Source organism: Streptomyces sp. CT34, assembly GCF_000805335.1.
GTDB lineage: Bacteria > Actinomycetota > Actinomycetes > Streptomycetales > Streptomycetaceae > Streptomyces.
On the sequence record NZ_KN708638.1, the window covers coordinates 2,643,082 to 2,695,797 of the forward strand.

Sequence of the window (52,716 nt, forward strand, 5' to 3'; positions counted from 1 at the left end):
CGACAGCTCGCCCGGAGCCCTGGACTGGGCTGTGGCTGGGGGGGCGACTCCCAGGCAGGAGTTCGTTCCCTGGGGCGGCCTGGCCGCTACGCGCCCAGGTCGGCGCGGCTGCCGGGCGGCCGGGGTTCGTACTCCGGGGCTTCGCGGCCGGGGTTCGTTCCCTGGGGCTCCGTGGTCAGGGTTCGAGCGCGGGGCCCGTGGCGGCCGGGTGCGAACGAACCCGGGGCTCGTGGCCAGGTGCGAACCCGGGGCTCGTGGCCGGAGTTCGAGCGTGGGCTCGCGGATGGAGTTCGTGCCTTGGGGCTCCATGCCTGGGGTTCGAGCCAGCGGCTCCGTAGCTGGGGTCTGGGCCTCGGGGTCCGTGACCGGGGTTCGAGGCTGCGGCTGCGTAGCCGGGGTTGGAGCCCGCAGATCCGTGGCCGGGGTCTGGGCTTGGGGGTCCGTGATCGGGAAGCGAGCCCGGCGCGCTCCGGGGCACGAGTGCGAGCCCGAGGCACCGTGGCTGGTGTTCTCGGCTGGTGTTCTTGGCTGGTCTCGGCTGGGGTTTTCGGCTGAGATTACGCCGGGGCACGCCGGCTCGTGCCACGGCGTAGGCGGACCCATGCCAGGCGCACGCGAGCTCGTGCCGAGGCGCGCACGGGCTCACGCCCGGGTGCAGGCGGGCCCGTGTGTCGAGGCACACGCGAGGGGGAGGGGTGGGGGGAGGGGGAGGCCCCCCCGGGGAGAACGCATCGCGGGTACCGTCCCTAGAGAACCAAGACGAGACCCCAGGTCGGGCACCAGCCAGCTGCCCACCACCGGACACCCCGCCGGACACCCGCCGGTTGCCCACCATGGGAGGCCATCGGACACCCGCTGGTCGCCCAGCACCGGACACCCGCCGGTTGCCCGCCATGGGACACCATTGGACACCCGCCGGTTGCCCAGCACCGGGTACCCGTCCACGGTTGTCCACCACCGGGCGCCCACGGTTGTCCACCGTCGGTCGCCACCGCCACCGTCCCTTCCGCCCCCTCTCGCCCCGTCCCGCACCTCCCCGAAAGGCCGGCCCGTTTCATGCCCCCCGAGACGTTGACCCCCGAGCGCATCCTCGAAGCCACCGAGGAGGTGCTGCGCCGTTACGGGCCGGCCAAGGCCACCGTGGTGGACGTCGCGCGTGCCCTGGGCGTCAGCCACGGCAGCGTCTACCGCCACTTCCGTACGAAGACGGCGCTGCGGGAGGCCGTCACGGCGCGCTGGCTGGACCGTACGAGCGAGCAGCTGGCGGCCATCGTCACGGACGAGGGCCCGGCCGACGACCGGCTGCGCCGCTGGCTCGCGACCCTCTTCGAGGCGAAGCGGCACAAGGCCGGCGACGACCCCGAACTCTTCGCCACGTATATGACGTTGATCGGTGAGAGCGGCGGTGTCGTCGACCGTCATGTCACCGACCTCGAATCCCAGCTCGCCACGATCATCGAGGCCGGCGTCGCCGAGGGCGCCTTCCGCGCCCCCTCCCCCGCCACCACCGCGCACGCCGTCTTCGCCGCCACCGGCCGTTTCCACGACCCGTGTTACGCCGCGGAGTGGTCCCGTCCGGAAATCACGGCCGACTTCGAGGCGGTCCGCGACCTGGTGATGCGGGGGCTGCAGGGCTAGGGCCTTCCCGACCCTGGCCCCGACGCCTGTGCCCCTGGCCCCGACGCCTGTCGGCCCCCGACGCCTGTGCCCCTGGCCCCGGCGCCCGTCGGCACCTGGCACCTTGCGGCACCTGGCGCCTTGCGGACGCCGGCCCTCTTCCGCCCCTGCTCCCGGGGCCGCCCCGAGGCCCCGCCCACGGGCGAGAGCCAACCCAACGGCCAGCCCCCGCTTGCGGGTTGGCCCCCGCCCGTCCCCAACCCGCCGGACAGGCCCCGGAGGACGGCCCCGGACAGGCCCCGGCCGGGTCAGCACGGGTCAGGACGGCTCACGACCTGCCCGTACAGCCAGAGGTCACACCGGCCACACGGGCCACAGGCCACGCGCAGCGAAGCGCCGGCCGCCCCCGCAACTTCCGGGGGCGGCCGGCGCTTCGCCGTTGCCGTGTGGACCGCTCGGTCAGATCAGCACCGGTCAGATCAGCACCGGTCAGGTCAGCAGCCGAGGAGGCGGCCGCCCAGGTAGGACTGGATCTGGTCGAGGCCGACGCGCTCCTGCTTCATCGTGTCGCGCTCGCGCACCGTGACGGCGTTGTCGTCCAGGGTGTCGAAGTCGACGGTGACGCAGAACGGGGTGCCGATCTCGTCCTGGCGGCGGTAGCGGCGGCCGATGGCGCCCGCGTCGTCGAACTCGATGTTCCAGTTCTTGCGCAGGTCCGCGGCCAGGCCCTTGGCCTTCGGGGAGAGCTGCGGGTTGCGGGAGAGCGGCAGGACCGCGGCCTTGACCGGGGCCAGGCGCGGGTCGAGGCGCATGACCGTGCGCTTCTCCATCTTGCCCTTGGCGTTGGGGGCCTCGTCCTCGACGTAGGCGTCGAGGAGGAAGGCGAGCATCGCCCGGCCGACACCGGCCGCGGGCTCGATGACGTACGGGGTCCAGCGCTCGCCGGCCTCCTGGTCGAAGTAGGAGAGGTCCTGGCCGGACGCCTTGGCGTGCGAGGAGAGGTCGTAGTCGGTGCGGTTGGCGACGCCCTCCAGCTCGCCCCACTCCGAGCCGCCGAACTGGAAGCGGTACTCGATGTCAGCGGTGCGCTTGGAGTAGTGCGAGAGCTTCTCGGCGGGGTGCTCGTACCAGCGGATGTTCTCCTCGCGGATACCGAGGTCGCGGTACCAGTTCCAGCGCTGCTCCATCCAGTACTCGTGCCACTGCTCGTCCTCGCCGGGCTTGACGAAGAACTCCATCTCCATCTGCTCGAACTCGCGGGTGCGGAAGATGAAGTTGCCCGGAGTGATCTCGTTCCGGAAGGACTTGCCCATCTGCGCGATGCCGAACGGCGGCTTCTTGCGCGAGGTCTGCTGCACCTGGGCGAAGTTGGTGAAGATGCCCTGCGCGGTCTCGGGGCGCAGGTAGGCGATCGAGGCGGTGTCCTGGGACGGGCCGAGGTGGGTGGAGAGCAGGCCGGAGAACTGCTTGGGCTCGGTGAAGCCGCCCTTGTTGCCGCAGTGCGGGCAGTTGATGTCGGCGAGGCCGTTCTCGGGCAGCCGGCCGTGCTTCTCCTCGTACGCCTCTTCCAGGTGGTCGGCGCGGAAGCGCTTGTGGCAGGAGGTGCACTCGGTGAGCGGGTCGGTGAAGGTGGCGACGTGGCCGGACGCCTGCCAGACCTCGGGGGCCAGGATCACCGACGAGTCGATACCGACGACGTCCTCGCGCGAGGTGACCATGGCGCGCCACCACTGGCGCTTGATGTTCTCCTTGAGCTCGACGCCGAGGGGGCCGTAGTCCCAGGCAGCGCGGGAGCCGCCGTAGATCTCACTGCAGGGGTAGACGAAGCCACGGCGCTTGCTCAGGCTGACGATGGTATCGATCTTGTCGGCGGCCACGGTGCTCTCTTCATTACGACGACGAACAATGGACAGGACGGCGCGTAGCGCCTCGACGAGGGGGGTGCTCGGGAGACGGGCGGGCGAATAGTTCAGGGTACCGGCGGCCGTACCCCCCGGATCAAATCGGTTCCGGCCGCTCCGCGGGCCACTGTGACCTGTCCCGCACTTTGTTGACAATCATTTCCATATTCATTGAAAATGAGTGTCATGAACGTACGCCCGAATATCTCCACCACAGCGATGGCCGGAGCCGCGGTTCTCGCCCTGCTGGGCCTGACCGCCTGCTCCGGCACCGACGCCGGCCGCTCCGGCGGCGGCAAGCTGAGGGTGACGGCGTCCTTCTATCCGATGCAGTTCCTCGCCGAGCAGATCGGCGGCTCCCACGTGGAGGTGTCCAACCTCACCAAGCCGGGCGTCGAGCCGCACGACCTGGAGCTCACCCCGAAGCAGACCGCGCAGCTCGGTGAGTCCGGCGCGATCGTCCACCTCAAGGGCCTGCAGCCCGCCGTGGACGACGCGATCAAGCAGTCCGGCGTCAAGCACGTCGCCGACGCGGCCTCCCTCACCTCGCTCGAAACGCACGGCACCGAGGTCGACGGCCACCACCACTCCACCGGCGACAACCACTCGCACTCCGAGTCCGAGCCCGGCCGGGACCCGCACGTCTGGCTGGACCCGGTGAAGTTCGCCGAGGTCGCCAAGGGCGTCAACCGGACGCTCGCCCAGGCCGACCCGAAGAACCGGGCCGACTTCCAGAAGAACACCGACGCCCTGGTCAAGAAGCTGGACGGGCTGGACAAGGAGTTCCGGGACGAGCTGAAGAACCGGGCCTCGGACACGTTCATCACCACCCACGCGGCGTTCGGCTACCTCGCCGAGCGGTACGGCCTGACCGAGGAGGCGATCAGCGGCCTGGACCCGGAGTCCGAGCCCAGCGCCAACCGCATCAAGGACCTGCACACCCTCGCCGCGCAGCACCATGTCTCCACGGTCTTCTTCGAGACCATCGCCAACCCGGCCACCGCCAAGGCCCTGGCCGGGGACCTGCGTCTGAAGACCGATGTCCTCGACCCGCTCGAGGGGATCACCGCCAAGTCCCGCGGCAAGGACTACTTCGCCGTCCAGCGCGCCAACCTCGCCGCGCTGGAGAAGGCGCTCGGCAGCAAGTGACCGCGCACCGGCGGCCCGGCATGCCGCCGGGTGCTTCGGACGTATCGCACGACGGAGGTCGGCACATGAAGGACAGGGACCAGCCCGGCACGGACGGCGAGCCCGTCATAGCCCTGCGCGGCGCCACCGCGTCGCTGGGCGCCCGGCCGGTGCTGCGCGGCGTCGATCTCACCGTCCGCGCGGGCGAGGTCGTGGCGCTGCTCGGCGCCAACGGCTCCGGCAAGTCCACCGCCGTACGGTCGGTGATCGGCCAGGTTCCGCTGACCGGCGGTGAACTGGCGCTGTTCGGGACGCCGTTCCGGCGCTTCGGGGACTGGGCCCGGATCGGGTATGTGCCGCAGCGCACGACCGCGGCGGGCGGGGTCCCGGCCACCGTCCGCGAGGTGGTCACGGCCGGCCGGCTGGCCCGTACGAAGCTGGGCATGCTGCGCCGGGCCGACCGGGCCGCGGTGCGTCACGCGCTGGAACTGGTCGGGATGGCGGACCGGGCCGGGGACTCCGTCAACGCGCTGTCGGGAGGACAGCACCAACGGGTGCTGATCGCCCGCGCGCTGGCCGGTGAGCCGGATCTGCTGATCATGGACGAGCCGATGGCCGGGGTCGACCTGGCCAGCCAGGAGGTGCTGGCCGCCGCGCTGCGCGAGCAGGTCGCCCGGGGCACCACGGTGCTGCTCGTCCTGCACGAACTGGGGCCGCTGGAGCCGCTGATCGACCGCGCGGTGGTGCTGCGCGACGGCTGCGTCGTCCACGACGGCCCGCCGCCGAAGGCCGTCGGCCAGCACGCCCTGCCCGGTCACGACCATGCCCACCCGTCGCCCGCCACCGCCCCAAGTGGCGGTGCTTCGCACCACTGCATTGGATCGCACGCCGACGCGTCCGCGGAACCGCTCCGCACCGGCCTGCTGAGCTAGGGGCCGCCCTCATGGAAATCCTCGACTACGCCTTCATGCAGCGGGCGCTGATCGCCGCCCTGATCGTCGGTGTCACCGCGCCCGCCATCGGCATCTACCTCGTCCAGCGCCGCCAGGCCCTGATGGGCGACGGTATCGGCCATGTCGCCCTCACCGGCGTCGGCCTCGGCTTCCTGCTGAACTCCAGCCCGGTCTGGATGGCCACCGCGGTCGCCGTCCTCGGCTCGGTGATCATGGAGCTGATCCGCTGGTACGGCAGGACCCGCGGCGATCTCGCGCTGGCCATGCTGTTCTACGGCGGCATGGCGGGCGGTGTGCTGCTGATGAACCTCTCGGATGCGGGCTCCAACGCCAATCTCGGGACGTATCTCTTCGGTTCGATCACCACCGTCTCGCCGCAGGACATGACGACGATCTGCGTGCTGGCCGCGCTGGTGCTGGCGATCACCGTCGGGCTGCGCCGCCAGCTGTTCGCGGTATGCCTGGACGAGGAGTTCGCCCGGGTGACGGGGCTGCCGGTGCGGCTGCTGAACCTGCTGGTCGCGGTGACCGCCGCGGTCACCGTCACGGTCGCGATGCGGGTGGTCGGCCTGCTGCTGGTCAGCGCGCTGATGGTGATCCCGGTGGCGGCGGCGCAGCAGCTGAGCCGCAGTTTCGCGGTGACCTTCGCCGCGGCGGTGGCGATCGGCGTGGTGGTCACCGTCGCCGGCACCACGACCTCGTACTACGTCGACGTGCCGTCCGGCGCGACCATCGTGCTGTTCGCCATCGGGCTCTTCGTGGCGTTCACGGCGCTGGCCGCCCCGCTCGCGAGAAAACGCGCCAGGGCAGCCGCGGAGGCCGCGAAGAGGTGCACTCTGGAGGTACCCGCCGGCCGGGTCCCGGCGGACGACGTGCGCGTGTGAGACGGACGTGCGGCGGGTGGCCGAACCCGGGCGTACGAGGCGTCCGCCAGGGGTAGGGCCGGCCGGTCCGGGACAGACATGGAGGTAAGTGTCCCACCAGGGTTCCGGCCATCACCTGGCACAATGGCCGGGCGCATGCACAGGGCAAGTCCTGACGTCCTAGGGAGGCAACGGTGGCGACGAGCGCGGGATCTCCGGTACGCGGCCGGTCGACGCGGCAGCGGACCGCGGTTTCGGCCGCACTCGACGAGGTCGACGAGTTCCGCAGTGCGCAGGAACTGCACGACATGCTCAAGCACCGGGGCGACTCGGTGGGGCTGACCACCGTCTACCGGACGCTGCAGTCCCTGGCCGACGCCGGTGAGGTCGATGTGCTGCGGACCAGCGAGGGCGAGGCCGTCTACCGCCGGTGCAGCACCGACGACCATCACCACCACCTGGTCTGCCGGGCCTGCGGCAAGGCCGTCGAGGTCGAGGGCCCCGCGGTCGAGAAGTGGGCCGACCAGATCGCCGCCGAGCACGGTTTCCGCGATGTCGCCCACACCATCGAGATCTTCGGTACGTGCGGCGAGTGCGCGGACCGCGCGGCGGTGCAGCAGCAGTAGTGGCCGCGGCCGGCCGCGCGCCGGCGGACAACGCGGGAACGGCCGCCTCCGCCTGCGGGCGGGGGCGGCCGTTCCGTGCTCTTGCGGCCGGGTGCCGTGCTGTTGCAGCCGGGCGGCGCGGGGCGGGACGGGCCCGGTTACGTGGCGGACTCGCCCTCGGCCATCGGTGCCGCCCCGAAGCGGCGGTCCCGCTTCGCGTATTCCAGGCAGGCGTCCCAGAGGTTCCGGCGGTCGAAATCCGGCCAGAGAATGTCCTGGAACACCATCTCGGCATAGGCGCTCTGCCAGATCAGGTAGTTCGACGTCCGCTGCTCGCCGGACGGCCGGACGAAGAGGTCCACATCCGGCATGTCCGGGTAGTACATGTACTTCGCCACGGTCTTCTCGGTGACCTTGCCGGGGTCCAGCTTCCCGGCCCGGACATCCGCCGCGATGGCCGCCGCGGCGTCCGCGATCTCCGCCCGACCGCCGTAATTCACGCAGAAATACAGCGTCATTGCGTCATTCTTCTTGGTCTGCTCCTGGGCGACCTGGAGTTCCTGGACCACGGACTTCCAGAGCTTCGGCATCCGCCCGACCCACCGGATGCGGATACCCAGCGCGTCCATCTCGTCACGGCGCCGCCGGATCACGTCCCGGTTGAAATTCATCAGGAAGCGGACCTCGTCCGGCGACCGCTTCCAGTTCTCCGTCGAGAAGGCGTAGAGCGAGAGATTCTTCACGCCCATTTCGATGCAGCCCTTGAGCACGTCGAGGACGACGCCCTCGCCGACCTTGTGGCCCTCCGTGCGCGGCAGCCCGCGCTCCTTGGCCCACCGGCCGTTGCCGTCCATCACGATCGCGACGTGGTTCGGGACGAGCTCGCCGGGGATCTTCGGCGGGCGCGCGCCGGACGGATGCGGCTCGGGCGTCTCATACTCGCGCCGATTGCGGCCCAGAATCCCGCGTACTGCCATGCGCCCCACGTCTCCTCTGCGTATTGATTCGATTGACGGTTGTGGTCGGATCGGGCGGAGCGGCGGCCCGCGGCGCCTCCCCCGCTATTTCTCCACATAGCGCAGGGAGCGCAGGCCCCGCTCCAGGTGCCAGTGCAGATACGCCGCGACGAGGCCACAGCCCTCCCGGACATGCCGCGCCTCGCAGGCGTCCGCGGTCTCCCAGTCGCCGGTCAGCAGCGCGCCGAGAAGCCCGATGGCCTCTGAGGAGGGTACGACGCTTCCGGGCACCCGGCAGTCCCCGCAGACGACGCCGCCCGCGGCCACCGAGAAGAACCGGTTGGGGCCGGGCAGGCCGCACCGCGCGCAGGCGCCGAAGCTCGGCGCGTAGCCGTTGACCGCCAGCGAGCGCAGCAGGAACGCGTCCAGCACCAGGTGCGGCGCGTGTTCGCCGCGGGCGAGCGTGCGCAGCCCGCCGACCAGCAGCAGGTACTGCTGCACCGCCGGCTCGCCCTCGTGGTCGGTGAACCGCTCGGCGGTCTCCAGCATCGCCGTGCCGGCCGTGTAGCGCGCGTAGTCCGTGACGATGCCGCCGCCGTACGCGGCGATCGTCTCGCTCTGCGTGCACAGCGGCAGCCCGCGCCCGACCAGCTCGCCGCCGCGCGCGTAGAACTGCACGTCGACGTGCGAGAAGGGCTCCAGCCGGGCGCCGAACTTCGACTTCGTGCGCCGCACGCCGCGCGCCACGGCCCGTACCCGGCCGTGGCCGCGGGTGAGCAGGGTGATGATCCGGTCCGCCTCGCCCAGCTTCTGGGTGCGCAGCACGATGCCGTCGTCGCGGAACAGACTCATGACGCCATTCTCCCGCATGGCGGCGGGGCGGCGGGGCGGGGTCCGTGCGGCCCCGGGTTCCGGGCGCGCGGGCGGTGCCGCGGTGTGAGGCTGCATCACGTTACCGACCCGTCATCGCGGGTGAACGTGACCTTCCGTACTTCTCAGTCGCGGCCCCGCAAGGGTCCTCACAGGCCGTCAGGTGGCAGGTAGCATCCGGTGATGATCGGCGCACGGCAGCCGTCGCGGCCGGACATCCCCGTCAAGTCCCCGAACGAGGATCTCGATGACATCCATACCGGAGGCGCTGTTGTGGTGCCTTGGCGCAGGTACGGCCGCCGCCGTGGTGCTGGCGGCGCTCTTGGTCCGCTCGCACAAGGAGCGGGCCGGTCTGAGAGCGCGGCTGGTCACCGCCGAGGAACACAGCAGCGCCACGCTCCACGGCAACACGGAGCTGTCCGCCCGGTTGCGGGCCACGGAGGCCGAGATCCGGCATCTGGCCGGGGCGCGGCTGCCCGACCTGACGATGGCGCTGGCGCATCCGCATGTGCCGGTACGGGGTCTGCTGGACGGCCGGTTCGCCGGGTCGGAGACCGATGAGGCGCTGAGCGGGGTACTGGAGCAGGTCGGCGAGGCGATCACCAAGGAGCGGCAGCGGGTCGACGCCGCGGCGCAGTCGACGCTGCGCGGTGCCACCACCACGATGCAGGCGCTGCTGTACCAGCTCCAGACGGCGTTGCAGACCATGCAGCACAAGTACGACGACCCGCAGATCGCGCAGGACCTGCTCGACGCGGACTTCCTCAACGAGCAGGCGCTGCGCCGGGTGCAGGCCACGGGTGTGGTCTGCGGTGCCTGGCCGGGGCTGACGCGGGAGGACTCGTATCTGGCGGAGCTGGTGGTGGGTGCCACCTCGCGGCTGCGCGGTTACGAGCGGGTGCAGGTCAGCAATCAGCTGCGGGATCCGATCGCCGTGGTGGCGCGGGCCGTCGAGCCCGTCGCGATCACCGTCACCGAGCTGCTGGCGAACGCGCTGCACCACTCGCACCGGGAGCTTCCGGTCACCGTCACGCTCCAGCAGGGCAACCGCGGCGCGTCGGTCATCATCGACGACTACGGCGTCGGGATGCACGACGACGAGCTCAAGCACGCGATGGAGCTGCTGGCGGGCGGCGAGGGCCTGCTGCTGACGCAGCTGGGCGATCCGCCGCGGTCCGGATTCGCCGCCGCCGGGCAGCTGGTGCGGCAGTACGGGTTCGGGGTGCATGTGGAGCCGTCGCCGTACGGAGGGGTGCGGGCCGTGGTGTACATCCCGGGCGATCCGCTGCTGACCGTGCTCGACGAGACGGCGCAGCCGATGTCGGTGATGGCGCCGATGCCGCACCGTCCGGCCGCCGGCGCCGGGGCGCGGAGCCGGTCCGCGGCGGCGTCCGTGATGCCGACCGGGGCCGCGGCGCCGGCCACCGCCGCCGGTGTCGCCGGGGCACCCGCCGCTGCCCCCGCTGCCGCCGCTGCCCCCGCGGCGCAGCCCGCGCCGGCGGCGCCGGTCACGTCCGCCACGTCGTCCGAACTCCCGCAGGCGGACGGGGAGTTGCCGCGCCGGCGGCGCCGCAGGCCGGTGTCCGAGCAGCAGGACGACCCGCGCGACGAAAGCACGATCAACATGCGCTCCCCGGAGGAGACGGCGTCCCGCTGGGCAGCGCTCCAGCAGGGCACCGAGTCCGGCCGGGCCGCAGCCCAGTCAGAACCCCCGCGCAGTCCCGAAGGGAACGCCCAGTCATGAACAGCCCCACCCGCCGCCGTGTCACCGAGGACAAGTCCTGGGTGCTGGCTCCCCTGTTGGAGCTGCCGCATGTCGTCCACGCCGCCGTCATCTCCGGCGACGGCTTCATCGAGGGTGCCTCGCCGGGGCTGACGCGGGAGGCCGCGGAGGGCGTGGCGGCGATGATGTCCGCCCTCCAGGGCGCGGGGCGCGCGGTGACCGCGGCGTTCGCCGAGAAGGCCGACACCCGGCTGCGGCAGACCGTCATCGAGTCGGAGGAAGGTTTCGTCTTCGCGATTCCGGCGGGGGAGAACACCTGCCTCGCCGTTTTCGCCGGTCCGGAGGTGAACATGGGCGTCGTCGCGCACCACATGCAGATCCAGGTGACGACCCTGGGCAACAAGGTCATGAACAGCCCCGCCCGGGACACCGGTACACCGGCATGACGCCCCGCCAGAGCAGCGGGCGGCGCCTCGTACCGGCCTATCTGGCGACCGGCGGACGCGCCCGACCGAGCCGCAACACGCTGGACCGGCTGACCGTGCTGATCGGCGTGGACATGCCGATCACCAGCGAGGTGCGCCCCGAAGAGCACCGGATCCTGGAGCTGCTCCGGCCCGGGGCGCTGACTCTGGCCGAGGTGGCCGCCCACCTTCACCTGCCCGTCAGCGTGGTGAAGGTGCTGGTGGCCGACCTCGTCGATGCCGGGCGCCTGCACGCCCGAGTCCCCATACCCGAAGCCGAGCAATTCGACCGGCAGATCCTGGAGAGGGTTCTCGATGGACTCCGCTCTCTCAAGTCCTAGCACCGGGCCCGGAACCGGCGGCATGTACCTCGACGGCGAGAACCAGACACTGGTCAAGCTGCTGGTCGCGGGCCCGTTCGGAGTCGGCAAGACCACGCTCATCCGTGCGCTCTCCGAAACCCCGCCGCTGCACACCGAAGAGGTCATGACGAAGACCGGCGCGATGGTCGACGACCTCGCCGGCGTCCGGGACAAGACCACCACCACCGTCGCCATCGACTTCGGGCGGCTGACGCTGCCCGGGGACCTGGTGCTGTACCTGTTCGGCACCCCCGGGCAGAAACGCTTCCGCCCGCTGTGGCAGGACATCGCACGCGGCGCGCTGGGCGCCCTGGTCCTCGCGGACACCCGCCGGCTGGCGGACTCGTTCGAGGTGATGGACATCGTCGAGGAGGCCGGGCTGCGGTACGCGGTCGCGGTCAACACCTTCCCCGACGCCCCCCAGTACGACGTCGACAAGCTCCGCGAGGCGCTCGATCTGCACCCCGAGACGCCGCTGGTGCTGTGCGACGCCCGCGACCGGGACCAGTCCGTCGACGCGCTGATCGCGCTGGTCCACCACGTCCTGGACAACCTCCCCGAGGAGAACCCGAACCCGTGACTTCCCCGCATCAGCCGGGCGCCGCACCGCCGCCGTCCTGCCCCGCGCAGGCCGTCCCCCCGCCGCAGGAGCAGGCGCCGCCGCCGGGCTGCCCGGCGCACGGGGCGCGACCGCAGTACCAGGCCCCGGCCCAGCCGGACGCGCACGCACCGGTGAAGCTGTACGGACCGGACTTCGCCGCCGATCCGCGCCGGGTCTACGCGTATCTGCGCCGGTACGGGGCGCTGGCGCCGGTGGAGATCGCGCCCGAAGTCACCGCGATGCTGGTGACCGACTACCGGGCCGCGCTGGACCTGCTGAACGACGACGCGACCTGGTCCAAGGACTCCCGGGCCTGGATGCAGACCGTGCCGCAGGACTCGCCGGTCATGCCGATGCTGAGCTGGCGGCCGAACGTCTTCTACGCCGACGGCCCGGCACACGTCCGCTACCGGGACGTCATCGTCGACAGCTTCAAGCTCGTCGAGCCGCACGAGCTGCGCGAGCGGGTCCACCACGCCGCGGACACCCTCATCCAGCGGTTCGGGGCGCGCGGTGAGGCCGATCTGATCGCGGACTACGCGCGGCTGATCCCGCTGCTGATGTTCAACACCCTCTTCGGGATGCCCGATTCGTACAGCGACCGGCTGATCGCGGCGCTCGGCGGGATGCTGGAGGGCAATTCGCCCGAGGAGGCCGCCGCCGCCAACGAGGCGTTCACGCAGTACATCATGGAGCTGGTCGGCGCGAAGAAGGGCGAGCGGGGCCCGGACCTGACGTCGTGGTTCATGGACCACCCCAACGGGCTGACCGACGAGGAGCTGATCCACCAGATCATCCTGGTGATGGGCGCGGGCAACGAGCCGCTCGCCAACCTCATCGGCAACGCCCTGTCGCGGATGCTGTCCGACGACCGCTACTACAACACCCTGTCCGGCGGCGCGCTGACCGTGCACGACGCGATCAACGAGGTGCTGTGGAACGACCCGCCGCTGACCAACTACTCCGCCCACTTCCCGGTCCGTGACGTCTTCTTCCACGGCACCTGGGTGCGCGCCGGGCAGCTGGTGATGGTCTCGTACGCGGCGGCCAACAGCCAGTTCGACACCACCGAGGTGCTGGCGCCCGGCTCGGGCAGCGGCTCGCACCTGTCGTGGGCGGCGGGCCCGCACGCCTGCCCCGTGAAGCGGCACGCGCTGCTGATCGCCACCACCGCGATCGAGCGGCTGACCGCCTGGCTCTCGGACATCGAACTCGCCGTCGACCACAGTGAACTGGAGTGGCGCAACGGCGCCTTCCACCGGGCGCTGGTCGCCCTCCCGGCCCGCTTCACCCCCATCACCCCGGACCAGGCAGGAGCCACGCCATGGCACAACAGCGAGAACAGCGCTATGTCATCGACCCCGCCGGAACCGACATCCACGGCGAGGCGGCCCGCCTCCGTGAACTAGGCCCGGCGGCCCCGATCGAGCTGCCCGGCGCCATCCCGGCCTGGGCGATCACCGGCCACGGTCTGCTGAAGGAGCTGCTGACCGACGACCGGGTGTCCAAGGACCCCCGGGCCCACTGGCCGGAGTGGCAGCGCGCGGAGATCCGCGGCAGCTGGCTCCAGTCCTGGATCGGCGTGACGAACATGTTCACCGCGTACGGCGCCGACCACCGGCGGCTGCGCAGGCTGATCGCCCCGGCGTTCACCGCCCGCCGCACCGACGCCATGGTGCCGCGGGTGGAGCAGATCACCCACGCCTTACTGGACGGTCTCGCCGCGCGCCCCGCCGGCGAGACCGTCGATCTGCGCGAGTCCTTCAACCACCCGCTGCCGATGCAGGTGATCTGCGAGCTGTTCGGCTACCCCGAGGGGCGGCCGCGGGTCGAACTGGCCCGGATCGTCGCGGAGATCATGGACACCACGGCCACGCCGGAGCAGGCGAGTGCGACCTGGGTGTCGGTCAACGCGCTGCTCGGCGACCTGGTCGCCGCCAAGCGCGCCGAGCCCGCCGACGACCTGACGAGCCTGCTGGTCGCCGCGCGGGACGACGAGGGCCAGGGCATGACGGAGCGGGAGCTGCTGGACACCCTGATCCTGGTCATCGGCGCCGGCCACGAGACCACCGTCGACCTGCTCGGCAACGCGGTGTACGCGCTGCTGACCCACCCCGAGCAGCTCCAGCTGGTCCTCGACGGCACCGTCTCCTGGAACGACGTCATCGAGGAGACGCTCCGCTGGTCCCCCAGCATCGCCAGCCTCCCGCTGCGCTTCGCGGTGGCGGACATCGAGCTGCCGCACGGCCCGGTGATCCGCAAGGGCGAGGCGCTGCTGCCGATGTACGCGGCGGCGGGCCGCGACGCGGCGCAGCACGGCCCCGACGCGGCGGCCTTCGACGTCCGGCGGACGAGCCAGGAGCATCTGGCGTTCGGCCACGGCGTCCACCGCTGCATCGGGGCGCCGCTGGCCCGCCTGGAGGCCCGGACCGCACTACCGGCCCTCTTCGACCGCTTCCCGGACATCCGACTGGCCGTGGAACCCGGCGAGTTGGCGCCCGCAGGCGGTTTCATCGCGGGCGGGCTGCGCAGCCTGCCGGTGCGGCTGACGGCCGGCTGAGCCGCCGCCGTTCCCGGGACGCGGGCGGCCCCGCCACCTTCCCGGTGGCGGGGCCGTCCGCGTCTTACCGGGGCTGCCGCGGTCTACCTGGGCGCACGCGCCGCGGCGGCGAGCAGCCGGTCCACATCGGCCGGGCGGAGCATCAGGGCGGCGCCGACCGTGCCGAGCACCTCGCGTTCGGCGGGGGTGTAGGAGCCGTCGGCGAGGGCGACGCGGGCGCCCTGGAGGAGCAGCGACTCCCGTCCGGCCGGGGCGAGATGGGGCGCCAGCGGCTCCAGCGCCTCGTGGAGCTCTATGGCCAGCGCCGTGCCGCACGGGCCCGGGCCGTGCGCTCCGCAGTGCCCGCCGGTGACCGCGTCGTAGGGGCCGGTGAGCCGGCCGCTGTCGGAGGCGAGCGCGGCGAGCAGGGTGAGCAGCTGGTCCTCGGAGCAGTCGTCGAACCCGGCCGCGCGGACCGTGTCGACGGCGGTGTCGCGGACCGTGCGGGAGGAGGTGCCGCCGGCCGCCAGCAGCGCCAGGGTCAGGGTGTGCACGGCGTCCCGGAGCATCGCCGAGAAGCGGAGGGTGGTGGGGTGGTCGAGGGCGTCCGGCCCGAAGTGGCCCCGGCAGGCGGAGCATTCGAGGACGGGTCCGGCGGCGCCGCGGGGCAGGACCGGGACGCCGAGGAGGGTCAGGCGGCGGCGGCCGGTGCGGCGGAGGTAGTTGCGGTCGCCGCCGCAGTCGGGACAGAAGAACTCGCCGTCGGCGACGGTACGCCAGGACGTGCGCACTCCCATCACACACCAGTTGCGCATCACGTCCGCCTCCGTAACTCCCCCGAAGCCTCGACGACACGGGGAGGTACGCCCACGGCCCCGTCGCCGTTCGGTACGTGATGTTAGCCACATTGATGATGCGCCGTCAGTACCCCGTATCGGACAACGCCCGGACACCTGGCCGGAATACGTCCCGGAACGCACCCGGAACACAGGAGCCCCGCCCCTTCCCGGAGGAAGGAGCGGGGCATGCCGGGACGGGGTCAGCGGCCCGCGCGGTTGACGGCGGAGACGACCGCCTTGAGCGAGGCCCGGGTGGTGTTCGCGTCGATGCCGATGCCCCACAGGACCCGGCCGTCGATCGCGCACTCGATGTAGGAGGCGGCCTGCGCGGAGGCGCCCTCGCTCATCGTGTGCTCCTGGTAGTCCAGCAGCCGGGCGTCCACGCCGATGCCCTGGAGCGCGTGGAAGAACGCGGAGATCGGACCGTTGCCGGTGCCGACCAGCACCGTCTCCGTACCGTCCACCTCGGCCTCGACGGTGAGGGTGTCGATGCCGTCCTTGTCGGTGGTGGTCTGCCCGGCCCTGACCTGGATGCGGCCCCACGGGTCGTGCGGGTTGGGCAGGTACTCGTCCTGGAAGACGGACCAGATGGCGGCCGGGGTGACCTCGCCGCCCTCGGTGTCGGTCTTCTCCTGGATGATCCGGGAGAACTCGATCTGCATCCGGCGCGGCAGGTCCAGCTTGTGGTCGTTCTTCAGGACATAGGCGATACCGCCCTTGCCGGACTGCGAGTTGACGCGGATGACCGCCTCGTAGGAGCGGCCGACGTCCTTGGGGTCGATGGGCAGGTACGGCACCGCCCACGCGATGTCGTCGACGGTCTTGCCCCGGGCCGCGGCGTCGGCCTCCATGGCGTCGAAGCCCTTCTTGATGGCGTCCTGGTGGGAGCCGGAGAAGGCGGTGTAGACCAGGTCGCCCGCGTAGGGGTGGCGCGGGTGGACCTCCATCTGGTTGCAGTACTCGCTGGTGCGGCGGATCTCGTCGATCTGCGAGAAGTCGATCTGCGGGTCGACGCCCTGGGAGAAGAGGTTCATGCCCAGGGTGACCAGGTCGACGTTGCCGGTGCGCTCGCCCTGCCCGAACAGGCAGCCCTCGATGCGGTCCGCGCCCGCCATGATCGCCAGCTCGGCGGCGGCGACGGCGGTGCCGCGGTCGTTGTGCGGGTGCACCGACAGGCATACGTGCTCGCGGCGGGAGAGGTTGCGGCTCATCCACTCGAAGCGGTCGGCGTGCGTGGACGGCGTCGAACGCTCCACGGTGGCGGGCAGGTTGAGGATGATCTCGCGGCCCTCCTCGGGCTGCCAGACGTCCATCACCCCCTCGCAGACCTCCAGCGCGAAGTCCAGCTCGGTGTCGGTGAAGATCTCCGGGCTGTACTGGTAGCCGAAGACCGTCTCGTCGCCCAGCAGCTTGTCCGCGTACTCCATCACCAGCCGGGTGCCGTCCACGGCGATCTGCCTGACCTGCTCCTTCGAGCCGCGGAAGACGACCCGGCGGAAGGTGGGCGCGGTGGCGTTGTAGAGGTGGACGGTGGCGCGCCGCGCACCGACCAGCGATTCGACGGTCCGCTCGATCAGCTCCTCGCGGGCCTGCGTCAGCACGGAGATCGTCACGTCCTCCGGGATCGCGCCCTCTTCGATGATCGACCGCACGAACGCGAAGTCGGTCTCGCCGGACGACGGGAAGCCGACCTCGATCTCCTTGTAGCCCATGCGCACCAGCAGGTCGAACATCTCGCGCTTGCGGGCCGGCGACATCGGGTCGATCAGCGCCTGGTTGCCGTCGCGCAGATCGGTGGAGAGCCAGCGGGGGGCCCGGGTGATGCGCCGGTCCGGCCAGGTGCGGTCGGGGATGTCCACGGCCTCGTAGGGGCGGTACTTGTGGATCGGCATCCCGGACGGCTGCTGCGTGCGGGTGGCGTTGGTGATCGGGGTGGGTCGGCCGACAGGCTGCGACATTGCGTAGGGCTCCTCGGGAGATCCGTAAGGACGGCCGACGGTCGAACGCAGCACCAGATCCCGCGGGGAGGGGGTCGGCCTACGACTACAGGCCCTCGCCGCGGCAGCTAAGGAGAAGCAGCCCGAAACGCATGATGTGCAGCACCTTAGCCGAGGCCGATGGAATCCGGCGGACGCGTATCAGTATGCGGGACCGGGGGGACAGAGGGGAGGAAATGCGACCAACCACACGTTCTCGGTAATCTCGGCCAACGGCAGTGACAGGCGGATTACACAGTGCCACCGTTTGTCCATGGACCACTACGTGACCCGGAAGCGCACCGCCCCTGTCTTCTGCACGATCGTGCCGCCGCACATCCTCGGCAAGCTCGCCGAGTCCGACGACCCGGAGCGGCACGGCCCCGCCCGCAGCACCCTGGAGCACGACGCCCGGCACCGCACCCGGCGCACCGACCTCGCCGGCCGCTCGGTCGCCCCCCAGGAGGCCCGCGACGGCGCCGACCGGCCCAACCGCACCATCTACGACGCCGGCCACCAGCAGAACCTCCCCGGCAGCAAAGTCCACGCCGAGTCCGACGGCCCCTCCCAGGACGCCTCCGTCAACCGCGCCCAGTCGGGCCTCGGCGCCACCTTCGAGTTCTATCTGAAGGCGTACGGCCGCAAGTCCATCGACGGCGCCGGCCTGCCGCTGAACGCCAGCGTCCACTACGGCGTCAAGTACGACAACGCCTTCTGGGACGGCGAGCGGATGGTCTTCGGCGACGGCGACGGCACCCTCTTCAAGGACTTCACCATCCCCGTCGACGTCATCGGCCACGAGCTGACCCACGGCGTCACCCAGTACACCGCCGGCCTCGACTACCAGGGCCAGTCCGGCGCCCTCAACGAGTCGGTCTCCGACGTCTTCGGCTCGCTGATCAAGCAGTACGCGCTCGGCCAGACCGCCGACCAGGCCGACTGGCTGATCGGCGCCGACCTGCTCGCCCCCGGCGTCCACGGCAAGGGCCTGCGCTCCATGAAGGCGCCCGGGACCGCGTACGACGACCCCCACCTGGGCAAGGACCCGCAGCCCGCGACGATGGCCGGGTACGTCGAGACGACCGACGACAACGGCGGGGTGCACCTCAATTCGGGCATCCCCAACCACGCCTTCTACATCGCCGCCAGCACCCTCGGCGGCAAGGCGTGGGAGCGGGCGGGCCAGGTCTGGTACGACGTGCTCACCGGCGGCCACCTGGCCAAGAACGCCCAGTTCACGGACTTCGCCGCGCTCACCGTCCAGGCCGCTCAGGCGCGCTACGGCGCGGGCGCGGAGCACGACGCGATGGTCAAGGCGTGGTCGGAGGTCGGGGTGACCGGGAAGAAGTAGGCGGGCACCCGCGGGCGGGGGCGGCCGGGTGCCGTTCCCGCCCGCGGCACGTCTGCCGCCGCCGTGCGGGGTAGGAGCCCGGTATGCGTATCCACATCCGGCGCACCGGCGGCTTCGCCGGAATCGAGCGCCGCGCCGAGGTCGACACCGAGGGCCGCCCCGACGCCGACGACTGGCAGGCCCTCGCCCACCGGGCCGTCGCCGACGCCCACCCCGCTCCCCCGGCCGGCGTGCCGGACGGCTTCGGCTACGAGATCACCGTCGACGGGAAGACGGTGTACTGCGCCGACCCCCATCTCACGGAGGACCAGCGGGAGTTGATCACGCGGATGCTGAAGGAGGGGGCGTAGGCGTTCCGCCCTTCCGCTGCGCTTTGCCTGCTTCCCACGTTGTCGGCTTTCCCCGCCGTGGGGGTTTGTCGCCGTTGCGCCTGCGGCCCGTTCGCTGCGCTTTGCCTTGCCCAACGTTTTTGGCTTTCTCGCCGTTGCGCCTGCGGCGGGCGGGGCCGCTGCCCTTCCGCTGCGCTTTGCCTCACCCGACGTTTTTGGCTTTCTCGCCGTGGCGCCTGCGGCGGGCGGGGCCGCTGCCCTTCCGCTGCGCTTTGCCTCACCCGACGTTTTTGGCTTTCTCGCCGTGGCGCCTGCGGCGGGCGGGTCCGCTGCGCGGGGCTGTCGGGTGCGGTGGCGGGCCTGCGGGGCAGGGTGTCCGGACTGCTTCGCTTTACGTCCGGACACCCTGCCCCTCCGGCCCGCCCCCTCCCGTGAAGGGGGGGAAACCAGGTAGGCGGTGGTTGACGTAAGTGGGTCAGCGTGCCTTGTGAGTTGAGGGGTGGCCGACCATACGTCATCGGCCGTTGGGGGACCAGCGACCTCAGCCCCCACCCACCGGTTTTTCCCCACCCCCCACGGGAGGGGACGGGCCGGAGGGGGCGGTGTGCCGGACGTAAAGCGAAGCAGTCCGGCACACCACCCCCGCAGGGCCGTCACCGCACCCGACAGCCCCGCGCAGCGGCACCGCCCGCCGCAGGCGCAACGGCGAACAACCCCCACGGCGGGAAAGCCGACAACGTGGGAAGCCCGCCAAGCGCAGCGGAACGGCGCAGCGGAGGGGTCAGAAACCCAGCTTCCGCAGCTGCTTCGGGTCCCGTTGCCAGTCCTTGGCGACCTTGACGTGCAGGTCCAGGAAGACCGGCGTGCCCAGCAGAGCCTCGATGTGCTTGCGGGACTTCGTGCCGACCTCCTTCAGGCGCCGGCCCTTGGGGCCGATGATGATGCCCTTCTGGCTGGGGCGCTCGATGTAGATGTTGGCGTGGACGTCGAGCAGCGGCTTGTCGGCGGGGCGGTCCTCGCGGGGGATCATCTCCTCGACGACGACGGCGATGGAGTGCGGAAGCTCGTCGCGTACGCCCTCCAGTGCCGCCTCGCGGATCAGCTCGGCGACCATGACCTGCTCGGGCTCGTCGGTGAGGTCGCCCTCGGGGTAGAGCGCCGGCCCCTCGGGAAGCAGCGGTACGAGCAGGTCCGCGAGCAGCGAGACCTGGGTGTCGCCGACGGCGGAGACCGGGATGATCTCGGCCCACTCGATGCCCAGTTCCTTGCCGAGCTGGTCGATGGCGATCAGCTGGGCGGCCAGCCCCTTGGAGTCGACCAGGTCGGTCTTGGTGACGATGGCGACCTTGGGGGTTTTCTTGATGTCCGCCAGCTCACCGGCGATATAGCGGTCGCCGGGGCCGATCTTCTGGTCGGCGGGCAGGCAGAAGCCGATGACGTCGACCTCGGACCAGGTGGTGCGGACGACGTCGTTCAGCCGCTCGCCGAGCAGGGTGCGCGGCTTGTGCAGGCCCGGGGTGTCGACGAGGACCAGCTGGGCGTCGGGCCGGTGCACGATGCCGCGGACGGTGTGGCGGGTGGTCTGCGGCCGGTTGGAGGTGATGGCCACCTTCGTACCCACGAGAGCGTTCGTGAGGGTGGACTTGCCCGCGTTGGGGCGGCCGACGAAGCAGGCGAAGCCGGCGCGGTGCGGGCTGGCGGAGTCTGTACGAGCGCTCATGGCGCCCATTCTCCCCGATCCCCGCGCCCGCTCCGACCATCCGCCGCTCCGGGGCCGCCGGGCCTGGGCCGACGAACGCGATGCGGGCGGCGGCGCCGAAGGCGACGGCGGGTGCCGGAGGGCGGGGCGCGCCGCCGAGGGGCGCCCCGCCGGGGGCGGTCAGGCCGTCGGGCCGGCGGCCGGGACGGTGGTGCGCAGGGTGCCGTCGGGGGCGGCGACCAGGACGGGGGTGTCGGGGCCGCCGAGGTCGCGGACGGCCGCGCGGTCCGCGTCGGCGGCCTGCTCGGCGTCGGTGACCACGGCCGCGGCCTCCAGGGACGTGGCACCGCTGGCGACGGCCATCGCCACCGCCGTCTGCAGGGCGCTGAGCTGAAGGGAGTCCAGGGCGACGGTGCCGGCGACATAGGTGCGGCCGGTCTCGTCGCGGACGGCGGCGCCCTCGGGCACGCCGTTACGGGCCCGCGCCGAGCGCGCGAGCGTGATGATCTTGCGGTCTTCGGGGTCCAGCGGTGCGGCTTCGGTCATACGGGCGAGCATATGCGGGACCGGTCCGGCGCGGTCAGCCGCTCCGGCTCCGCGGCAGGCCCGGCGCACCATGGCTGAAGAGTGCGGTTGCCCCGCTCCCCTGTGCCGGGGCACCCGACTCTTCAGCCAAGAATCTGCACCGTGCGCGCATCGGGCGTCGGCCACGCGGATGCGGATCAGGGCGCGTCAGGCGCGCGTCCGGGGATGCCACCGCGGGCGCGGCACCACCGGCAGCGCTGCCGCGGCGGCGCACTCCGCCGCGGCTTTCCGAGCGCGCATTTCGCTTCAACTTCCCTCTACAGCAAGGAAACCGGCGCCCTTTCCGGCATCGGCTCGACGATCTTTCCACGGCTTTGCCGAGGGAATCCAGATCTGCCGGAAATGGCATTCAGGAAATTTCCGGTGCACTGGAGATCAGTAGCCGGGTGCACCGGAATATCGAATACCGGGAAGGGAGGGGCGCGGTCAGTTCGCGGCCGGGCCGGCGCCCACCTCGGAGCGGACCGGCTCGCACAGCACCGTGATGATCTTGTTGCGGCGGCCGGCCGGCGACTCGGCGATCAGCCGCAGCGCCTTGAGGTCCGGGTCGGAGGCGTCACCGGAGAGGTCGACCTCGGCGGTCGCCCCGGCGATCGGGACCCGGCCCAGCAGCTTGGCCAGCAGCCCGCCGACCGTCTCCACGTCCTCGTCGTCCAGCTCCAGCCCGTACAGCTCGCCCAGCGCGCCGATGTCCAGCCGGGCGGTGACCCGGTAGCGGCCGGCGCCCAGGTCCTGGACGGGCGGCAGTTCGCGGTCGTACTCGTCGGTGATCTCCCCGACGATCTCCTCCAGGATGTCCTCGATGGTGACGATGCCGGCCGTGCCGCCGTACTCGTCGATCACCACCGCGACGTGATTGCGGTCCTGCTGCATTTCCCGCAGCAGATCGCCGGCGTTCTTGGTGTCCGGTACGAACACCGCGGGGCGCATCGCCGACGACACCAGCTCGCTCTCCGCGTCCCGGCTGATGTGCACCTTGCGGGCGAGGTCCTTGAGATAGACCACGCCGACGATGTCGTCCTCGTTCTCCCCGGTCACCGGGATCCGGGAGAACCCGGAGCGCAGGGCGAGGGTCAGCGCCTGCCGGATGGTCTTGAACCGCTCCACGGAGATCAGGTCGGTGCGCGGCACCATCACCTCCCTCACGAGGGTGTCGCCGAGCTGGAAGACGGAGTGCACCATGCGGCGCTCCTCGTCCTCGATCAGCGACTCCTTCTCCGCGAGATCCACCAGCGACCGGAGCTCGGCCTCGGAGGCGAACGGCCCCTGGCGGAAGCCCTTGCCGGGCGTCAGCGCGTTGCCGAGCAGGATCAGCAGCCGGGGCACCGGCCCCATCACCCGGGCCAGCGGCAGCAGCACATACGCCGCGGCGGTGGCGGTGTTCAGCGGGTGCTGCCGGCCGATGGTGCGCGGCGAGACCCCGACGGCGACGTACGAGACCAGCACCATCACGGCGGTGGCGACGGTCAGCGCCTGCCAGGTCTCGTCGAACGACCGCAGGCAGGCGTAGGTGACCAGCACCCCGGCCGCCATCTCGCAGCCGACCCGGACCAGCAGCGCGACGTTCAGATAGCGGGTGGGGTCGGCTGCCACCGCGGCGAGCCGGGCGCTGCCGCGGCGCCCGGAGCGGACGGCCTCCTCGGCGCGGAAGCTGGTCGTCCGCGCCAGCCCGGCCTCCGCGCACGCGGCGAGCCAGGCGATCACGACGAGGAGCACCGCGACGGCGATCAGCTGGGTGGTCATCATGCGCCCCGTCAGGTCACGGTCGGCGCCGGCGAGGGCCCGGTCAGCCCGCGCCCGGCCCGCCAGCCGTCGATGATCGCCGCCTGGAGCCCGAACATCTCGGCCTTCTCGTCCGGCTCCTCGTGGTCGTAGCCCAGCAGGTGGAGCACGCCGTGGACGGTCAGCAGCTGGAGCTCCTCGTCCATGCTGTGCCCGGTCGGGGCCTGCTCGCCCTGCTTCGCGGCGACCTCCGGGCACAGCACGATGTCACCGAGGAGCCCCTGCGGGGGCTCCTCGTCGTCCTTGGCCGGCGGGCGCAGCTCGTCCATCGGGAAGGACATGACGTCGGTCGGGCCCGGGAGGTCCATCCACTGGAGGTGGAGCTGCTCCATGGCCTCGGCGTCCACGACGATGACGGACAGCTCGGAGAGCGGATGGATGCGCATCCGGGCGATGGCATAGCGGGCGACGTCCAGGATCGCCTGCTCGTCGATGTCCGTTCCGGACTCGTTGTTGACGTCGATCGACATGGGGAAGGTGCGTCTCGCTTCTTGATCGCGCAGCGCGGCCTACCGGCCGTTGCGGCTGTCGTACTTCTCGTAGGCGTCGACGATACGGCCGACCAGCTTGTGCCGGACGACGTCCTGGCTGGTGAGCAGGGAGAAGTGCACGTCGTCGACGCCGTCCAGGATCTCCCGGACCTGGCGCAGACCGCTCTTCGTGCCGCCCGGGAGGTCGACCTGGGTCACATCGCCGGTGATGACTATCTTCGAGTCGAACCCGAGCCGGGTCAGGAACATCTTCATCTGCTCGGGGTTGGTGTTCTGCGCCTCGTCGAGAATGATGAAGGCGTCGTTCAGCGTCCGGCCGCGCATGTACGCCAGCGGCGCCACCTCGATCGTGCCCGCGGCCATCAGGCGCGGGATGGAGTCGGGGTCGAGCATGTCGTGCAGCGCGTCGTAGAGCGGGCGCAGATACGGGTCGATCTTCTCGTAGAGGGTGCCGGGCAGGAAGCCCAGCCGCTCGCCGGCCTCGACCGCGGGGCGGGTCAGGATGATCCGGTTGACCTGCTTGGCCTGGAGCGCCTGGACGGCCTTGGCCATGGCGAGATAGGTCTTGCCGGTGCCGGCCGGGCCGATGCCGAAGACGATGGTGTGCTGGTCGATGGCGTCGACATAGCGCTTCTGGTTGAGCGTCTTGGGGCGGATCGTGCGCCCGCGGTTGGAGAGGATGTTCTGGGTGAGCACCTCGGCGGGCGTCTCGCTCACCGCTCCGCTGCCGTCCTCCGCCGCGCGCAGCATGGCGATGGAGCGTTCCACTGCGTCCTCCGTCATCGGTTGTCCGGTGCGGAGCACCAGCATCATCTCGTCGAACAGGCGCTGGACGAGGGCGACTTCCCGGGCGTCGCCGACCGCGCTGATCTCGTTGCCCCGGACGTGGATGTCGGTGGCGGGGAAGGCTTTCTCGATCACGCGGAGCAGCGCGTCACCGGATCCCAGGACCATGACCATGGGGTGCTTGGCCGGGACCGTGAACTGAGCGCTCGCCTGCGCGTGTGTCGGTGTCTGCGTCATGGGTAGGCCGTGCGGCCTGCTCAACCCCCATCCTTTGCTCATCGCGGGTGCGGCCCCCGGCAGCGCTGCCGGGCTGCCCGCACCGGGCTCCTTGCGCTACCAGAGTACGACGGGGCACCGACAGGCCCGGCGGGATTTCCCGGCCCGGGCGGCCGGACGGCGCGGGCGGCGGGCCGGCCGCCGGTCAGGCCGGGCGGCGGAAGCCGATGGTGGGGACCGCGCGGGCCAGCGGCGCCGGCCGGTACGCGGCCGGCAGCACGGCGTCGAGGAACCCGTACTGGCGGCGCAGGTCGGCCGCGGCCGGTGTCCCGCAGGCGCGCACCCCCCGCCACCAGGCCGCGATCTCCGCCCAGCCGGGCGCGGAGAGCGAGCCGCCGAATTCCTGCACGGACAGCGCGGCGCTCAGCCCCGCGAAGGCCAGCCGGTCGGCCAGCGGCCAGTCGGCGAGGGTGCCGGTGACGAACCCGGCCACGAAGACGTCCCCGGCGCCGGTCGGGTCCAGCGCCTCGACCGCGATGCCGGGCACCTCGGCGCTCTCGCCGCTCCGCCCGTCCACCGCGTAGGCGCCCTCCGGGCCGAGCGTGACCACGGCGAGCGGGACCAGGTCGGCGAGCTTGCGGGCGGCGGCCCGCGGGCAGCTGGTGCGGGTGTAGCGCATCGCCTCCTCGGCATTGGGGAGGAACGCCTCGCAGTGCTCCAGGTCGGCGAGGTCGGCCGGATCCCAGCGACCGCTGTCGTCCCAGCCGACGTCGGCGAAGATCCGGCTGCCGCGGCCCGCCGCGCAGCCCAGCCAGCCCTCCCGGCGGCCGGGGACGAGCGAGGCGATGCAGGCGCGGGACGGCGGCGGGCAGCCCGGGGCGTGCCTGCCGTCGAAGGCGTGCTCCGGCGGCGGCGCCTCGTGGCCGTGCGAGACCATCGTGCGCTCGCCCTCGTAGGCCATGGAGACGGTGACCGGGGAGTGCCAGCCGGGGACCTTGCGGGAGAGCGCGAGGTCGATGCCCTCGCCCTGTTCGAGCGCCTCCCAGCAGTACTCGCCGTACATGTCGTCGCCGAACGCCGCGGCCAGGGAGGTGCGCAGGCCGAGCCGGGCCAGCGCGGTGGCCATGTTGGCGACGCCGCCGGGGCTGGAGCCCATGCCGCGGGCCCAGGACTCGGTGCCGCGCACCGGGGCGGAGTCCAGGCCGGTGAAGACGATGTCGAGGAAGACCGTGCCGGTGAGGTAGACGTCGGTGCGCGGATCGCCCTGCGCGCGCACCGCGGCCAGCGGATCGAGGCCCGGCGGCACGGCGGCCGGCCCCGCAGGCGGTTGGACATCGCGTCGGCCAGTGCTCACCGCGCTCGCCCCTCTCGTACGCAACTCGTGCCGCCAGTGTGCCCGATGCTGCGGTACGTTCCGCCCCATGAAGCTCTCCATTCTCGGCGGGGGCGGCTTCCGGGTGCCGCTGGTCTACCGCGCGCTGCTGGACGACCCGGCACGCTCCGTCTCCGAGCTGACGCTGCACGACACCGATCCGCGGCGGGTCGAGGTGATCTCCGAGGTGCTGGCGCGGCTGGCCGAGGGCCGCCGCGAAGCGGTACCCGTACGAGTGGCGGACTCCCTGGACGCCGCGCTGACCGGAGCCGACTTCGTCTTCTCCGCGATACGGGTCGGCGGGACGGCCGGCCGGATCCACGACGAGCGGATCCCGCTGTCGGAGGGCGTGCTCGGCCAGGAGACGGTCGGCGCGGGCGGGGTGCTCTACGGGCTGCGGACGATCCCGGTCGCGCTGCACATCGCCGAGCGGGTCGCGGCGCTCGCCCCGGACGCCTGGGTCATCAACTTCACCAACCCCGCGGGCATGATCACCGAGGCGATGTCCCACGTACTGGGCGACCGCGTCATCGGGATCTGCGACTCGCCCGTGGGGCTGGTGCGGCGCGCGGCCCGCGCGGCCGGCGCGGACCCGTCGGCGCTGGCGGACCCGGCGCGGTCCGGCTTCGACTACGTGGGGCTCAACCACCTCGGCTGGCTGCGGTCGTTGACCCTCGACGGCACCGATCTGCTGCCCGGTCTGCTGGCCGACGACAGGGCTCTGGGCTCCTTCGAGGAGGGCCGGCTCTTCGGCGCCGACTGGCTGCGCACCCTGGGGTCGCTGCCCAACGAGTACCTGCACTACTACTACTTCCGCCGCGAGACCCTGCACTCCGTACGGGACGCCGGCCAGACCCGCGGCGAGTTCCTCGACCGGCAGCAGGGCGGCTTCTTCGAGCGGGCCGCGGCGGCCGGCTCCCCGGACGCGGTGTACGAGCTGTGGGAGCGGACCCGGCTGGAGCGCGAGGAGACGTACCTGGCGCACAGCCGGGAGGCGAGCGGCGGCTGGCGGCGCGACAGCCACGACCTGGAGGGCGGCGGCTACGACCGGGTGGCGCTGGCCCTGATGCACGCCCTCGCCCACGACACCGGCCGGCGGCTGATCCTCAACGTCCGCAACGGCACGACGGTGCCGCAGCTGGCACCGGACGCGATCGTGGAGACGGTGTGCGAGGTGGACGCCCGGGGGGCCCGCCCGGTGCCCTGCGCGCCGCTGCGCGAGGACCAGTTGGGGCTGATGCTCCAGGTCAAGGCGGTGGAGCGGGCGACGGTGGAGGCCGCGGTGTTCAAGGACCGGTCCGCGGCGCTGCGGGCGCTGGCGCTGCACCCGCTGGTGGACTCGCCGGCGGTGGCCGCCCGCATCCTGGCACGGGCGGCCGAGGAGGCGTGACGCCGGCACACACCACCCTTTCGTGCCGCGCCCCCGGGAATACTCCGCCGCCTCCGCCGCGTTGTGGCCCCGCAGGGGGCGCTCTCACCCCCTACGGGATGTGTTCGCCCACCCCCTAAGGATCGGCCACGGCCGGCGCGCAGCCGCTAGCGGCTCAGCCATTCCGGCAGGTGCGGGGCCTCCTCCCCGATGGTGGTCGAGTCGCCGTGCCCGGTCCGTACGACGGTGTCCGGCGGCAGGGTCAGCAGCCGGTCCCGGATCGAGGCGATGATGGTCGGGAAGTCGGAGAACGACCGGCCGGTGGCGCCGGGGCCGCCCCGGAAGAGGGTGTCCCCGGTGAAGACGGTGCCCAGGTCGGGGGCGTACAGGCAGACCGCGCCGGGGGCGTGGCCGGGGGTGTGCAGCACCGTCAGGTCGACCCCGGCGATGGTCAGCACCTGACCGTCCGTCAGGTCCACGTCCGGCGGGGTGTCCGGATGCGTCTGCTTCCACAGCGGCAGGTCGTCGGGGTGCAGATGGATCCGGGCGCCGGTGCGGCTCGCCAGCGCCGGGGCCGCGTCGATGTGGTCGTTGTGGGCGTGGGTGCAGATGATCGCCCGCAGCGTCCGCCCGTCGAGGGCTTCGAGGATGGCGTCGGCGTCATGGGCGGCGTCGATGACCACCGCCTCCGCGCCGTCGCCCACGATCCACACGTTGTTCTCGACGTCCCAGGTGCCGCCGTCCAGGGAGAACGTCCCCGATGTCACGAGGTGATCGATGCGGGCGGTCATCACAGCACCACCACCGAACGCAGCACATCGCCGGCGTGCATCCGCGCGAACGCCGGCTCCACGTCGTCGATCCCGATCGTCTCGGTGACGAACGCCCCGAGGTCGATCCGGCCCTGCTGGTGCAGGTCGATCAGCATCGGGAAGTCCCGGGACGGCAGGCAGTCGCCGTACCAGGAGGACTTGAGGGCGCCGCCGCGGCCGAAGACGTCCAGGAGGGGGAGCTCCAGCGTCATCTCGGGGGTGGGCACGCCCACCAGGACGACGGTCCCGGCCAGGTCGCGGGCGTAGAACGCCTGCCGGTAGGTCTCCGGCCGGCCGACCGCCTCGACGACGACGTCGGCCCCGAAGCCACCGGTCAGTTCGCGGATCGCCTCCACGGGGTCGGTGGTGCGGGAGTTGACGGTGTGGGTGGCGCCCATCGTCTTCGCGGTGTCCAGCTTGCGGTCGTCGATGTCCACCGCGATGATCCGCGACGCCCCGGCCAGCCGCGCCCCGACGACCGCCGCGTCGCCGACCCCGCCGCAGCCGATGACCGCGACCGAGTCGCCGCGCCCGACGCCGCCGGTGTTGATCGCGGCGCCGATACCGGCCATCACCCCGCATCCCAGGAGCCCCGCGACGGCCGGCGAGACCGCCGGGTCCACCTTGGTGCACTGGCCCGACGCGACCAGCGTCTTGTCCGCGAACGCGCCGATGCCGAGCGCCGGTGTCAGCTCCGTCCCGTCCTTGAGCGTCATCTTCTGCCGGGCGTTGTGGGTGTCGAAGCAGTACTGCGGCCGGCCGCGCAGACACGCCCGGCAGGCGCCGCACACCGCGCGCCAGTTGAGGACGACGAAGTCGCCGGGCGCGACGTCGGTGACGCCGTCGCCCACCGACTCCACCACGCCGGCCGCCTCGTGCCCGAGCAGGAACGGGAACTCGTCGGTGATCCCGCCCTGCTTGTAGTGCAGATCGGTGTGGCACACCCCGCACGCCTGGATCTTCACCACGGCCTCACCGGGCCCCGGATCCGGTACCAGGATCGTCTCCAGCCGCACCGCTTCGTTCTTCCCCGGCGCAACGACGCCGCGCACTTCCTGTGCCATCGGTACCGCCCCTCTTCGAAGGTGAAGATCACGTACGGGACCACTGTGGCGTACCGCCACCGCGTCGTGCCACACCGCGCGCGGGCGGGGCGGGCACGCCCCCCGGTCACCAGCGCGGCACCGCGGGGACGGTCCAGCCGGGGTCGGCGCGGCGCATCGCGGCGGCGTCGTCGCGGGAGCGGTGGGTACCGTCGTCGGCCAGCCAGCGGCGGTGCAGGGCGGCCAGCCGGTCGCGGTCGAGGGTGACGCCGAGGCCGGGGGCGTCGCCGACGTCCAGGTGGCCGTCGCGGAAGGCGAGGCGCTCGGTGAGGACGTCCTCGGCCTGCCAGGGGTAGTGGGTGTCGCAGGCGTGGTCCAGGTCGGGCACGGTGGCCGCCACCTGGGTCATGGCGGCCAGGCTGATGCCCAGGTGGGTGTTGGAGTGCATGGCCAGGCCGACGCCGAACGTGCGGCACAGGGCGGCGAGTTCGCGGGTACTGCGCAGCCCGCCCCAGTAGTGGTGGTCGCCGAGGACGACCTGCACGGCGCCGCGGGCGAAGGCTTCGGGGATCTCCTCGAAGGCGGTGACGCACATGTTGGTGGCCAGCGGCACCGGCGTACCGGCCGCCACCCGGGCCATCCGGTCGGTGCCGCTCGCCGGGTCCTCCAGGTATTCCAGGACGTCCCGCAGCGCATCGGCGACCCGCAGCGAGGTCTCCACCGTCCAGGCGCCGTTGGGGTCGAGGCGCAGCGGCTGCCCGGGGAACGCGGCGGCCAGCGCCCGGATCGCCGCGATCTCCCGGTCCGGCGGGAAGACGCCGCCCTTGAGCTTGAAGGACGTGAAGCCGTGGCGGTCGGCGAACCGGCGGGCCTGGGCGACGATCCCGGCCGGGTCGAGGGCCGCGCCCCAGTCGTCGGGCTCGCCGCGGTCGCCGGGGTGGGCGGCCCAGCGGTAGAAGAGGTAGGCGCCGTATTCCACGCGGTCGCGCACCCGGCCGCCGAGCAGCGCGTGCACCGGCAGGCCGGTGGCGCGGCCCCAGGCGTCCAGGCAGGCGACCTCGAAGCCGGCCAGCACCGAGCGCCGCAGCTTGGCGGCGGTCCGGGTGCCGCGCAGTCCTGCGGCGTGGGTGGTGGTGACGTCGACGCCGTGGGCGGTGTCCGCACCGGTCGTGTCCGGGGAGTCCCCGCACACCCGGTCGGCGAGTGCGGGCAGCCCGTTCAGGTCGGTGACCCGCCGACCGGCCAGGGCGTCGGCCAACAGGCGGGCCGGGCCGAGGTATTCGGTGTCGCCGTAGGTCTCGCCGAGCCCGGTGGCGCCGCCCGCGGTGATCACCTCGATGATCAGCCGCGGGGTGTACGGCTGGTGGACGCCGTGGGTGTTGAGCAGCGGCGGGTCGGCGACCAGGACCGGGGTGAGCCGGACCTCGGCGACGGTCAGGTCCTGGGGTGCGGCGGCCATCGGCGCTCGTCTCCATATGCAGATGACGTCCATGGACGGAAATGGAGCGTAGGGAGCGCGCTCCGCGGGCGTCAATATCCTGGCGGTGCGGGGCAGTTGGGCCGCGCCCGTCCGCCACCCTTTATCAACGCTTTAATCTTCGCGCGTAGATATACCGATTGCGCTCTGTTAGACCTACCCGGGACCACCCCCACCTCCTGAAGGAGCCGCGCATGCCCCGCGCCCCCCTCTCCCGCCGCACCCGCCCTGCACTCTCCCGCCGCACCCGCCTCGCCGGCGCGGTGGTCGCCGCCCTCGCCGCCGGCACCGCGCTGTTCGGCGCCGGCCAGGCGACCGCCGAGCACTCCGTGCCGCGCACCGACAAGGAGATCCCCAACCTCACGCAGGTACAGGACAAGATCAAGGCGTACTACGGCGACACGGTGACGGCCGACGGCGAGCACTACGCCTCCCCCACCGGCAACTACGCCCGCCAGGTGCGCGGTATCGAGGCCAAGGCGCGCACCTACCTGGCCGAGGCGCTCCACCGGAAGCCCGCGGGGAAGGCCAGGCCCGCCATCATCCTGGACATCGACGACACGACGCTGCTGACCTACAACTACGAGCTGAAGGTCGGCTTCCACTTCACCCCGAAGTCCCAGGACGACTACCTGGCGCACACCGACATGGCCCCGGTCTTCGGCATGAACCGGCTCGTCAACTGGGCGCACGAGAAGGGCGCCGAGGTCTTCTTCATCACCGGCCGCAAGGAGGCGCAGCGCGGCTGGAGCGTGCGCAACCTCAAGAACGTCGGCTACGACGTGCCGCTGGACCGCACGCACGTCTTCCTGCGGGACCAGGAGCACCCGCCGGCCTACCTGCCGTGCGGCGCCACCTGCTCGACCGTCGGCTTCAAGTCCGGCACCCGCAAGCACATCGCGTCGCTCGGCTACCGGATCGTGGCCAATTTCGGCGACCAGTACAGCGACCTGCTGGGCGGCTCCGCGGACCGCGCCTTCAAGCTGCCGAATCCGATGTACTACCTGCCGTAGGCCCCCGGCCTCCGGCAGGGCGTCCGGCTCCCGCTGGGCGTGCGGCTCCCGCCGGGCGCTCAGCGCCTCTTGGGGAGCGGCACGCGCAGCAGGTCCCGGGCGATGGTGAGTTCACCGGCGAAGCCCGCCGCGCGTGCCTGGCGCGCGAACTCGTCCGGGTCGGCGTAGCGCTGCGAGAAGTGCGTCAGCACGAGATGCCGCACCTTCGCCTCCGCCGCCACGCGCGCGGCCTGTCCGGCTGTCAGATGACCGTGGTCCTCGGCGAGTTGGACGTCCTCGTCGAGGAACGTCGACTCGATGACCAGCATGTCCACCCCCTCCGCGAGGGCGTGCACGCCCTCGCACAGCCGGGTGTCCATGACGAACGCGAACCGCTGGCCGGGCCGGAACTCGCTGACCTCGTCGAGGGTCACGCCGTTCAGCTCGCCGGCCCGCTGGAGGCGGCCGATGTCCGGTCCGGCGATGCCGCGGGCGGCCAGCCGGTCCGGGAGCATCCGCCGGGTGTCCGGCTCGATCAGGCGGTAGCCGTACGACTCGACCGGGTGCGAGAGCCGGCGCGCCTCCAGGAGGTACGACTTCGAGCGGTCCAGCTCACCGTCCTCGGCGACCGGCCGCTGGGCGATGCGGACCGTCTCCCGGTAGGCGGTGGCGTAGCGCAGCCGGTCGAAGAACCGCTCGCCGCTCGCCGGGTAGTGGGCGGTGACCGGATGCGGTACCCGGTCCAGGTTGATCCGCTGGATCACCCCGGCCAGGCCCAGCGAGTGGTCGCCGTGGAAGTGCGTGATGCAGATCCGGTTGATGTCGTGGGCGGCGACCCCGGCCCGCAGCATCTGGCGCTGGGTGCCCTCACCGGGGTCGAAGAGCAGCCCCTGGCCGTCCCACCGCAGCAGATAGCCGTTGTGGTTGCGGTGCCGGGTGGGGACCTGGCTCGCGGTCCCGAGGACGACCAGTTCGCGTACGGACACGGCTCGCTATCCGGGGGGCCACTGGAGGCCGCGGCCACCGAGGACGTGCAGATGCGCGTGGAAGACGGTCTGGCCCGCGCCGGAGCCGGTGTTGAAGACGACCCGGTAGCCGCCGTCCTCGACCTCGTCCCCGGCCGCGACCTCGCGGGACTCGGACAGTATGTCGGCGATCACCTGCGGCTCGGCGGCGGCGAGGGACGCGGCGTCCGGATAGTGGACCTTGGGGATCACCAGGACGTGCGTCGGCGCCTGGGGGTTGATGTCGCGGAACGCGACGGTGGTGCCGGTCTCCCGGACGATGGTCGCCGGCACCTCCCCGGCCACGATCTTGCAGAACAGGCAGTCGGCCTGCGGTTCTCCCGCCACCGGTGGCTCCTTCCGGGTCGCGCGGCGTGCGGCGTACACACCGTGCGTACGCCCCTGGGATGCTAGCGGATCACTAAGCTGACCCTTCAGACCGCATTGGCCCCACAACCGGGAGTTATGCACCATGGCAACCACCCGCACCGCCCGCACCCACTGGGAGGGCAACCTCCTGGAGGGCAAGGGCACCGTCGCCCTGGCCTCCTCCAACGTCGGCACCTACGACGTGAACTGGCCGGCGCGCGCCGAGCAGCCGAACGGCGTCACCAGCCCCGAGGAGCTGATCGCCGCGGCCCACTCCTCCTGCTACTCCATGGCCTTCTCGCACGGCCTGGCCGGCAAGGGCCACACCGTCGAGAGCCTCGACACCCAGGCCGACGTCACCTTCCAGCCGGGCGAGGGCATCACGGCGATCGCACTGACCGTCAAGGCCCGGGTCCCCGGCCTGTCCGAGGCGGACTTCCAGGCCGCGGCCGAGGACGCCAAGAGGAACTGCCCGGTGAGCCAGGCGCTGGCGGGCGTCAAGAACATCACGCTGGCGGCCGAACTGCTCGCCTGACCGGACGCCGTACCGAAACAGGCGGGGTGCCCAACGCAGGCTCCCGGCCTGACCATTGGCCGTCAGAGGACCACAACGGCCAACCCCACCCCACCTGTTTTTCCCACCCCCAACGGGAGGGGACGGGCCGGAGGGGCCTGGTGTGTGGACGTAAAGCGAAGCAGTCCACACACCGGGCCCCGCAGGGCCGTCACCGCACCCGACAGCCCCGCGCAGCGGACAACGCCCGCCGCAGGCGCAACGGCGGCGAACCCCCACGGCGGGGGAAGCCGACAACGTGGGAAGCCGGCCAAGCGCAGCGGACCGGCTAGTTCCACCGCCCCGTCCGCCCCAGCAGCAATGCCGTCGCCGCCGTACCGGCCGTAGACGTGCGCAGCACGGTCGCGCCCAGGCGGTAGGGCTTGGCGCCCGCCTCGGCGAAGGCGGCCAGCTCCTCCGGGGAGACGCCGCCCTCCGGGCCGACCACCAGCACGATCGAGCCCCGGTCGGGGAGTTCGGCGGTGGCGAGCGGGGCGCCGCCCTCCTCGTGGAGGACGGCGGCGAAGTCGGCGCCGGCGAGCAGCGCGGCGACCTGCTGGGTCGTCAGCGGGTCGGCGACCCGCGGGAAGGTCAGCCGGCGCGACTGCTTGCCCGCCTCGCGTGCCGTGGCACGCCATTTCGCCAGCGACTTGGCGGCCCGCTCGCCCTTCCACTGGGTGACGCAACGCGCCGCCGGCCAGGGGACGATGGCGTCCACGCCGGTCTCGGTCATGGTCTCCACGGCCAGCTCCCCGCGGTCGCCCTTGGGCAGCGCCTGCACGACGGTGATCGTGGGCACCGGAGGGGCCTCGGTGCGCAGCTCCGCGACGGCGACGGTGAGCCGGTCCTTGCCCTCGACGGCGGCGACCGTGCCCCGGGCACCGGCCCCCGCGCCGTCGGTCAGCACGACCTCCTCACCGACCCGCAGCCGCCGTACCGACACCGCGTGCCGGCCCTCGGGGCCGTCCAGGGTCAGCGTGCCGCCGGCCCGTACGCCCGCCAGTGAGTCGACGAGGAAGACCGGCGCGGTCATGCGGCACCGCCGGTGGCGGCCGGGCCCCCGCCGCTGCGGCCCCGGCTCAACGCGGCGCGGGCCGCGTCCAGTTCGGCCACCAGGACGTCCACCAGCCGCCCGGCGGGCATCTCCCGCGCCAGCCGGTGCCCCTGCCCCGCCCACAGGTTCATGCCCTGCGGGTCGCCGGCCTTGGCGGCGGCCTTGCGGACGGTGGAGGTGAGGTAGTGCACGGCGGGGTAGGCGGCCGGCGCGTACCGGCCGTGCTCGCGAAGGAAACGGTTCACCAGCCCGCGGGCCGGCCGTCCGGAGAACGCCCGGGTCAACTCCGTATGCGTGAAAAGGGGGTTGGTCAGCGCCTGCTTGTGCAGCGGGTTGGCGCCGGACTCGGGCGTGATCAGGAAGGCGGTGCCCAGCTGCGCCATCGACGCGCCGGCGGCCAGCACCGCGGCGATCTGCGCCCCGCGCATCAGCCCGCCCGCGGCGATCACCGGGATCTGCACGGCCTCCCGGACCTGGGCGAGCAGCGCCAGCAGCCCCAGCCCCGCACCGGTGCCGTCCGCGTGCGGATCGTCCCGGTGGGTGCCCTGGTGGCCGCCCGCCTCCACGCCCTGCACGCAGACCGCGTCGGCGCCGGACCACTGCGCGGCCTGCGCCTCGGCGGCCGTGGTGACCGTGACGACGGTGTACGTGCCGACCGCGGCGAAGGCGTGGAGGACCGCCCGCGAGGGGCAGCCGAAGGTGAACGAGACCAGCGGCACCGGGTCGTCGCGCAGGATCGCGAGCTTGGCCTCGTATCCGTCGTCGCAGGGGCCGTCGATGTCGCCGAGCTCGGTCTCGTACCAGGCGGCCTCGCCCGCGAGCTGCTCGCGATAGACCTCGACGGCGGAGGTGTCGGCCAGCGTGGGCTGCGGCATGAAGAGGTTGACGCCGAAGGGCCGGTCGGTCAGCGCCCGGAGCTGTTTGATCTCCTGGTACATGCCGTCGGCGGTCTTGTATCCGGCGGCGAGGAAGCCGAACCCGCCGGCCTGGCAGACGGCCGCGGCCAGCTCGGGCCCGGAGGGGCCGCCCGCCATCGGGGCCTGCACGATGGGGTAACGGCAGAGATCGGTGAGCGCGGTGGGCATGACCACATCGTGTCACGCCCACCGCCCTGCCCCGAACCGGGGCGCCGCCTCGGTACGCCGGACGGCCGGCCGCCCGCCGCCGCGATCGCCCGAGGGACGCCCCCGGAGATCCGGCCGCGGTGTGCCGTGCGCCTACCGCCCGTTGAACGCGTCCTTCAAACGGGAGAAGAGGCCCTGCTGACCGGGCTGGAACTGCCCGGTGGGACGCTCCTCGCCGCGCAGCTTGGCCAGGCGGCGGAGCAGTTCCTCCTGCTCCGGGTCGAGCTTGGTCGGGGTCTGGACCTCGACATGGACGATCAGATCGCCCCGGCCGCCGCCGCGCAGATGCGTCACGCCCCGCTGGTGCAGCGGGATCGACTGGCCGGACTGGGTGCCGGGCCGCACGTCGACCTCCTCCATCCCGTCCAGCGTCTCCAGCGGGCACTTGGTGCCCAGCGCCGCCGCCGTCATCGGGATGGTGACCGTGCAGTGCAGATCGTCGCCGCGCCGCTGGAAGACCGGGTGGGACAGCTCGTGGATCTCCACGTAGAGGTCGCCGGCGGGGCCGCCGCCGGGGCCGACCTCGCCCTCACCGGCCAGCTGGATACGGGTGCCGTTGTCGACGCCGGCCGGGATCTTGACCGTGAGCGTACGGCGCGAGCGGATCCGGCCGTCGCCCGCGCACTCCGGGCACGGAGTCGGCACGACCGTGCCGAAGCCCTGGCACTGCGGGCACGGCCGGGAGGTCATGACCTGGCCGAGGAAGGACCGGGTGACCTGGGAGACCTCACCGCGACCGCGGCACATGTCACAGGTCTGCGCCGACGTCCCGGGCGCCGCGCCCTCGCCGCTGCAGGTCGTGCAGACCACGGCGGTGTCGACCTGGATGTCCTTGGTCGTGCCGAACGCCGACTCGCTGAGCTCCACATCGAGGCGGATCATCGCGTCCTGGCCGCGGCGGGTCCGCGAGCGCGGTCCGCGCTGCGACGCCGTGCCGAAGAACGCGTCCATGATGTCGGAGAAGTTGCCGAAGCCCGCGCCGAAGCCGCCCGCGCCGCCACCGGCGGCGCCGGCCTGCGACAGGGGGTCGCCGCCGAGGTCGTAGACCTGCTTCTTCTGCGGGTCGGAGAGGACCTCGTAAGCGGCGTTGATCTCCTTGAACCGCTCCTGGGTCTTGGGGTCCGGGTTGACGTCCGGGTGCAGCTCGCGCGCCAGCCGCCGGAATGCCTTCTTGATCTCGTCCTGCGAGGCATCGCGCCGTACGCCCAGGACCGCGTAGTAATCCGTGGCCACTTACGACTCCGCCAGGATCTGTCCGACGTAACGTGCCACTGCGCGTACCGCTCCCATCGTTCCGGGGTAGTCCATGCGGGTCGGTCCGACCACGCCCATTTTTGCGACGGCCTCGTCACCCGAACCGTAACCGACGGCGACGACCGAGGTGGACGCCAGGCCCTCATGAGCATTCTCATGCCCGATACGTACGGTCATGCCCGAGTCCTTGGCCTCCCCGAGCAGCTTGAGCAGCACCACGTGCTCCTCAAGGGCCTCCAGCACCGGCCGGATGGTCAGTGGGAAATCATGCCCGAAGCGCGTGAGATTGGCGGTACCGCCGATCATCAGCCGCTCCTCGGTCTCCTCCACCAGAGTCTCCAGCAACACCGACAGTACTGTCGAGACCGTCCCGCGGTCGTCCTGCTCGAAGGAGTCCGGAAGATCCTGCACCAGCTGCGGCACGTCCGTGAACCGCCGCCCGACGACCCGGCTGTTGAGCCGGGCCCGCAGATCCGCCAGGGACGTCTCGCCGAACGGCGCCTGGCAGTCGATCAGCCGCTGCTCGACCCGTCCGGTGTCCGTGATCAGCACCAGCATCAGCCGCGCCGGGGCCAGCGCCAGCAGCTCGACGTGCCGCACCGTGGACCGCGTCAGGGAGGGGTACTGCACGACCGCGACCTGCCGGGTCAGCTGCGCCAGCAGCCGGACCGTCCGGCCGACCACGTCGTCGAGGTCGACGGCGCCGTCCAGGAAATTCTGGATGGCCCGCCGCTCCGGGCTGGACAGCGGCTTGACGCCGGCCAGCCTGTCGACGAAGAGGCGGTATCCCTTGTCGGTCGGGATCCGCCCGGCGCTGGTGTGCGGCTGGGCGATGAAACCCTCGTCCTCAAGGGCGGCCATGTCGTTGCGCACGGTGGCCGGGGAGACCCCGAGCTTGTGCCGCTCGGTGAGCGCCTTGGAGCCGACCGGCTCCTCCGTGCCGACGTAGTCCTGGACGATGGCGCGCAGCACCTCGAGCCTGCGTTCACTGAGCATCCCGCGCACCTCCAGTCCGGCCGTCCCGCCGTTGTCGTGTCTCCTGGCACTCACATGAGCCGAGTGCCAGACCCAGTAAGTGTACGGCCGGGTAGGACGGATGCGGCAAGGGCGGGCGTGGTGGGGACTTACCCGGGACCGCGGACTCCGACCCCGAAAAGCGCCCCTCGACGCCCCTCGGCGCCCCCGGCCGCTCCCCCGGCGAGCACCTGGCCGGCACCCGGTCCGGGCCGCCGGACCGGCCGACCGTCGCGCAACGCTATCGCGATGGCGCTAGCGTCTCGGTATGCGCACTGCATGGGAAGAGGCAGGCTGGGAACAGCTCGGTGACGGTGTCGCCCGGCACCGGATGCCCGGCTGGGACGAAACGGTCGGGGTGATCGCCGGCAGCACCGGGGTCATGATCGTCGACACCGGCGCCACCCTCCGCGACGGCGCCGAACTGCGCCGCACCGTCCGCGGCGTACTGGGCCGGGACGTGACACACATCGCACTGACCCACCCGCACTTCGACCATGTGCTGGGCACCGCCGCCTTCGCGGGCGTCGAGGTGTTCGGCGCGGCCGGCCTGGGCGAGCTGCTGCGGCACAGCAAGGACGAGCTCCGGCATTCCGCGGTCCGGCACGGTGTCGACCGGGACGCCGCCGCGGAGGCCGCCGACCTGCTGGTCACGCCGCACCACCACGTCCACGGCGAGCTGACCGTCGACCTCGGCGACCGGCAGGTGCTGTTGGCCAACGTCGGCCCCGGCCACACCGCGCACGACCTGGCGGTCCTGGTGCCCGGCCGGCACGGCTCGCCGGAGATCGTCTTCTGCGGCGACCTGGTCGAGGAGTCGGGCGAGCCGCAGGCCGGGCGGGACGCGCTCCCTCAGCAGTGGCCCGCCGCCCTGGACCGGCTGCTCGCCCTGGGCGGCGAGGACGCGGTGTACGTGCCCGGCCACGGCGCCGTCGTCGACGCCCGCTTCGTGCGCGCCCAACGGGACGCCCTCGCCGCCCGGTTCGGCCCGCCCCCGTCGTGAGGCGTCGCCCCCGCACCGCCGCCCGCTTCCGCCGCTCTTCGCCTTCTTCCGCCTTCTTCCGCCTTCTTCCTCCTGCTTCCGTCCCACCGGCCCCACCGGTACTGCCGATCCGGCAGGACCGTCCGTCCGCCCGGCCCCACCGGTCCGGCGTCCCGCCCACAGAAGTCCGTCCGCAGAAGTCCTTCCGTAGAAGTCCGCCCACAGAACAGGCCCTCATGCAGAGCAAGCGCTACAGCCCCGACCTCACTCCCCCGTGGAAGAAGCAGCAGCCGGCGCCCGAAGTGCCCGCCGATCCCGATCTGGTCGTCGAGGAGGTCAGCACGGGCTACTGCGGCGCCGTGATCCGCTGCGAGAAGACCGCCGAGGGGCCGACGGTCACGCTGGAGGACCGGTTCGGCAAGCGGCGGGTCTTCCCGATGGCACCGCGCGGCTTCCTCCTGGAGGGCCGGGTCGTCACGCTCGTACGCCCCCGGAGCCGTCCCGCGCCGAGCGGTCCGGCGCGGACCGCCTCCGGGTCGATCGCGGTTCCCGGCGCCCGAGCCCGGGTCGCGCGGGCCGGCCGCATCTACGTGGAGGGACGGCACGACGCCGAACTGGTCGAGCGCGTCTGGGGCGACGACCTGCGCATCGAGGGCGTGGTCGTGGAATACCTGGAGGGCATCGACGACCTCCCGGCGATCGTCCGCGCCTTCTCCCCCGGCCCGGATGCCCGGCTCGGCGTCCTGGTCGACCATCTCGTCCCCGGCTCGAAGGAGTCCCGGATCGCGGCCGAGGTGACCGGTGCGCACGCGCTGGTCGTCGGCCACCCGTACATCGACGTCTGGGAAGCCGTGAAGCCGTCCGCGGTGGGCATTCCGGCGTGGCCGGCCGTGCCGCGCGGCCAGGACTGGAAGACCGGGGTGTGCCGGGCACTGGGCTGGCCGGTGAACACCGGCGCGGCCTGGCAGCGGATCCTGTCCCGCGTGCGGTCGTACAAGGACCTGGAGCCGGCCCTGCTGGGGCGGGTGGAGGAGCTGATCGACTTCGTGACGGCCCCGGAGGGGGCGTAGGGCCTGTCCGATGGGGCAGGGCCGGGGCAGGTGGTGCGCGGGGGCGGTGGCGAGGGCACTCTGGTAGCAGCGATCCCGGAGGTGACCGTCATGTTGAAGACCGCTGTCGGATGGCATGTCGAGCTGGAATTCGAGGAGGACACCCACCGCACCCGGGCCGCCGCGCTGGTCCGGCTGCCGGACGGGACCGAGGTGCGGTCCCATGGTTATGCCAGCCGCCACCCCGCCGACGGGAACCAGCCCCGGGTCGGCGAGGAGGTCGCGGGCGCGCGGGCGCTGAACGATCTGGCGATGCAGTTGCTGACCAAGGCCCACGACGAGATCGACACGGCGTCGGGGCGGCAGTCCCGCCCGCTGACCCACTGATGCGCGATGCCGCGTGGCGTGCGGTGCCCCGCTGACGTGCCGGCGATCCGCTGACGTGCCCGTGCCGCGCCTGAAGTGCCGTGCCGCGCCGACTCGTTGACCCGGTGAGCCGGTGCCCCGTTGACCCGGCGGCCGTCCCCGTCGTGTGCCCGGCCGGCCGGGCGGTGGGCTGCGCCGGGGAGGGCCGCCGGGCCGGAGCGGACACGCCGGTCAGTACGCTCAGGCCGCTCAGGCCGCTAGTCCACCAGGTCTCGCACCACCGCGTCCGCCAGCAGCCGCCCGCGCAGCGTCAGCACCGCGCGTCCCGCCGCGTACGGGACGGGCTCCAGGAGGCCGTCGGCCAGGGCACGGGCGGCGGCGCGGGCGCCCGCGGGGGCGAGGAGGGAGAGCGGGCAGCCCGCGGCGAGGCGGAGCTCCAGGAGGATGCGCTCGACGCGGCGGTCCTCGTCCGGGAGGACCTCGCGGCCGGCGCCCGGGGAGCGGCCCTCGGCGAGGGCCTGGGCGTAGCCGCCGGGGTGCTTGACGTTCCACCAGCGGACGCCGCCGACGTGGCTGTGGGCGCCGGGGCCGGCGCCCCACCAGTCGGCGCCGGTCCAGTACAGCTCGTTGTGACGGCAGCGGGCGGCCGGTGACGTGGCCCAGTTGGAGACCTCGTACCAGGTGAAGCCGGCGGCGGTGAGCCGGTCCTCGGCGATCAGATAGCGGTCGGCGTGCACATCGTCGTCGGTCATCGGGATCTCGCCGCGGCGGATCCGGCGGGCCAGCCGGGTGCCCTCCTCGACGATCAGCGCGTACGCGGAGATGTGGTCGGGGCCGGCGCCGGTGGCCGCGTCGAGGGAGGCCCGCCAGTCGTCGTCGGTCTCGCCCGGCGTGCCGTAGATCAGATCGAGGTTGACGTGCTCGAAGCCCGCCGCGCGGGCCTCGGCGACACAGGCTTCCGGACGGCCCGGGGTGTGGGTGCGGTCGAGGATCTTCAGCACGTGCTGCCGGGCGCTCTGCATGCCGAAGGAGACCCGGTTGTAGCCGGCCGCCCGCAGCTCGGCGAGATAGCGGGGGTCGACGGAGTCCGGGTTGGCCTCGGTGGTGATCTCGGCGCCGGGGGCCAGGCCGAACTCGTCGCGGAGGGCGGCCAGCATCCGGCCGAGGTCGGCGGCCGGCAGCAGGGTCGGGGTGCCGCCGCCGACGAAGACCGTCCGCACGGGGCGGGGGTCGTCGCCCAGCACCTTGCGGGCCAGCCGGATCTCCTCGACGACCGTGTCGGCGTAGGTGTCGCGGGAGGCCGGGGCGCCGCCGGAGCCGCGCAGCTCGCTCGCGGTGTAGGTGTTGAAGTCGCAGTAGCCGCAGCGGGTCGCGCAGTACGGCACGTGCAGGTAGAAGCCGAGGGGCCGGCCGGCGGCGCCGGTCAGCGCATGACGGGGCAGCGCCCCGTCCTCGGGCATCGGCTCACCGTCTGGCAGTGCGGAAGGCATGGGGTCCATTGTCCGTCATGCGGCGCCGGTGCCGGCCCGGCTCCGGCGGCGGCCCTCGTCACATGCCCGGCCCCGGCCCGTCGCACCGGCCCTACGGCACCCCGTCCGCCGCCCCGCGGGCCGCGGCCTGGAGGACCAGCAGCGCCAGGTCGTCGTCGGGCGGCGTCGGACCGAAGGCGTGGACCGTGCGCCGGATGTGCTCGGCGATGGCCTCGGCGCCCTGGCCGGCCGCCGCGGCGAGGGCCTGGGCCAGCCCGTCCTCGTCGTCGAACAGCCGCCGTCCCGAGCGGCGCTCGGTCACCCCGTCGGTGACGCACAGCAGCGTCTCCCCGGGGTGCAGGTCGAACGACTCGCTGACGTACGCGGCGTCCTCGACGACCCCCAGCAGCATCTGCGGCGCCGCCACGACCCGGACCGCGCCGTCCGTGCCCAGCACCAGCGGCAGCGGGTGGCCGGCGCTGGCCAGGGTGCAGCGGGCGCCGCCGGAGCCGCCCCGGTACGGCACGATCTCGCCGTACAGGAGGGACAGGAAGCGGGCCTGCTCGCCCTCCTCGCGGATCTCGACGGGCGCCTCGGCCCCGGCGCCGGCCGCCGCCACCGCCGCCGCGACCGCCGCGACCGAGTCCGCGGCCTCCCGCGCCATGGTCTTGTTGAGCCGGTCGAGCACCTCCGCGACCCCGAAGCCGTCGCGGGCCAGCAGCCGCAGCACCGGCCGGGCCAGACCGGTGACCGCGGCGGCCTCGGGGCCGCTGCCGCAGACGTCGCCGAGGGCGAAGCACCAGCGGCCGTCCCCGGCCTCGAACAGGTCCCAGAAGTCGCCGCCCGCCCAGGCACCCTCGCGCGGCTCGTAGACCACCGCGGAGCGCACCCCGGGCACCTGCGCCCGGCCGCGGGGCAGCAGCCGCCGCTGGAGGACCTGGCTGATCCGCTCCTGGCGGCTGTAGGCGCGGGCGGTGGCCACCGCGCGGGCGGCCCGGCGGCACAGGTCCTCGATCAGCGCGACCACCTCGTCGGGGAAGCGCAGCAGCCCGGCCCGGCCGAGCAGCACGGTGCCCAGCCGGCGGCCCCCGGCGACCAGCGGGCAGGCCAGGGCGGCGCCGCCGGGCTCGTAGCCGCCCGGTTCGTGCGGCCAGGGCCAGGGCGCCGCGGTGGGCCGGCCGCCGAGGGCCTCCCCGGTGGCGTAGCCCGGCGGCTGCTTCTCCAGGGCGGTGCGCAGCGCGTCGATCCGGCCCTCGCACAGGTGCCAGACCCGGGCCAGCCGCGGCGCCTCACCGCTCGCCGTCAGGCCGCGTCCGGGGGCGCCGCCGTCGCCGTCGTGGAGCCAGACCGCGCACCAGTCGGCGAGCCGCGGCACGATCAACTGGGCGGCCAGGGAGGCGACTTGATCGGCGTCGAGCTGTCCGGAGAGCAGGTCGGACGCCTCGGCGAGGAAGGACAGCGCCCCGCTGTCGACCCCGCCCCGGCCCCGGGCCCGGCCGGCGGCGGCCTCCGGGCCGTCCGGGCTTTCGGGCGGGGCGGTGCGGCGGGGCACCGGGGCGAGGAGTTCGGCGGCCCGCAGCCCGCGCCGCAGCAGCTCCTCGTCGACCGCGCGGTACCCGCCGTACGGCTCGCCGTAGTCGCCGCACTCGCCGTACGCCCGGAACGCCTCGTCCACCGCCTCCGGTTCCGGCCGTACGCCCTCCGGGGCGCCCACCGGCAGCCGGAACCACACGGTCTTCATCGCCCGGCGGTAGGTCACGCCCCACGCCTCGGCCACCGCGCTGATCAGCTGGAGGCCGTGGCCGCCGCCCTCGTGGGCGCCGGTGTCCTCGCGGGCGCGGACCGGCTGAGTGGGGTGCCGGTCGGAGACCTCGACGACCAGGCCGGCGCGGGGCGGCTCCTCGGGGTCCACTCCGGGCGGGGCGTCCGGGAGCGGCCCCGGCTCGGTGTCCGCCTCGAACCGGCAGCGCAGTTCGACGGTGGTCCCGGCGTGCACCACCGCGTTCGTCACCAGCTCGCTGACCAGCAGCACCGCCTCGTCCGCCAGCCGGTCGGTGAGCCCCTCGGCGCCGGGCAGCCGCTGGGCGGCCCACTCGGCGAACGCGCCCCGGACGAACTGCCGCGCGGCGGCTGCGGCCCGCGGGTCGCCGGGCAGACTGGCCCGCAGGGACCGCGTGGCGGCTCCCGCAACGTCGTTCCGTTCAGACGAAGTTGTCGTCCTCATTGAGCAACTCCCGAGCAGCTCCCCTGCAGCGCCGGATGCGCCAACGCCAGGGTGACAGAACGAGCGCACCCATAAACGGTGAGTCACGGAAGTGCGTGGTCAGCGCGGTCAATTCGGCTGACGCGGCACGGTAGTTGACCGACACGCGAAGGTACGTCCGAATCAACCTGTATGAACAACTTCATCCGCACCGCCGGTCCGCCCGGACACCGCGGTGCGGGGCGGACCCACCCGGCCCGCCCCGCGCCGCCGACGACCGGGCCTACGCCTCCCGCGACCCGGCGTACATCTCGTCCAGCAGGTCCTTGAAGGCCCGCTCGACCGCCGGCCGCTTGACCTTGAGACTGGGCGTGACCTCGCCGTGCTCGATGTCCAGGTCGCGCGGCAGCAGCCGGAACTTGCGGATCTGCTGCCAGCGCTGGAGCCCTTCGTTGACCCGCTCCACATAGCCGTCGATCAGCTCGCGGACCTGGTCGGTGGCGACGACCTCGGCATACGTCCGGCCGGCCAGCCCGTGCTCCTTGGCCCAGCCCAGGATCGTCGGCTCGTCGAGCCCGATCAGCGCGGTGCAGAAGTTCCGGTTGGCGCCGTGCACCAGGACGTTGGAGACGAACGGGCAGACCGCCTTGAACTGTCCCTCCACCTCGGCCGGCGCGATGTACTTGCCGCCGGAGGTCTTGATCAGGTCCTTCTTGCGGTCGGTGATCCGCAGATAGCCGTCCGGGGAGAGCTCGCCGATGTCGCCGGTGTGGAACCAGCCGTCCTCCTCCAGGACCTCGGCGGTCTTCTCGGGCAGGCCGTGGTAGCCCTGCATGATGCCGGGGCCGCGCAGCAGGATCTCGCCGTCCTCGGCGATCCGCACCTCGGTGCCGGGCAGCGGCTTGCCGACCGTGCCGGTGCGGTACGCCTCGCCGGGGTTGACGAAGCTGGCGGCGCTGGACTCGGTCAGGCCGTAGCCCTCCAGGATGTGGATGCCGGCGCCGGCGAAGAAGTAGCCGATCTCCGGGGCGAGCGCGGCCGAGCCGGAGACCGCGGCGCGCAGCCGGCCGCCGAACGCGTCGCGCAGCTTGGCGTAGACGAGCGCGTCGGCGACCTTGTGCTTGGCGGCGAGCGCGAACGGCACCGAGGCGTTGCCGGTGCGCCGGAAGTTCTCCTGGGAGAGCTTGGCGTACTCGCGGGCCACCCCGGCCGCCCACTGGAAGATCTTGTACTTGGCGGCGCCGCCCTCGCGGGCCTTGGCCGCGACGCCGTTGTAGACCTTCTCGAAGATCCGCGGGACGGCCGCCATGTAGGTCGGCCGCACCACCGGCAGATTCTCGATGATCTTGTCGACCCGGCCGTCCACGGCGATCACCTGGCCGGTGGCGATCTGCCCCGCGGTGAGCACCTTGCCGAAGACGTGCGCGAGCGGCAGCCAGAGGTACTGCACGTCCTCCGCGGTGACCAGCCCGGTCGCCTGGATGGCACGCGCCATGTACGACCAGCAGTCGTGCGGCAGCCGCACGCCCTTGGGGCGGCCGGTGGTCCCCGAGGTGTAGATCAGCGTCGCCAGCTGGTCGGCGCGCAGCGCACCGACCCGCTCCGTGACGCACTCCGGGTGCTCCTCCAGATACGCCGTGCCGCGCTTCTCCAGTTCGGCGAGCGAGAGCACCCAGCCCTCGGGGTCGTCCTCGGCGGGCTGCGCGTCGCCCTCGTCGATGACCACGACATGCGCCAGCTCGGGCAGCTCGGCGCGCCGCTCGCGGGCCTTGGCGAGCTGCCCGGCGTCCTCCGCGATCAGCACCCGGCTGCCGGAGTCGGCCAGGATGTACGCGGTCTCCTCGGCGTTGGTGCTCGGGTAGACCGTGGTGGTGGCGGCGCCGGAGCAGAGCACCCCGAGGTCGGCGAGGATCCACTCGACCCGGGTGTTGGACGCCAGCGCCACCCGCTCCTCGGGGCGCACCCCCAGCGCGATCAGCCCGGCGGCCGTCGCGTGGACCCGCTCGGCGGCCTGGGCCCAGGTCAGCGACTTCCAGTCGTCCGGACCGGTGGACGGGGACGGAACGGGATAGCGGTACGCCTCGGTGTCGGGTGTGGCCGCGACCCGTTCCAGGAACAGGGTCGCCACCGAAGGCGGCCGGTTTTCGATCAGCGTGTGGGTGTCCGTCACGGCATCCTCCGGGGCCCGCTTCATTGCTGGTGACTCGCGAGTAACCTTTGAGCAGTGATCAGAGTAGAACGCGTGGCGCCGCCATGTAAGGGGCTGCGGCCGACTGGTTCACGAAGTGACCACCGCGATAGGTGTACGTAGCAATCGCATTACCCGGCGGAGAGCGCCGAACCACACCGGCCCCGGCACGGCACAGGGCGCCGGCTCCCGAAGGAACCGACGCCCCGCCGCCGTCGCCGACCGGCTGCTTCTTCGCTATTTCTTCGCTACTTCTTCGCCTTGCCGTCGCCCTCGGAGTCCGACGACAGCACCGCGATGAACGCCTCCTGCGGCACCTCCACGCTGCCGACCATCTTCATCCGCTTCTTGCCTTCCTTCTGCTTCTCCAGCAGCTTCCGCTTACGGGAGATGTCACCGCCGTAGCACTTGGCGAGGACGTCCTTGCGGATGGCGCGGACCGTCTCGCGGGCGATGACCCGGCTGCCGATGGCGGCCTGGATCGGCACCTCGAAGTTCTGCCGCGGGATCAGCTCGCGCAGCTTGGCCACCAGCCGCACGCCGTACGCGTACGCCTTGTCCTTGTGCGTGATCGCGGAGAACGCGTCGACCTTGTCGCCGTGCAGCAGGATGTCGACCTTCACCAGGTCGGAGGTCTGCTCGCCGGTGGGCTCGTAGTCCAGCGAGGCGTAGCCGCGGGTCTTGGACTTGAGCTGGTCGAAGAAGTCGAAGACGACCTCGGCGAGCGGGAGGGTGTAGCGGATCTCGACCCGGTCCTCGGAGAGGTAGTCCATGCCGAGCAGGGTGCCGCGGCGGTTCTGGCACAGCTCCATGATCGCGCCGATGAACTCGCTGGGCGCCAGGATCGTGGCCCGGACGACCGGCTCATGGACCGTGTCGATCTTGCCGGTCGGGAACTCGCTGGGGTTGGTGACGACGTGCTCGGTGCCGTCCTCCATGTCGACGCGGTAGACCACGTTGGGCGCGGTGGCGATCAGGTCGAGGCCGAACTCGCGCTCCAGCCGCTCACGGATGACCTCCAGGTGCAGCAGGCCCAGGAAGCCGACCCGGAAACCGAAGCCCAGGGCGGCCGACGTCTCCGGCTCGTAGACCAGCGCGGCGTCGTTGAGCTGGAGCTTGTCCAGCGCGTCGCGCAGCTCCGGGTAGTCCGAGCCGTCGAGCGGGTACAGCCCCGAGAACACCATCGGCTTGGGGGCCCTGTAGCCGCCCAGCGGCTCCTCGGCTCCCTTGGTGAGCTGGGTGATGGTGTCGCCGACCTTCGACTGCCGGACGTCCTTCACGCCGGTGATGAGGTACCCGACCTCGCCGACCGACAGGCCGTCCGCCGGCTTCATCTCCGGCGAGTTCGTACCGATCTCCAGCAGCTCGTGCGCGGCGCCGGTGGACATCATCTTGATCCGCTCGCGCTTGCCGAGCGTGCCGTCGACGACCTTCACGTACGTCACGACACCGCGGTACGCGTCATAGACCGAGTCGAAGATCATCGCGCGCGCGGGGGCGTCCTTGACGCCGACCGGAGCCGGCACGTCGCGGACCACGCGGTCCAGCAGCTCGGGCACCCCGACACCGGTCTTGGCGGAGACCCTCAGCACGTCCTCGGGCTCGCAGCCGACCAGGTTCGCCAGCTCGGCGGCGAACTTCTCGGGCTGCGCGGCCGGCAGGTCGATCTTGTTGAGGACGGGGATGATCGTGAGGTCGTTCTCCATCGCCAGGTAGAGATTGGCGAGGGTCTGGGCCTCAATGCCCTGGGCGGCGTCGACGAGGAGGATGCAGCCCTCGCACGCGGCGAGGGAGCGCGACACCTCGTAGGTGAAGTCGACGTGGCCCGGGGTGTCGATCATGTTGAGGATGTGGGTGGTCCCACTCCCCTCCTCGCCCTCGGACGGCTGCCAGGGAAGCCGGACCGCCTGGGACTTGATCGTGATGCCGCGCTCGCGCTCGATGTCCATCCGGTCCAGATACTGCGCGCGCATCTGCCGCTGGTCGACGACACCGGTGAGCTGGAGCATCCGGTCGGCGAGCGTCGACTTGCCGTGGTCGATGTGCGCGATGATGCAGAAGTTACGGAGGAGCGCCGGGTCGGTACGGCTCGGCTCCGGCACGTTCGTAGGGGTCGCGGGCACGCAGGATCCATTCAGTGAACGCGGTAGGCGGGACGGGGGTGTGTCATCTCGTCTCAGACGACGTCTCCCCCATCGTCCCATGAGCGACGGGGGTGGGGCGGTTTGGGCATCCGCGGGGCGGCGGTTTGGGCGTCCGCGGGGCGGGTGGCCGGTCGGGCGGACGGTGGGATGGCGGGCGGTCGGGCGGTCGGATAGCTGGTCCACCCGGGCGTTCCGGCGGGCGATCCGGCGGCGGGACGGGGGACGGGCGGGGGACTCGGGGCGGGACGGGCGGTGGGCTCGGTGGCGGGACGGGCGATGGGCTGGGCGGTGGGACGGGCGATGGGCTCGGCTCCCAGCAGGTACGGCCCGTCCGGGCCAGGGCGGGCGGGGCCGGTCCGGGGCGCCATGGGGCCGCGTGCGGAGGCAGCGCCTGGTCCCGAGGTGGTCCCCGGCCCCGGGGGGGAGTCCCCGGTCCGGAGGCCGTCCCCGGTCCGGTTTGGGAGCCGTAAACCCTGCTGGTAGCCTGGTCCACTGCGCTTCGTGCCCTCTCTCGTGCGCGGCGCACATCGAAACTCCAACGAACCTGAAAAGGCTCTTTCGTGGCGAACATCAAGTCCCAGATGAAGCGGATCAAGACCAACGAGAAGGCTCGTCAGCGCAACAAGGCTGTCAAGTCCTCTCTGAAGACCGCGATCCGTCGTACCCGTGAGGCCATCACGGCCGGTGACCTCGAGAAGGCCACCGTGGCCGCCCGCGAGGCGTCCAAGAAGCTCGACAAGGCCGTCAGCAAGGGTGTCATCCACAAGAACTCCGCCGCCAACAAGAAGTCGGCGCTGGCCAAGAAGGTCGCCGGCCTCAAGGGCTGACCTTCGTTCCCGACCGCACCAGCTGCGGTCACCCTGCCGCCAGGGACCCAGCGGCCCCTCTCACCGCTCCCTGACCGGTGCACCACCGCGCCGCACGCGGCCTGCGTTCGCCACGCGGGTGCGGCGCACCCGGCTCGCCCGGCAGAATCGCCGGAGCAGCCACCCATGATGGATACGGAAGGCCCCGCCTCCGCCCCCTCCCCGGGGCGAGGGCGGGGCCTTCCGCTGTGTGTGGGGGGCGGCGGGGGGGATGGATGGGGCGGGGTGAGGTAGGGCGGGGCGCGCTGGTGGCGCGGGCCGGGGGTGGGACGGCGTACGGGGCGCGCGGGCTGCGGGCCGAGGTGGGACGGCGTGCGCCAGGGGCCCGGGGCGTGATGCCAGAGGTCTGGCGACATGACCCGGGATATGCGCCCCCATCCCCGATATCTGGATAGCTCCGGAGCGGGTCAACTGTCGGCGATGTCCGCTACCCTGCGGCCATGTCCAATACGGGGGACCAGAACAATCCATACAACGGCCAGCCGCAGCAGGGTCCTTACGGCCCGGCGCCCGCACCGCCGAACCCGCTGCCCGCCCAGCAGAATCCGTACGGGCAGCAGAACCCGCCGGCCGGAGCACCACCTCAGGCGCCCGGAAGTTACGGCTATCCGGCGGTCGGCGCCGCCGGAGCGCCGGGGGCGCCCGGAGCACCGGGAACACCCGGCATATCCGGGGTGCCGGGCGCACCCGTGGGCAATGCGCCCGGCACACCCATAGGCGCTGCGCCGGGCGCGCTCATAGGCGCCGCGGGGGTGCCCGGCATACCCGCAGGGGCCCCGCCAGGCGGCATACCCGGCGGCACGGGACGCGGTGCCTCCGGCTGGCTGTGGGCCCTCGGCGGCGCGGTCGCCGCCACCGCCATCGGGGCATCCGTGATGTTCGCCACCGGCGGCTTCTCCTCGGAGCCCAGCCCCGACCTCAAGGGCTACGCGTACAAGAGCGACCTCTGCGCCGCCACCTCCATGACCCCCTTCGAGAACGCCCACTTCCAGGCGAAGCCGGGCAGCGGGAGCACCGGCGCGGGGGCGTCGGGCTCGTCGACGGAGAACCCCCAGCACAGCGGCGTCCAGCAGCCGTCGATGGACACGATGTGGTGCAACGTCACGCTGACGCCGGACAGCGCCGGAACCGCCGGCTACTCCTCGACCTGGCTCTACAACACCGTCACGCTGCACAAGAAGTCCGACCCGGCGCCGGAATTCGCGGACAGCTACCGCTCCTGGGAGAAGCAGGAGGCGTCGGTCCACTACAAGGTCGAGTCCGTACCGGGCATCGGCAACGAGGCGTATCTGGTCACCCGCGACGACGCCTCCAACAACAACGGCTCCTATGTCATGCTCGCCGCCCGCGACGGCTGGCTGACGTACCAGTCGACCTGGTCCGGCTATACGTCGAGCACCGCCACCAGCAAGCCGCCGACCACCGACGAGATCACCACGATGCTCGAAACCAGCGCCAAGGACACGCTGCACGGGCTGAAGGGGTGAGCCCTGAACGGCGAACGGCGAGCCGGATAGCGCGCGAGCCGGAGCAACTCCGCTGCGGACGCTGCCGGTTGGGGCCGATGCTGAGACCCGTCATGGGGGGGTTGGAGGGCCTGGGGCCTGTGGGTGGGGTGTGTCGTGGGGTCTGTGCGTAGGGCCTGTGGGTGGGGCCTGTGCGTGGGGCCTGTGCGTAGGGCCTGTGGGTGGGGCCTGTGCGTAGGGCCTGTCATGGCGACCTGCGGAGGGAGCCGTCACGGCACCGCGCGACGACCGCCGTAGGTGGCACGCGCCCGCGCGCCACCCGCCGAAACGCCATCGGGCCACGCGGCCGGCTCTCCCGCGCCGCCCGCCGCCCGGCCTGCCTAACGCCGGGACCGGGCCGCCCGGGCAATCGCCACCACGGCCTTCTCCAGGGCGTATTCGGGATCGTCCCCGCCGCCCTTCACCCCCGCGTCGGCCGCGGCCACCGCGCGCAGCGCCGTCGCGACGCCGTCCGCCGACCAGCCGCGCATCTGCTGCCGCACCCGGTCGATCTTCCACGGCGGCATCCCCAGCTCGCGGGCGAGGTCACCGGGGCGGGCGCCGCGCGGGGCCGAGGCGAGTTTGCCGATGGCCCGGACGCCTTGGGCCAGCGCGCTGGTGATCATGACCGGGGCGACACCGGTCGCGATCGCCCAGCGCAGCGCCTCCAGCGCCTCGGCGGCCCGGCCCTCCACCGCCCGGTCGGCGACCGTGAAGCTCGACGCCTCGGCCCGGCCCGTGTAGTAGCGCGCCACGACCGCGTCATCGATCGTGCCCTCGACATCGGCGGCCAGCTGCGAGCACGCCGACGCCAGCTCCCGCAGATCGCTGCCGATCGCATCGACCAGCGCCTGGCACGCCTCCGGCGTCGCCGAACGCCCGGCGGCCCGGAACTCACCGCGGACGAACGCGAGCCGGTCGGCCGGCTTGGTCATCTTGGGGCAGGCCACCTCACGCGCCCCGGCCTTACGGGCCGCGTCCAGCAGGCCCTTGCCCTTGGCCGCGCCGGCATGCAGCAGCACCAGAGTGATCTCCTCGGCGGGCGAGCCGAGATACGCCTTGACGTCCTTGATGGTGTCCGCGGACAGGTCCTGGGAGTTCCGCACCACCACGACCTTGCGCTCGGCGAAGAGCGAGGGGCTGGTCAGCTCGGCGAGGGTGCCGGGCTGGAGCTGATCCGAGCTGAGGTCACGCACATCGGTGTCCGCGTCGGCCGCCCGGGCAGCCGCCACCACCTGCTGCACCGCGCGTTCGAGCAGCAGGTCTTCCTGGCCCACCGCGATCGTGACGGGGGCGAGCGGATCGTCGTTAGCTGTCTTCCTGGCCATCGCGTTCCAGCATCCCACGCCCCACCGACAACGCCGCCCGCACCGCAGCCCAGCCGCACCGCAGCCCGCCCGTACTGCAGCCCAGCCGCGCCGCAGCCCAGCCGCGCCGCAAACCACCCACCGCAGCCCACCCACCGCAGCTCGGCCGCGCTCCGGCCCGCTTCCCGGAAAGCCGTACCGCTCCCCGACAATGGTCCGGTGAACGACACACATCACCTGCGCCACATCCTCGTCCTCCCCGACCGCGACGCCGCGGAAGAGGTCGCCGGGGCGCTGACCGAACGCTTCGGCGTCGCCGAGGAGCCCCAGCTCGTACGGGACGCACTGGCCGGCGAGGACGACGCCGAGGACGCGCAGTGGCTGGTGGTCGTCGAGGACCCGGAAGCCGCCTACGACGCGGACCGGCTGGACGAACTCGCCGCGGAGTACGAGGGCTGGCGCGAGGAGGAGTAACGACCGGCGACACCCCGGACAACCGCGGCCGAGCGCCGGGGGGGGGCGACGCTCCCTCTCCCACTCACCTCCACCGGCGGGGGGGCCCCC

47 protein-coding genes are annotated in these 52,716 nt (G+C 72.4%); 22 read left to right on the forward strand and 25 right to left on the reverse strand.

The genetic code is table 11. The annotated features are described in order from the left end of the window. Positions 1-1,056 precede the first annotated feature (1,056 nt). Positions 1,057-1,638, forward strand: a complete 582-nt coding sequence (locus RZ84_RS11685) for a TetR/AcrR family transcriptional regulator (protein ID WP_043264264.1) — start codon at positions 1,057-1,059, stop codon at positions 1,636-1,638. Between the two features lie 473 nt (positions 1,639-2,111). Here the strand turns inward: RZ84_RS11685 and RZ84_RS11690 are convergent, their stop codons facing one another. Next, on the reverse strand, positions 2,112-3,494 hold the full coding sequence (locus RZ84_RS11690; RefSeq protein ID WP_043264265.1) for a glycine--tRNA ligase: 1,383 nt from the start codon (positions 3,492-3,494) through the stop codon (positions 2,112-2,114). A 210-nt stretch (positions 3,495-3,704) separates the two neighbouring features. On the opposite strand from RZ84_RS11690, the gene RZ84_RS11695 reads away from it, so the two are divergent. From RZ84_RS11695 to RZ84_RS11710, 4 genes are all read left to right on the forward strand, one after another. Beyond that, entirely contained in the window at positions 3,705-4,667 is a 963-nt protein-coding gene (locus RZ84_RS11695; RefSeq protein ID WP_043264266.1) for a metal ABC transporter substrate-binding protein, read from the forward strand. A gap of 65 nt (positions 4,668-4,732) precedes the next feature. Further along, on the forward strand, positions 4,733-5,578 hold the full coding sequence (locus RZ84_RS11700; RefSeq protein WP_078893701.1) for a metal ABC transporter ATP-binding protein: 846 nt from the start codon (positions 4,733-4,735) through the stop codon (positions 5,576-5,578). An 11-nt stretch (positions 5,579-5,589) separates the two neighbouring features. After that, a complete protein-coding gene (locus RZ84_RS11705) occupies positions 5,590-6,483 on the forward strand; it encodes a metal ABC transporter permease (protein ID WP_043264267.1) in 894 nt (297 codons plus the stop codon). 173 nt (positions 6,484-6,656) lie between these two features. Further along, on the forward strand, positions 6,657-7,088 hold the full coding sequence (locus RZ84_RS11710) for a Fur family transcriptional regulator (protein ID WP_043264268.1): 432 nt from the start codon (positions 6,657-6,659) through the stop codon (positions 7,086-7,088). Positions 7,089-7,225: 137 nt separating this feature from the next. On the opposite strand, the gene RZ84_RS11715 is transcribed toward RZ84_RS11710, so the two are convergent. Continuing rightward, entirely contained in the window at positions 7,226-8,044 is an 819-nt protein-coding gene (locus RZ84_RS11715) for an isoprenyl transferase (RefSeq protein ID WP_043264269.1), read from the reverse strand. Positions 8,045-8,128: 84 nt separating this feature from the next. Further along, positions 8,129-8,875 carry a DNA repair protein RecO gene (gene recO, locus RZ84_RS11720; protein ID WP_043264270.1) on the reverse strand — a complete coding sequence of 249 codons (747 nt, stop codon included), beginning with the start codon at positions 8,873-8,875 and terminating at the stop codon, positions 8,129-8,131. Positions 8,876-9,140: 265 nt separating this feature from the next. On the opposite strand from recO, the gene RZ84_RS11725 reads away from it, so the two are divergent. From RZ84_RS11725 to RZ84_RS11750, 6 genes are read left to right on the forward strand one after another with little or no spacing between them, the layout of a single operon-like run. Then, the gene (locus tag RZ84_RS11725) at positions 9,141-10,637 is read left to right on the forward strand and encodes an ATP-binding protein (RefSeq protein WP_043264271.1); all 1,497 of its coding nucleotides are present in this window, start codon (positions 9,141-9,143) and stop codon (positions 10,635-10,637) included. Then, the gene (locus RZ84_RS11730) at positions 10,634-11,062 is read left to right on the forward strand and encodes a roadblock/LC7 domain-containing protein (RefSeq protein WP_043264272.1); all 429 of its coding nucleotides are present in this window, start codon (positions 10,634-10,636) and stop codon (positions 11,060-11,062) included. The genes RZ84_RS11725 and RZ84_RS11730 overlap by 4 nt, the downstream gene beginning before the upstream one ends. Continuing rightward, complete coding sequence (locus tag RZ84_RS11735) at positions 11,059-11,421, forward strand: DUF742 domain-containing protein (protein WP_043264273.1); 363 nt, start codon at positions 11,059-11,061, stop codon at positions 11,419-11,421. The genes RZ84_RS11730 and RZ84_RS11735 overlap by 4 nt, the downstream gene beginning before the upstream one ends. A 22-nt stretch (positions 11,422-11,443) precedes the next feature. Further along, positions 11,444-12,022, forward strand: coding sequence for a GTP-binding protein (locus RZ84_RS11740; protein ID WP_078893702.1), 579 nt, complete (start codon positions 11,444-11,446; stop codon positions 12,020-12,022). Then, complete coding sequence (locus RZ84_RS11745) at positions 12,019-13,452, forward strand: cytochrome P450 (protein WP_043264275.1); 1,434 nt, start codon at positions 12,019-12,021, stop codon at positions 13,450-13,452. Before RZ84_RS11740 ends, RZ84_RS11745 begins: the two co-directional genes overlap by 4 nt. Next, positions 13,368-14,603 (forward strand): cytochrome P450 family protein, encoded by a 1,236-nt coding sequence (locus RZ84_RS11750; RefSeq protein WP_078894606.1) that lies wholly within the window; start codon positions 13,368-13,370, stop codon positions 14,601-14,603. Before RZ84_RS11745 ends, RZ84_RS11750 begins: the two co-directional genes overlap by 85 nt. A gap of 83 nt (positions 14,604-14,686) precedes the next feature. Here RZ84_RS11750 and RZ84_RS11755 read toward each other — a convergent pair whose 3' ends face one another. Continuing rightward, positions 14,687-15,397, reverse strand: coding sequence for a TerB family tellurite resistance protein (locus RZ84_RS11755; RefSeq protein ID WP_043264276.1), 711 nt, complete (start codon positions 15,395-15,397; stop codon positions 14,687-14,689). A gap of 224 nt (positions 15,398-15,621) precedes the next feature. After that, entirely contained in the window at positions 15,622-17,379 is a 1,758-nt protein-coding gene (gene leuA, locus RZ84_RS11760) for a 2-isopropylmalate synthase (RefSeq protein WP_043264277.1), read from the reverse strand. Positions 17,380-17,671: 292 nt separating this feature from the next. On the opposite strand from leuA, the gene RZ84_RS11765 reads away from it, so the two are divergent. Together RZ84_RS11765 and RZ84_RS11770 are read left to right on the forward strand one after the other, a co-directional pair. Next, the gene (locus RZ84_RS11765; protein WP_043264278.1) at positions 17,672-18,748 is read left to right on the forward strand and encodes a M4 family metallopeptidase; all 1,077 of its coding nucleotides are present in this window, start codon (positions 17,672-17,674) and stop codon (positions 18,746-18,748) included. An 83-nt stretch (positions 18,749-18,831) separates the two neighbouring features. Next, complete coding sequence (locus RZ84_RS11770) at positions 18,832-19,098, forward strand: protealysin inhibitor emfourin (protein ID WP_043264279.1); 267 nt, start codon at positions 18,832-18,834, stop codon at positions 19,096-19,098. Positions 19,099-19,858: 760 nt separating this feature from the next. Here the strand turns inward: RZ84_RS11770 and era are convergent. From era to RZ84_RS11800, 6 genes are all read right to left on the reverse strand, one after another. Beyond that, the gene (era, locus tag RZ84_RS11775; RefSeq protein WP_043269679.1) at positions 19,859-20,797 is read right to left on the reverse strand and encodes a GTPase Era; all 939 of its coding nucleotides are present in this window, start codon (positions 20,795-20,797) and stop codon (positions 19,859-19,861) included. Between the two features lie 159 nt (positions 20,798-20,956). Then, positions 20,957-21,322 (reverse strand): hypothetical protein, encoded by a 366-nt coding sequence (locus tag RZ84_RS11780; protein ID WP_043269681.1) that lies wholly within the window; start codon positions 21,320-21,322, stop codon positions 20,957-20,959. Positions 21,323-21,787: 465 nt separating this feature from the next. Further along, a complete protein-coding gene (locus RZ84_RS11785; RefSeq protein ID WP_043269683.1) occupies positions 21,788-23,104 on the reverse strand; it encodes a hemolysin family protein in 1,317 nt (438 codons plus the stop codon). A gap of 11 nt (positions 23,105-23,115) precedes the next feature. Beyond that, positions 23,116-23,613 carry an rRNA maturation RNase YbeY gene (gene ybeY / locus RZ84_RS11790; RefSeq protein ID WP_043264280.1) on the reverse strand — a complete coding sequence of 166 codons (498 nt, stop codon included), beginning with the start codon at positions 23,611-23,613 and terminating at the stop codon, positions 23,116-23,118. A gap of 39 nt (positions 23,614-23,652) precedes the next feature. After that, on the reverse strand, positions 23,653-24,657 hold the full coding sequence (locus RZ84_RS11795; protein WP_043264281.1) for a PhoH family protein: 1,005 nt from the start codon (positions 24,655-24,657) through the stop codon (positions 23,653-23,655). Between the two features lie 184 nt (positions 24,658-24,841). After that, positions 24,842-25,990 (reverse strand): carbohydrate kinase family protein, encoded by a 1,149-nt coding sequence (locus RZ84_RS11800; RefSeq protein ID WP_043264282.1) that lies wholly within the window; start codon positions 25,988-25,990, stop codon positions 24,842-24,844. 67 nt (positions 25,991-26,057) lie between these two features. On the opposite strand from RZ84_RS11800, the gene RZ84_RS11805 reads away from it, so the two are divergent. Next, entirely contained in the window at positions 26,058-27,398 is a 1,341-nt protein-coding gene (locus tag RZ84_RS11805) for a 6-phospho-beta-glucosidase (protein WP_043264283.1), read from the forward strand. A 146-nt stretch (positions 27,399-27,544) separates the two neighbouring features. Here the strand turns inward: RZ84_RS11805 and RZ84_RS11810 are convergent, their stop codons facing one another. The 3 genes from RZ84_RS11810 to RZ84_RS11820 all read right to left on the reverse strand — a co-directional run bounded on the left by RZ84_RS11810 (position 27,545) and on the right by RZ84_RS11820 (position 30,691). Next, positions 27,545-28,168 (reverse strand): MBL fold metallo-hydrolase, encoded by a 624-nt coding sequence (locus tag RZ84_RS11810; protein ID WP_043264284.1) that lies wholly within the window; start codon positions 28,166-28,168, stop codon positions 27,545-27,547. After that, positions 28,168-29,253 carry an S-(hydroxymethyl)mycothiol dehydrogenase gene (locus RZ84_RS11815; protein WP_043264285.1) on the reverse strand — a complete coding sequence of 362 codons (1,086 nt, stop codon included), beginning with the start codon at positions 29,251-29,253 and terminating at the stop codon, positions 28,168-28,170. Before RZ84_RS11815 ends, RZ84_RS11810 begins: the two co-directional genes overlap by 1 nt. A gap of 106 nt (positions 29,254-29,359) precedes the next feature. Further along, a complete protein-coding gene (locus RZ84_RS11820) occupies positions 29,360-30,691 on the reverse strand; it encodes an enolase C-terminal domain-like protein (RefSeq protein ID WP_043264286.1) in 1,332 nt (443 codons plus the stop codon). A gap of 212 nt (positions 30,692-30,903) precedes the next feature. Between RZ84_RS11820 and RZ84_RS11825 the strand changes: the two genes are divergently transcribed. After that, positions 30,904-31,722: an HAD family acid phosphatase gene (locus tag RZ84_RS11825; RefSeq protein ID WP_043264287.1), complete on the forward strand. Its 819-nt coding sequence runs from the start codon at positions 30,904-30,906 to the stop codon at positions 31,720-31,722. Between the two features lie 59 nt (positions 31,723-31,781). On the opposite strand, the gene RZ84_RS11830 is transcribed toward RZ84_RS11825, so the two are convergent. Further along, positions 31,782-32,687: a ribonuclease Z gene (locus tag RZ84_RS11830; RefSeq protein WP_043264288.1), complete on the reverse strand. Its 906-nt coding sequence runs from the start codon at positions 32,685-32,687 to the stop codon at positions 31,782-31,784. Positions 32,688-32,693: 6 nt separating this feature from the next. Continuing rightward, the gene (locus tag RZ84_RS11835) at positions 32,694-33,053 is read right to left on the reverse strand and encodes a histidine triad nucleotide-binding protein (RefSeq protein WP_043264289.1); all 360 of its coding nucleotides are present in this window, start codon (positions 33,051-33,053) and stop codon (positions 32,694-32,696) included. Positions 33,054-33,177: 124 nt separating this feature from the next. Here RZ84_RS11835 and RZ84_RS11840 point away from each other — a divergent pair, with 124 nt between their 5' ends. Beyond that, entirely contained in the window at positions 33,178-33,609 is a 432-nt protein-coding gene (locus RZ84_RS11840; protein WP_043264290.1) for an OsmC family protein, read from the forward strand. Positions 33,610-33,916: 307 nt separating this feature from the next. On the opposite strand, the gene RZ84_RS11845 is transcribed toward RZ84_RS11840, so the two are convergent. The 4 genes from RZ84_RS11845 to hrcA form a co-directional block, all read right to left on the reverse strand. Further along, on the reverse strand, positions 33,917-34,660 hold the full coding sequence (locus tag RZ84_RS11845; RefSeq protein WP_043264291.1) for a 16S rRNA (uracil(1498)-N(3))-methyltransferase: 744 nt from the start codon (positions 34,658-34,660) through the stop codon (positions 33,917-33,919). Further along, complete coding sequence (locus tag RZ84_RS11850; RefSeq protein ID WP_043264292.1) at positions 34,657-35,766, reverse strand: nitronate monooxygenase; 1,110 nt, start codon at positions 35,764-35,766, stop codon at positions 34,657-34,659. Before RZ84_RS11850 ends, RZ84_RS11845 begins: the two co-directional genes overlap by 4 nt. Before the next feature lie 132 nt (positions 35,767-35,898). Then, on the reverse strand, positions 35,899-37,038 hold the full coding sequence (gene dnaJ / locus RZ84_RS11855; protein ID WP_043264293.1) for a molecular chaperone DnaJ: 1,140 nt from the start codon (positions 37,036-37,038) through the stop codon (positions 35,899-35,901). Continuing rightward, on the reverse strand, positions 37,039-38,055 hold the full coding sequence (hrcA, locus tag RZ84_RS11860) for a heat-inducible transcriptional repressor HrcA (protein WP_043264294.1): 1,017 nt from the start codon (positions 38,053-38,055) through the stop codon (positions 37,039-37,041). A gap of 286 nt (positions 38,056-38,341) precedes the next feature. On the opposite strand from hrcA, the gene RZ84_RS11865 reads away from it, so the two are divergent. The 3 genes from RZ84_RS11865 (at position 38,342) to RZ84_RS11875 (ending at position 40,491) form a co-directional block, all read left to right on the forward strand. After that, the gene (locus tag RZ84_RS11865) at positions 38,342-39,076 is read left to right on the forward strand and encodes an MBL fold metallo-hydrolase (protein ID WP_043264295.1); all 735 of its coding nucleotides are present in this window, start codon (positions 38,342-38,344) and stop codon (positions 39,074-39,076) included. Positions 39,077-39,291: 215 nt separating this feature from the next. Continuing rightward, positions 39,292-40,125, forward strand: coding sequence for a DUF3097 domain-containing protein (locus RZ84_RS11870; protein ID WP_043264296.1), 834 nt, complete (start codon positions 39,292-39,294; stop codon positions 40,123-40,125). A gap of 90 nt (positions 40,126-40,215) precedes the next feature. Next, positions 40,216-40,491: a DUF1876 domain-containing protein gene (locus RZ84_RS11875; RefSeq protein WP_043264297.1), complete on the forward strand. Its 276-nt coding sequence runs from the start codon at positions 40,216-40,218 to the stop codon at positions 40,489-40,491. Positions 40,492-40,727: 236 nt separating this feature from the next. On the opposite strand, the gene hemW is transcribed toward RZ84_RS11875, so the two are convergent. The 4 genes from hemW to lepA form a co-directional block, all read right to left on the reverse strand. Next, entirely contained in the window at positions 40,728-41,960 is a 1,233-nt protein-coding gene (hemW, locus tag RZ84_RS11880) for a radical SAM family heme chaperone HemW (protein ID WP_043269685.1), read from the reverse strand. Between the two features lie 91 nt (positions 41,961-42,051). Next, positions 42,052-44,163, reverse strand: coding sequence for a SpoIIE family protein phosphatase (locus RZ84_RS11885; protein WP_052229893.1), 2,112 nt, complete (start codon positions 44,161-44,163; stop codon positions 42,052-42,054). Between the two features lie 262 nt (positions 44,164-44,425). Further along, positions 44,426-46,312, reverse strand: a complete 1,887-nt coding sequence (locus tag RZ84_RS11890) for an AMP-dependent synthetase/ligase (RefSeq protein ID WP_043269689.1) — start codon at positions 46,310-46,312, stop codon at positions 44,426-44,428. 266 nt (positions 46,313-46,578) lie between these two features. Then, entirely contained in the window at positions 46,579-48,453 is a 1,875-nt protein-coding gene (gene lepA, locus RZ84_RS11895) for a translation elongation factor 4 (RefSeq protein ID WP_078893704.1), read from the reverse strand. 581 nt (positions 48,454-49,034) lie between these two features. Here lepA and rpsT point away from each other — a divergent pair. Beyond that, positions 49,035-49,301 carry a 30S ribosomal protein S20 gene (rpsT, locus tag RZ84_RS11900; protein WP_043264299.1) on the forward strand — a complete coding sequence of 89 codons (267 nt, stop codon included), beginning with the start codon at positions 49,035-49,037 and terminating at the stop codon, positions 49,299-49,301. A 479-nt stretch (positions 49,302-49,780) separates the two neighbouring features. Then, entirely contained in the window at positions 49,781-50,827 is a 1,047-nt protein-coding gene (locus RZ84_RS11905) for a hypothetical protein (protein ID WP_241777667.1), read from the forward strand. 359 nt (positions 50,828-51,186) lie between these two features. Here RZ84_RS11905 and holA read toward each other — a convergent pair whose 3' ends face one another. Then, a complete protein-coding gene (holA, locus tag RZ84_RS11910) occupies positions 51,187-52,173 on the reverse strand; it encodes a DNA polymerase III subunit delta (protein WP_043264300.1) in 987 nt (328 codons plus the stop codon). Positions 52,174-52,371: 198 nt separating this feature from the next. On the opposite strand from holA, the gene RZ84_RS11915 reads away from it, so the two are divergent. After that, a complete protein-coding gene (locus tag RZ84_RS11915; protein WP_198539972.1) occupies positions 52,372-52,626 on the forward strand; it encodes a hypothetical protein in 255 nt (84 codons plus the stop codon). Positions 52,627-52,716: the final 90 nt, after the last annotated feature.

Bases quoted from the DNA above. Each gene is read 5' to 3' on its own strand.
- hemW (WP_043269685.1), bottom strand. From the start codon at position 41,960: ATGCCTTCCGCACTGCCAGACGGTGAGCCGATGCCCGAGGACGGGGCG.
- RZ84_RS11795 (WP_043264281.1), bottom strand. From the start codon at position 24,657: ATGACGCAGACACCGACACACGCGCAGGCGAGCGCTCAGTTCACGGTC.
- RZ84_RS11700 (WP_078893701.1), top strand. From the start codon at position 4,733: ATGAAGGACAGGGACCAGCCCGGCACGGACGGCGAGCCCGTCATAGCC.
- RZ84_RS11825 (WP_043264287.1), top strand. From the start codon at position 30,904: ATGCCCCGCGCCCCCCTCTCCCGCCGCACCCGCCCTGCACTCTCCCGC.
- RZ84_RS11875 (WP_043264297.1), top strand. From the start codon at position 40,216: ATGTTGAAGACCGCTGTCGGATGGCATGTCGAGCTGGAATTCGAGGAG.
- RZ84_RS11695 (WP_043264266.1), top strand. From the start codon at position 3,705: ATGAACGTACGCCCGAATATCTCCACCACAGCGATGGCCGGAGCCGCG.
- RZ84_RS11715 (WP_043264269.1), bottom strand. From the start codon at position 8,044: ATGGCAGTACGCGGGATTCTGGGCCGCAATCGGCGCGAGTATGAGACG.
- ybeY (WP_043264280.1), bottom strand. From the start codon at position 23,613: ATGTCGATCGACGTCAACAACGAGTCCGGAACGGACATCGACGAGCAG.
- RZ84_RS11755 (WP_043264276.1), bottom strand. From the start codon at position 15,397: ATGCGCAACTGGTGTGTGATGGGAGTGCGCACGTCCTGGCGTACCGTC.
- RZ84_RS11740 (WP_078893702.1), top strand. From the start codon at position 11,444: ATGTACCTCGACGGCGAGAACCAGACACTGGTCAAGCTGCTGGTCGCG.
- RZ84_RS11885 (WP_052229893.1), bottom strand. From the start codon at position 44,163: ATGAGGACGACAACTTCGTCTGAACGGAACGACGTTGCGGGAGCCGCC.
- RZ84_RS11805 (WP_043264283.1), top strand. From the start codon at position 26,058: ATGAAGCTCTCCATTCTCGGCGGGGGCGGCTTCCGGGTGCCGCTGGTC.
- RZ84_RS11735 (WP_043264273.1), top strand. From the start codon at position 11,059: ATGACGCCCCGCCAGAGCAGCGGGCGGCGCCTCGTACCGGCCTATCTG.
- RZ84_RS11785 (WP_043269683.1), bottom strand. From the start codon at position 23,104: ATGACCACCCAGCTGATCGCCGTCGCGGTGCTCCTCGTCGTGATCGCC.
- RZ84_RS11725 (WP_043264271.1), top strand. From the start codon at position 9,141: ATGACATCCATACCGGAGGCGCTGTTGTGGTGCCTTGGCGCAGGTACG.
- RZ84_RS11705 (WP_043264267.1), top strand. From the start codon at position 5,590: ATGGAAATCCTCGACTACGCCTTCATGCAGCGGGCGCTGATCGCCGCC.
- RZ84_RS11780 (WP_043269681.1), bottom strand. From the start codon at position 21,322: ATGACCGAAGCCGCACCGCTGGACCCCGAAGACCGCAAGATCATCACG.
- leuA (WP_043264277.1), bottom strand. From the start codon at position 17,379: ATGTCGCAGCCTGTCGGCCGACCCACCCCGATCACCAACGCCACCCGC.
- RZ84_RS11770 (WP_043264279.1), top strand. From the start codon at position 18,832: ATGCGTATCCACATCCGGCGCACCGGCGGCTTCGCCGGAATCGAGCGC.
- RZ84_RS11870 (WP_043264296.1), top strand. From the start codon at position 39,292: ATGCAGAGCAAGCGCTACAGCCCCGACCTCACTCCCCCGTGGAAGAAG.
- RZ84_RS11765 (WP_043264278.1), top strand. From the start codon at position 17,672: ATGGACCACTACGTGACCCGGAAGCGCACCGCCCCTGTCTTCTGCACG.
- era (WP_043269679.1), bottom strand. From the start codon at position 20,797: ATGAGCGCTCGTACAGACTCCGCCAGCCCGCACCGCGCCGGCTTCGCC.
- hrcA (WP_043264294.1), bottom strand. From the start codon at position 38,055: ATGCTCAGTGAACGCAGGCTCGAGGTGCTGCGCGCCATCGTCCAGGAC.
- RZ84_RS11905 (WP_241777667.1), top strand. From the start codon at position 49,781: ATGTCCAATACGGGGGACCAGAACAATCCATACAACGGCCAGCCGCAG.
- RZ84_RS11815 (WP_043264285.1), bottom strand. From the start codon at position 29,253: ATGGCACAGGAAGTGCGCGGCGTCGTTGCGCCGGGGAAGAACGAAGCG.
- RZ84_RS11750 (WP_078894606.1), top strand. From the start codon at position 13,368: ATGGCACAACAGCGAGAACAGCGCTATGTCATCGACCCCGCCGGAACC.
- RZ84_RS11820 (WP_043264286.1), bottom strand. From the start codon at position 30,691: ATGGCCGCCGCACCCCAGGACCTGACCGTCGCCGAGGTCCGGCTCACC.
- recO (WP_043264270.1), bottom strand. From the start codon at position 8,875: ATGAGTCTGTTCCGCGACGACGGCATCGTGCTGCGCACCCAGAAGCTG.
- holA (WP_043264300.1), bottom strand. From the start codon at position 52,173: ATGGCCAGGAAGACAGCTAACGACGATCCGCTCGCCCCCGTCACGATC.
- RZ84_RS11850 (WP_043264292.1), bottom strand. From the start codon at position 35,766: ATGCCCACCGCGCTCACCGATCTCTGCCGTTACCCCATCGTGCAGGCC.
- RZ84_RS11730 (WP_043264272.1), top strand. From the start codon at position 10,634: ATGAACAGCCCCACCCGCCGCCGTGTCACCGAGGACAAGTCCTGGGTG.
- RZ84_RS11810 (WP_043264284.1), bottom strand. From the start codon at position 28,168: ATGACCGCCCGCATCGATCACCTCGTGACATCGGGGACGTTCTCCCTG.
- RZ84_RS11865 (WP_043264295.1), top strand. From the start codon at position 38,342: ATGCGCACTGCATGGGAAGAGGCAGGCTGGGAACAGCTCGGTGACGGT.
- RZ84_RS11845 (WP_043264291.1), bottom strand. From the start codon at position 34,660: ATGACCGCGCCGGTCTTCCTCGTCGACTCACTGGCGGGCGTACGGGCC.
- RZ84_RS11685 (WP_043264264.1), top strand. From the start codon at position 1,057: ATGCCCCCCGAGACGTTGACCCCCGAGCGCATCCTCGAAGCCACCGAG.
- RZ84_RS11840 (WP_043264290.1), top strand. From the start codon at position 33,178: ATGGCAACCACCCGCACCGCCCGCACCCACTGGGAGGGCAACCTCCTG.